This window comes from Acidisoma sp. 7E03, from assembly GCF_054665075.1.
This window is the reverse complement of sequence record NZ_BAAFHE010000011.1, coordinates 165,762-210,293: the sequence shown is the minus strand read 5'-3', so window position 1 is coordinate 210,293 and position 44,532 is coordinate 165,762. Positions and strand designations below refer to the sequence as shown.

The 44,532-nt window shown below is 68.0% G+C and carries 38 protein-coding genes, 2 tRNA genes and 1 riboswitch (1 of these 41 cut by a window edge); of the genes, 24 read left to right on the top strand and 16 right to left on the bottom strand.

What is annotated here, in order from left to right:
- The 3 genes from ACYQ6W_RS17675 to ACYQ6W_RS17665 all read right to left on the bottom strand — a co-directional run.
- A partial coding sequence (locus tag ACYQ6W_RS17675; protein ID WP_459677128.1) for an FAD-dependent oxidoreductase occupies positions 1 to 169 on the bottom strand: 169 nt, incomplete at its 3' end.
- Between the two features lie 109 nt (positions 170 to 278).
- On the bottom strand, positions 279 to 1,154 hold the full coding sequence (locus ACYQ6W_RS17670) for a hypothetical protein (protein WP_459677117.1): 876 nt from the start codon (positions 1,152 to 1,154) through the stop codon (positions 279 to 281).
- A gap of 197 nt (positions 1,155 to 1,351) precedes the next feature.
- Positions 1,352 to 1,855 carry an Hsp20/alpha crystallin family protein gene (locus ACYQ6W_RS17665; RefSeq protein WP_459677116.1) on the bottom strand — a complete coding sequence of 168 codons (504 nt, stop codon included), beginning with the start codon at positions 1,853 to 1,855 and terminating at the stop codon, positions 1,352 to 1,354.
- A gap of 273 nt (positions 1,856 to 2,128) precedes the next feature.
- Between ACYQ6W_RS17665 and ACYQ6W_RS17660 the strand changes: the two genes are divergently transcribed.
- On the top strand, positions 2,129 to 3,736 hold the full coding sequence (locus ACYQ6W_RS17660; RefSeq protein ID WP_459677114.1) for a glycosyltransferase family 39 protein: 1,608 nt from the start codon (positions 2,129 to 2,131) through the stop codon (positions 3,734 to 3,736).
- A gap of 8 nt (positions 3,737 to 3,744) precedes the next feature.
- On the opposite strand, the gene ACYQ6W_RS17655 is transcribed toward ACYQ6W_RS17660, so the two are convergent.
- Positions 3,745 to 3,818: transfer RNA gene (locus ACYQ6W_RS17655), tRNA-Gly, on the bottom strand.
- A 103-nt stretch (positions 3,819 to 3,921) separates the two neighbouring features.
- Positions 3,922 to 4,001, top strand: a riboswitch (SAM riboswitch).
- A gap of 50 nt (positions 4,002 to 4,051) precedes the next feature.
- Here ACYQ6W_RS17655 and metZ point away from each other — a divergent pair.
- Positions 4,052 to 5,239 carry an O-succinylhomoserine sulfhydrylase gene (gene metZ, locus ACYQ6W_RS17650; protein ID WP_459677113.1) on the top strand — a complete coding sequence of 396 codons (1,188 nt, stop codon included), beginning with the start codon at positions 4,052 to 4,054 and terminating at the stop codon, positions 5,237 to 5,239.
- Between the two features lie 2 nt (positions 5,240 to 5,241).
- Positions 5,242 to 5,736, top strand: a complete 495-nt coding sequence (locus ACYQ6W_RS17645; protein ID WP_459677112.1) for an N-acetyltransferase family protein — start codon at positions 5,242 to 5,244, stop codon at positions 5,734 to 5,736.
- On the opposite strand, the gene ACYQ6W_RS17640 is transcribed toward ACYQ6W_RS17645, so the two are convergent.
- Positions 5,733 to 6,368: an HD domain-containing protein gene (locus ACYQ6W_RS17640; RefSeq protein WP_459677111.1), complete on the bottom strand. Its 636-nt coding sequence runs from the start codon at positions 6,366 to 6,368 to the stop codon at positions 5,733 to 5,735. The genes ACYQ6W_RS17645 and ACYQ6W_RS17640 overlap by 4 nt on opposite strands.
- A 69-nt stretch (positions 6,369 to 6,437) precedes the next feature.
- On the opposite strand from ACYQ6W_RS17640, the gene ACYQ6W_RS17635 reads away from it, so the two are divergent.
- Positions 6,438 to 7,220 (top strand): Stf0 family sulfotransferase, encoded by a 783-nt coding sequence (locus ACYQ6W_RS17635; RefSeq protein WP_459677109.1) that lies wholly within the window; start codon positions 6,438 to 6,440, stop codon positions 7,218 to 7,220.
- A gap of 6 nt (positions 7,221 to 7,226) precedes the next feature.
- Here ACYQ6W_RS17635 and rodA read toward each other — a convergent pair whose 3' ends face one another.
- The 5 genes from rodA to ACYQ6W_RS17610 all read right to left on the bottom strand — a co-directional run bounded on the left by rodA (position 7,227) and on the right by ACYQ6W_RS17610 (position 12,941).
- Entirely contained in the window at positions 7,227 to 8,366 is a 1,140-nt protein-coding gene (rodA, locus tag ACYQ6W_RS17630) for a rod shape-determining protein RodA (RefSeq protein WP_459677107.1), read from the bottom strand.
- Positions 8,367 to 8,376: 10 nt separating this feature from the next.
- On the bottom strand, positions 8,377 to 10,245 hold the full coding sequence (gene mrdA, locus ACYQ6W_RS17625; protein WP_459677106.1) for a penicillin-binding protein 2: 1,869 nt from the start codon (positions 10,243 to 10,245) through the stop codon (positions 8,377 to 8,379).
- A 55-nt stretch (positions 10,246 to 10,300) separates the two neighbouring features.
- A complete protein-coding gene (gene mreD, locus ACYQ6W_RS17620; RefSeq protein ID WP_459677105.1) occupies positions 10,301 to 10,846 on the bottom strand; it encodes a rod shape-determining protein MreD in 546 nt (181 codons plus the stop codon).
- A gap of 2 nt (positions 10,847 to 10,848) precedes the next feature.
- The gene (mreC, locus tag ACYQ6W_RS17615; RefSeq protein WP_459677104.1) at positions 10,849 to 11,748 is read right to left on the bottom strand and encodes a rod shape-determining protein MreC; all 900 of its coding nucleotides are present in this window, start codon (positions 11,746 to 11,748) and stop codon (positions 10,849 to 10,851) included.
- A 149-nt stretch (positions 11,749 to 11,897) separates the two neighbouring features.
- Entirely contained in the window at positions 11,898 to 12,941 is a 1,044-nt protein-coding gene (locus tag ACYQ6W_RS17610; RefSeq protein ID WP_459677102.1) for a rod shape-determining protein, read from the bottom strand.
- 209 nt (positions 12,942 to 13,150) lie between these two features.
- Between ACYQ6W_RS17610 and scpB the strand changes: the two genes are divergently transcribed.
- The 4 genes from scpB to serS all read left to right on the top strand — a co-directional run bounded on the left by scpB (position 13,151) and on the right by serS (position 16,549).
- Entirely contained in the window at positions 13,151 to 13,831 is a 681-nt protein-coding gene (gene scpB / locus ACYQ6W_RS17605; RefSeq protein WP_459677100.1) for an SMC-Scp complex subunit ScpB, read from the top strand.
- A gap of 60 nt (positions 13,832 to 13,891) precedes the next feature.
- On the top strand, positions 13,892 to 14,398 hold the full coding sequence (locus ACYQ6W_RS17600) for a Sec-independent protein translocase family protein (RefSeq protein ID WP_459677099.1): 507 nt from the start codon (positions 13,892 to 13,894) through the stop codon (positions 14,396 to 14,398).
- Between the two features lie 76 nt (positions 14,399 to 14,474).
- Positions 14,475 to 15,230, top strand: coding sequence for a twin-arginine translocase subunit TatC (gene tatC, locus ACYQ6W_RS17595; protein WP_459677127.1), 756 nt, complete (start codon positions 14,475 to 14,477; stop codon positions 15,228 to 15,230).
- Between the two features lie 44 nt (positions 15,231 to 15,274).
- On the top strand, positions 15,275 to 16,549 hold the full coding sequence (serS, locus tag ACYQ6W_RS17590; RefSeq protein WP_459677098.1) for a serine--tRNA ligase: 1,275 nt from the start codon (positions 15,275 to 15,277) through the stop codon (positions 16,547 to 16,549).
- A 9-nt stretch (positions 16,550 to 16,558) separates the two neighbouring features.
- Here the strand turns inward: serS and ACYQ6W_RS17585 are convergent, their stop codons facing one another.
- Positions 16,559 to 17,356, bottom strand: a complete 798-nt coding sequence (locus ACYQ6W_RS17585) for a sulfite exporter TauE/SafE family protein (RefSeq protein ID WP_459677097.1) — start codon at positions 17,354 to 17,356, stop codon at positions 16,559 to 16,561.
- A gap of 173 nt (positions 17,357 to 17,529) precedes the next feature.
- On the opposite strand from ACYQ6W_RS17585, the gene ACYQ6W_RS17580 reads away from it, so the two are divergent.
- The 3 genes from ACYQ6W_RS17580 (at position 17,530) to ACYQ6W_RS17570 (ending at position 20,713) form a co-directional block, all read left to right on the top strand.
- Positions 17,530 to 18,528, top strand: coding sequence for an SDR family oxidoreductase (locus tag ACYQ6W_RS17580; RefSeq protein ID WP_459677096.1), 999 nt, complete (start codon positions 17,530 to 17,532; stop codon positions 18,526 to 18,528).
- Between the two features lie 79 nt (positions 18,529 to 18,607).
- Positions 18,608 to 20,167, top strand: a complete 1,560-nt coding sequence (locus ACYQ6W_RS17575; protein ID WP_459677094.1) for a bifunctional aminoglycoside phosphotransferase/ATP-binding protein — start codon at positions 18,608 to 18,610, stop codon at positions 20,165 to 20,167.
- Positions 20,168 to 20,242: 75 nt separating this feature from the next.
- Complete coding sequence (locus ACYQ6W_RS17570; RefSeq protein WP_459677093.1) at positions 20,243 to 20,713, top strand: CBS domain-containing protein; 471 nt, start codon at positions 20,243 to 20,245, stop codon at positions 20,711 to 20,713.
- A 26-nt stretch (positions 20,714 to 20,739) separates the two neighbouring features.
- On the opposite strand, the gene ACYQ6W_RS17565 is transcribed toward ACYQ6W_RS17570, so the two are convergent.
- Positions 20,740 to 21,573 (bottom strand): universal stress protein, encoded by an 834-nt coding sequence (locus ACYQ6W_RS17565; RefSeq protein ID WP_459677092.1) that lies wholly within the window; start codon positions 21,571 to 21,573, stop codon positions 20,740 to 20,742.
- 212 nt (positions 21,574 to 21,785) lie between these two features.
- Between ACYQ6W_RS17565 and ACYQ6W_RS17560 the strand changes: the two genes are divergently transcribed.
- Genes ACYQ6W_RS17560 through ACYQ6W_RS17550 form a run of 3 tightly spaced genes read left to right on the top strand, consistent with a single transcriptional unit; the run spans position 21,786 to position 25,432 of the window.
- Positions 21,786 to 23,444 carry a SulP family inorganic anion transporter gene (locus ACYQ6W_RS17560; RefSeq protein WP_459677091.1) on the top strand — a complete coding sequence of 553 codons (1,659 nt, stop codon included), beginning with the start codon at positions 21,786 to 21,788 and terminating at the stop codon, positions 23,442 to 23,444.
- A 39-nt stretch (positions 23,445 to 23,483) separates the two neighbouring features.
- A complete protein-coding gene (locus ACYQ6W_RS17555) occupies positions 23,484 to 23,945 on the top strand; it encodes a hypothetical protein (protein ID WP_459677090.1) in 462 nt (153 codons plus the stop codon).
- Between the two features lie 20 nt (positions 23,946 to 23,965).
- Positions 23,966 to 25,432, top strand: coding sequence for a sensor domain-containing diguanylate cyclase (locus ACYQ6W_RS17550; protein ID WP_459677089.1), 1,467 nt, complete (start codon positions 23,966 to 23,968; stop codon positions 25,430 to 25,432).
- 66 nt (positions 25,433 to 25,498) lie between these two features.
- On the opposite strand, the gene ACYQ6W_RS17545 is transcribed toward ACYQ6W_RS17550, so the two are convergent.
- Positions 25,499 to 25,572 (bottom strand) — tRNA-Gln (locus ACYQ6W_RS17545).
- Between the two features lie 178 nt (positions 25,573 to 25,750).
- On the opposite strand from ACYQ6W_RS17545, the gene ACYQ6W_RS17540 reads away from it, so the two are divergent.
- The 6 genes from ACYQ6W_RS17540 to ACYQ6W_RS17515 all read left to right on the top strand — a co-directional run bounded on the left by ACYQ6W_RS17540 (position 25,751) and on the right by ACYQ6W_RS17515 (position 34,303).
- The gene (locus tag ACYQ6W_RS17540; RefSeq protein ID WP_459677087.1) at positions 25,751 to 27,238 is read left to right on the top strand and encodes a PfkB family carbohydrate kinase; all 1,488 of its coding nucleotides are present in this window, start codon (positions 25,751 to 25,753) and stop codon (positions 27,236 to 27,238) included.
- Positions 27,239 to 27,249: 11 nt separating this feature from the next.
- The gene (locus ACYQ6W_RS17535; RefSeq protein ID WP_459677085.1) at positions 27,250 to 29,397 is read left to right on the top strand and encodes a malate synthase G; all 2,148 of its coding nucleotides are present in this window, start codon (positions 27,250 to 27,252) and stop codon (positions 29,395 to 29,397) included.
- A gap of 155 nt (positions 29,398 to 29,552) precedes the next feature.
- On the top strand, positions 29,553 to 31,055 hold the full coding sequence (locus ACYQ6W_RS17530) for an ABC transporter substrate-binding protein (protein ID WP_459677083.1): 1,503 nt from the start codon (positions 29,553 to 29,555) through the stop codon (positions 31,053 to 31,055).
- Positions 31,056 to 31,062: 7 nt separating this feature from the next.
- Positions 31,063 to 32,010, top strand: a complete 948-nt coding sequence (locus tag ACYQ6W_RS17525) for an ABC transporter permease (RefSeq protein ID WP_459677082.1) — start codon at positions 31,063 to 31,065, stop codon at positions 32,008 to 32,010.
- On the top strand, positions 32,007 to 32,819 hold the full coding sequence (locus ACYQ6W_RS17520; protein ID WP_459677081.1) for an ABC transporter permease: 813 nt from the start codon (positions 32,007 to 32,009) through the stop codon (positions 32,817 to 32,819). The genes ACYQ6W_RS17525 and ACYQ6W_RS17520 overlap by 4 nt, the downstream gene beginning before the upstream one ends.
- Positions 32,816 to 34,303 (top strand): amidase, encoded by a 1,488-nt coding sequence (locus ACYQ6W_RS17515; protein WP_459677080.1) that lies wholly within the window; start codon positions 32,816 to 32,818, stop codon positions 34,301 to 34,303. The genes ACYQ6W_RS17520 and ACYQ6W_RS17515 overlap by 4 nt, the downstream gene beginning before the upstream one ends.
- Here the strand turns inward: ACYQ6W_RS17515 and ACYQ6W_RS17510 are convergent.
- The 3 genes from ACYQ6W_RS17510 to ACYQ6W_RS17500 all read right to left on the bottom strand — a co-directional run bounded on the left by ACYQ6W_RS17510 (position 34,293) and on the right by ACYQ6W_RS17500 (position 37,444).
- The gene (locus ACYQ6W_RS17510; protein ID WP_459677079.1) at positions 34,293 to 35,309 is read right to left on the bottom strand and encodes a P1 family peptidase; all 1,017 of its coding nucleotides are present in this window, start codon (positions 35,307 to 35,309) and stop codon (positions 34,293 to 34,295) included. The genes ACYQ6W_RS17515 and ACYQ6W_RS17510 overlap by 11 nt on opposite strands.
- Before the next feature lie 7 nt (positions 35,310 to 35,316).
- Positions 35,317 to 36,219, bottom strand: coding sequence for an agmatinase (speB, locus tag ACYQ6W_RS17505; protein WP_459677078.1), 903 nt, complete (start codon positions 36,217 to 36,219; stop codon positions 35,317 to 35,319).
- Between the two features lie 91 nt (positions 36,220 to 36,310).
- Positions 36,311 to 37,444, bottom strand: coding sequence for a Hint domain-containing protein (locus ACYQ6W_RS17500; RefSeq protein ID WP_459677077.1), 1,134 nt, complete (start codon positions 37,442 to 37,444; stop codon positions 36,311 to 36,313).
- Between the two features lie 442 nt (positions 37,445 to 37,886).
- Here ACYQ6W_RS17500 and mutS point away from each other — a divergent pair, with 442 nt between their 5' ends.
- The 4 genes from mutS to ACYQ6W_RS17480 form a co-directional block, all read left to right on the top strand.
- Entirely contained in the window at positions 37,887 to 40,556 is a 2,670-nt protein-coding gene (gene mutS, locus ACYQ6W_RS17495) for a DNA mismatch repair protein MutS (protein WP_459677076.1), read from the top strand.
- Between the two features lie 2 nt (positions 40,557 to 40,558).
- The gene (locus ACYQ6W_RS17490) at positions 40,559 to 43,357 is read left to right on the top strand and encodes a [protein-PII] uridylyltransferase (protein WP_459677125.1); all 2,799 of its coding nucleotides are present in this window, start codon (positions 40,559 to 40,561) and stop codon (positions 43,355 to 43,357) included.
- A gap of 68 nt (positions 43,358 to 43,425) precedes the next feature.
- Positions 43,426 to 44,292: an SMP-30/gluconolactonase/LRE family protein gene (locus ACYQ6W_RS17485; protein ID WP_459677075.1), complete on the top strand. Its 867-nt coding sequence runs from the start codon at positions 43,426 to 43,428 to the stop codon at positions 44,290 to 44,292.
- A gap of 170 nt (positions 44,293 to 44,462) precedes the next feature.
- Positions 44,463 to 44,532 carry the start of a hypothetical protein gene (locus ACYQ6W_RS17480; protein WP_459677074.1) on the top strand. 302 nt of this gene lie beyond the right edge of the window, so 70 of the gene's 372 nt are visible here — the first part of the coding sequence; its start codon is at positions 44,463 to 44,465; its stop codon lies off the right edge, out of view.

Genomic DNA, 44,532 nt, shown 5'->3' with positions numbered 1-44,532 from the left:
CATGGATGAGCTTGGTGGAGGCGGAGGAGGTGCCCGAGGCGAGGTCCCGCTGCTCGCAGAGGAAGACGCGCCAGCCCCGACCCGTCGCGTCCCGGGCGATGCCGCAGCCGTTCACGCCACCGCCAATCACAGCAAGGTCGTAGATCTCGTCTGGCGGATTCGCGGTCACGGAAGCACCTCGCTGGCTGGTTCGAACAGCGGTTTCCGATCAATCACGCGCAAAGCGAAAATTCAAGCGAACATTTCGCGCAAATTGCGAACGCGGCCTCGCGTCGGGCTCAGCCCTCGCTCATGTGAAGAGGCTCGAGGTGTCGGGACTGCAGCGTGGCGTGGCGGGCGATGCTAATGGCCGCGGCCTGGGTTTGGGCGTAGAAAAGCCGAGCGAAGAAGGGCCGCATGATCCGCATGAGGTCCGGCGTGCCGGTGTAGGGGCCGCCCGGGCTCACTTGCCGCACGCAACCCTCCGCCGCCACTTCGCGGAGGATGACGGAGGCGTGGGTGCGGGAGATCGCGAATTGCCGCGCGAGGTCGGAGACGCGGTAGGATTCGCCGCGGCTCGCCCCGGTCATCAGCAGGAAGAGCATGGTGAAGGCGGCGTCGCGGTCGGCCAGCCGGTTGAGCAGCGGGTCATCACCGGCCGCGCGCAGGCCGCCGCGCCAATAGCTGAGATAGACGCGGGCGACGTCGCCCACCACCTCGTTCTCATGCAGGAGCGGGACGATCTCCCCCACCTCGGGATGGATCAGGCTGTTGGCGCCCAGCATGCCGCGCAGGCGGTCGCGATGCAGATCGAACAGAGCCTGGGTCGGTGCGAGTTTCCGCTGCCGGGAATCGGCCGTCGCCACCGGCCCGAGCAGCTTTCCGACCCGGAAGAGCGCGGCGAGGGCCGTCATCCGGTTCGGGCTGCACACCCCGTAGCGCTCCCCCTGGTCGCGGAGCTGAGACACGGTGAAGCCGCGACGCCCGTTGGCGAAGTGCAGGTCCAGCATCATCAGCGCGGCGATCACCCGTCCGCGGTCGTTCGCGATGCGGTTCAGCAGCCAGCTGCCCCGGTAGAAGGCGACGGAGGAGGCGGCGGCGCGCAGCATCGCCTCGTCGAAGAGCGGATGCGCGATCAGCGTCTGCAGCTGGTCGTCGCCGATTTCGAGTGCCATTTCACAGGCGATATGACCTGGGTCGGCCCCCGGGAGGTGATGTCCGCCGTTCATCGGATGCGCGCACCGCGATGAAACGGCAGCATCAGGGAGGGCAGGGGGCACATCGTTTCGGCATGCAACATTCTGCCAATGATAGGCGATTCCCCGAGCCGGAGGGAACTGTCATGGCAGGCCCCACCCGCGGGGCCCCGCCGTCAGCGGCTGCCGCGCTTGCGTGGCAGGTGGATCAGCAGCACGCCGTTGCGGCAGCTGACGGTCATCCCGGCCACATCCGCGGCGGCCGGAACCCGGAAGGACCGCATCACCTGGCCGAAGCGCCGCTCGGAGAGGAGGTACTGGCGATCGGTCGTGCTCATGCCTTGCCCGCGCGGCCGTTCGGCATGAACCGTGAGGAGATCGGCCGATACGGCAATCTCGACATTCGTCTCGTCTAGGCCGGGCAATTCGACGGAGATCTCGTAGCCGTCTTCGATGCGCAGCACGTCCGCGGCCACGCTGCGCGGCTTCAGCATCGCCAGCGGAACGCCGAGGTCGAAGTCCAGCAGATTGCGCGCCAGCGGCAGCGCGGCGAGCCGCGGCCCGTAGCTGTCGCAGACATCATCGATTTCCGCTTGTATCGTTTCGAGTTGGGTTCGCGCTTCAGAGGAAATGGCTGATACGTCCATTGAAAGAGTGTCGAGGGCAAAGGCTTCGTTCATGACGCACTCCCTGAATGCGGTTGAAGATCCGCGCTGTCCTTCCGGTTCGCCCGGCGGCGCCGACACCACACATTTGCGCGATTTGTATGTAGCAACTCTTAACAACCTCATGCGTTCACGCGAATGCGGATGTGTGCCTTGGGACGGTCTGCTCCGGCGGGGGCGACTGTGCCATGGAATGAGACGCTCGAGGCTGCAAAACGGCCGCATTCCAAGGGCATCCAACTCCCGACCACACCATTCGGCGGGATGGCAAAAGGATTGCCTTTGAGAATGACAGACCAGTGCGAAACGCTTCACACGCTCTTACCGTCGTCCCGGCGGTGGGAAGCGCGCTCCCGTTTCGCCCTCGAGCTGATCCTGCTGCCGCTGGGCGTCCTACTGCTGGGCCTCGCTGCGCGCCTGCACCACATCGGCGCCATGCCCTATTGGCTGGACGAGGTGACCACCGTGCAGCGCTCCAGCCTGCCGCTGCACGCCATGGTGCGCGACAGCCTGACCGCGCATCACCTGCCATCCTACTTCTGGATCGCCTCTCTCTTCGGGAAGTTCGGCCTCGGCGAGTCCGTCCTGCGCCTGCCGTCCGCTCTCTTCGGCGGAGCCTCGGCGGCCGCGGTCTATTTCGTCGCCCGGGCCCTCGGCGGCTGGCGCGCCGGCCTCGCCGCCGGGCTTCTCATGGCCTTCTCGCCTCTGCAGGTGCAGTACGGGCAGGAGGCACGTTCCTACACCTTCGTCATCCTGATGATGGCGATCGGTTTACTGGGCCTCGTGCTGATGGCGAAGGATCCGGTGGCGGTCAGCCGGCCGCGCGGCGCGGCGGACGCCCGCCTCTTGCCCTGGGCGCTCTATGCGCTCGGCACGATCGGCGCGCTGCAGGTGTTGAGCACCGCCTTCTTCTGGGTCATTTCCGCCAATTGCGCCGCGATCGTCATCGCCGCGGAAGCGGGGGAGGGGCGGCAACGCTTTCTCCGCCGCTGGCTCTTCGTTCAGGCGCTGACGGCGCTCTCGATCCTGCCCTGGTTCCTGGCCATGACGCTGGTGACCAAAGGGCATATGGGGAACGCGACCGACTGGGTGCCACCCGTGACTTGGCACAGCTTCTTCTCGACCCTCGCCTCCCTCTACTTCATGCGGATCTCCCGGCTCATCAGCTTCCACCTGTTTCCCGTGGTGGTGCCGGGGCTTGGCCTGCTGCTCCTCGCCCTCTCCTTCCTCGGCGTACTGCGGCTGCGTGCGGGGTCCGAGCGTCGGGCCACGCTTTGGGCGATGCTGATCGTGGCCCTGCTGCCGCCCGTGCTGATCCTTGCGATTTCGATCGCCAAGCCGCTCTGGATGCCGCGCTACGTCATGTGGGCGGCCGTGCCCTTCTTCATCCTGGCAGGCCTCGGCGTGACCCGCCTGCCGCGCCCGCGGCTGCAGCTGGCGGCAACCGTCGCGGTGGGGCTGCTCGCGGCCATCAATCTCGCCCCCTATTATCACGCCGAAACGAAGCCGCGCTGGGACCTTGCCGCCCAGGAGCTGATGCGCGCGGTGCAGCCGGGGGACATCGTGCTGGTGCCAGACCGCGGCCCGATTGCGATCATGGACTTCTTCCTTGGCCGCGATGGCCAGCGTATTCCCGACGATCTCTGGACGCGCGACGTCTTTGCGGCCGCCGCGCATCTCGAAGCGGGGGGACGCGTCTGGGTCGTCGCCGGCAAGGTAGGCCAGGCCGATCACACCCCGCGCAAGAGCTTCGACCGCATCACGAGCCCGCTCGGCACGCCGGTGCGCACGGTCGCCGTCGGCGATCTCATCACGCTGAAGCTCTACGACCGGCTGCCCGACGACGATCTCATCGCCCAGGGACCGGCGGGACATGCGCAAACGGCAGGATTTTGAGGAAAGGCTGGAGCGGGTAGCGGGAATCGAACCCGCGCATTCAGCTTGGGAAGCTGACAGGCTACCATTACATCATACCCGCGGTGCCTGACGCAGGTCATAGCGGTCCGCGCGGGGTTTGAAAAGCTCCCCCGCGCTCCTGGCGTTGACGGGGAGGGGCCCCGGGCCTATGCACGGTGCGGCACCACCGTGCCCCTCGTGATTTGTCCGGCCGGATTGCGGCGAGGTGAAAGAAGCGCGCTAAAGAGGCCTGTCGGGCGCAGCCGCGCCCGGCGTGCATCCACGGCCGGGTTTCTCGATGAGAGGCCCATTGCCATGGCGAAAGCCCCGAAGACCCTCCGCCCCGCGAGTCTCCTCGTGCATGGCGGCACCATCCGCAGCAATTTCGGCGAGACCAGCGAGGCGCTCTTCCTCACCTCCGGCTTCGTCTATGACAGCGCCGAACAGGCCGAGCAGACCTTCCTGGGTGAGGTCGAGCACTTCCAATATTCCCGCTTCGGCAACCCGACGGTCCAGATGCTGGAAAGCCGGCTGGCGATGCTGGAGGGGGCGGAGGCCTGTCGCGTGACCGCAACCGGCATGGCGGCGGTGTCTTCGGCCATGCTGAGCCATCTCAAGGCCGGCGATCGCGTCGTCGCCGCCCGCGCGCTCTTCGGCTCCTGTCACTGGATCGTCTCCACCCTGCTGCCGCGTTACGGCATAGAGACTGTCTTCGTGGACGGTGGCGATCTCGGTGCCTGGAAGGCGGCCCTCGCGACGCCGACGCAACTCGTGCTCCTCGAAACGCCGTCGAACCCGATGCTGGACATCGTGGACCTGCAAGCCGTCGCCGAACTCGCCCATGCCTCCGGCACCATCGTCGTGGTGGACAACGTCTTCGCGACGCCGCTGCTGCAGAAGCCCTTGGAGCTGGGCGCGGACGTCGTCGTCTATTCCTGCACCAAGCACATCGACGGCCAGGGCCGCGTGCTCGGCGGCGCAGTGCTCGGCACCAAGAAGTGGGTCGAGGAGGTGCTGCAGCCTTTCGTGCGAAACACCGGGCCGGCGCTCTCCCCCTTCAACGCCTGGCTGCTGCTGAAGGGGCTGGAGACGCTGAGACTGCGCGTCGATACCTCCTGCCGTTCGGCGGAGGCGGTGGCGCGCTTCCTCGAAGGCCATCCCAAGGTCTCCCGCACCTTCTACCCGACCCTGGAAAGCCACCCGCAGCGTGACCTTGCCCTGCGCCAGATGAGCGCGGGGGGCACGCTCGTCACCTTCGATCTCGGCACGAAGGACGCCGCCTTCACCGTGCTGAACCGGTTGGGACTCATCGCCATCTCGAACAATCTCGGCGATTCCAAATCCCTCATCACCCATCCGGCAACGACGACGCATATGCGCGTGGGCGAAGAGGAACGGGCGCGCCTCGGCATCGGCCCTGGCGTCGTCCGGCTCTCGATCGGGCTCGAGGACCCGCAGGACCTCATCGAGGATCTGGCCCAGGCGCTGGACGGTCTCGCCTGACCATGGCCGCGGGCATTGCCATCCGGCCGGCGACGGCCGCCGACGGACCGGCGATCTGGGCCATCATCGGCCCGATCATCGCGGCGGGGGAGGTCTATGCCCTGCCGCGGGACTGGTCGGCCGAGCAGGCCCTGGCCCACTGGTTCATGCCGGCCCACACGGTGTTCGTCGCGGAAGTGGAAGGGGCCGTGCTCGGCACCTTCTACATCCAGGCGAACCAACTCGGCGGGGGGGCGCATGTCGCCAATGCCGGCTTCGCGACGGCAGGGCAGGCCACGGGCCGGGGCATTGCGCGGGCGATGGGGCATTTCGCCCTGGCGGAGGCCAAGGCGCGGGGCTTCCGCGCCATGCAGTTCAACTTCGTCGTCAGCATCAATGCGGCGGCCGTGCATCTCTGGCAGAGCCTCGGCTTCGAGACGCTGTGCCGGCTGCCCGAAGCCTTCGCGCATCCGCGCGAGGGCTTCGTCGATGCGTTGGTGATGGTCCGCCGGCTCTAATCGGCCCGGACGGGGGCGGGGCGCAGCCAGCCGCAGGCGACGGCATCGGCAAAGACCACTTCGGCTGCCGCCCACAGGGTGGGGGAGCCGAACTGGATGCGATGGGTGAGCTGCTTTTCCATGTCGATGTTGAAGTCCGGCCGTGCATCCCAGGTACCGCCGCCGACGACATGGTTGAGCAGGATCGGCTGCAGCCGGTCGCAGGCCTTGGCGAAGCGCGCATCGGCACTCTCCGCTGCTTCGAACTCCTCCCACAGCGCGCGGAAGTCACGCCCCTGATCCTCGGGCAGCATCCCGAAGAGCAGGTCGGCGGCCGCCCGTTCCCGCGCTTCCTGGTCCGTATTGTTCAGCGTGAGGTGCAGCGGCGTGTCACCGGCTTCGATCTCCACCAGATCATGCAGGATGAGCATCTGCACCACGCGCCAGATGTCGACCGGCTCCACGGCATAGTCCTGCAGAACCATGGCGAAGAGCGCGAGATGCCAGGAATGTTCGGCGGTATTCTCCCGCCGGCTGCCATCCGCGATCTGGTTGAGGCGGATCACGCCCTTCAGCCGGTCGGCCTCCAGGAGGAAACGAAATTGATCGGCGAGGCGCCCACCGATCTGATCGAGCCAGGCAGATGATTTCAAAAGTCCCGGTTCCTGCGCATGATGGGTCTATGACCTGCCGCCTTTTAGACCGCGATGCCGCCCCTGGCCATGGCCGTTGACCGCCGTCTCCAGGTGCCGTCGGAGCTCGCCGGGGTCGAGCGCCATCATCGCGCAACGCTCGATCGGCTTTTCGTCCCGAAGGGCGCCCGGCCGCGTCTCGACCGTGGACTCCGCTTCCTCTTCCTCTGCTTCACGAACCGCTGCGGCTCGAACTATCTCGCCGAACTGCTGGCCTCCACCGGCGCGCTGAACCGCCCGGAGGAGGTCTTCAACGGCGAGACGATGGAAGAGCACGTACGGGCCCAAGGGCTGCAGAGCTTTCCCGCCTATATGGATTTCCTGTGCCGGCGCCTGGCGCTGGGTGGTTGGTTCACCGCCAAGCTCGGCCTGGAGCAGTTGCTGATGCTGGCGGAGACCGGCCTTCTCGATGAGATCGGCGACCGGGCCCGCTTTCTGCTCATCGAGCGGCAGGACAAGCTCGCCCAGGCGATTTCGCTGCTCGTCGCGATCCAGACCCAGCAATGGACGTCGCGCCAGGCGCGGCGCATGCCGGACGAGGCTCTGGTCTATGACCGGCGTATCCTCGAGGACCAGCAGGCGCTGATCACCCAGCAGAATTTCGGCTTCTACCGTTTCTTCGCGAGCAACGGGTTGGTGCCCTTTCACCTCGCCTATGAGCCGCTGGTGGCGGCGCCGCACCAAACCGTCGCGGAGATCGGCCGCTGGCTCGGGCTGCCAGGGCTGGAGGCGCGGCCTGACGCCGTGCCCATCGCCCGGCAGGAAAGCCCGGTGAAGGCTGCCTGGCGCGCCCGCTATGTGGCGGGCGGGTGAGGCGGCTCAGCCGTCGTCGTCGGAAAATTCCACGTCGCGGTGTACGTGCACCGACATCAGCAGGCCGAAGGCGATCATCGCGGTGATGAGCACCGAGCCGCCGTAGGAGATGAGGGGCAAAGGCACGCCGCCCACCGGAATCGCGCCCATCACCATCGCGATGTTGACGAATACGTAGAGGAAGAGATCGACGCTGATGCCGAGCGCCACCAGTCGCCCGAACTGGTGGCGACATCGCATCGCGATCAGCATGCCGCTCAGCACGATGAGCAGCAGCAGGCCGAGCACGCTGAGACTGCCGACGAGGCCGAACTGCTCGGCCAGCACGTCGAAGATGAAGTCCGTCTGCTTCTCGGGCAGGAAGTCGAGGTTGCTCTGGGTGCCGTGTAGGAAGCCGCGGCCCCACATGCCGCCGGAGCCGAGCGCGATCTTCGATTGCAGGATGTTGTAGCCGGTGCCGAGCGGATCGCGCTCGGGATGCAGGAAGGTCAGGATGCGCTGGCGCTGGTAGTCGTGCAGGTGGTGATAGGCGACGGGCAGGGCGGCGCCGATGCCGATGATGATGATCGCGAATTTCCACCAGCGGACCCCGGCGGCGAGGAAGATCGCCGCGCCGATGGCGCCGGTGATGACCGCCGTGCCGAGATTGGGTTCCTTCAGGATCAGCCCGACGGGAATGAGCACGGCGATCGCCGGGACGACGAGGAAGCGCAGCCGCCCCACCTGTTCGTAGCTCGCCCGGTGGAACCACCGCGCCAGGCCCAGCACCAGGAAGAGCTTCATGAGTTCGGAGGGTTGCAACTGGAAGCTGCCGATGGCGATCCAGCGCTGAGCGCCCTTACCGACATGGCCGAATTTGGCAACGACCAGCAGCAGCACGATGCCGAGGGCATAGAACCACCACGACCAACGGGCGATGATCCGTATGTCGGTCATCGCGATGGCCAGCATCAGCACGAGACCGATCAGGAAGCGGACGAGCTGTTTCTGAGCATAGGGTTCGGGCGAGCCGCCGGCCGCGGCGTAGAGCGCGGCGTACCCGACACTCGCGAGACAGCAGACGAGCAGGACGAAGAACCAGTTCGTCTGCCAGACCTTGCCGGCGACGCCGAGGGAGCCTTCGCGCCACAGGCGCCGTTCCATCATGGCCGGGCCCTCACGAATTCTGTTCCGGTGGCGCGGGCGGCGGCTTCAGCGGCGTGGTGCGCCCCGCCGGGTCCAGCGTCAGTGCATCGATCATGATATCGCGCGCCACGGGGCCGGCGGCATCGGCGCCAGCATTGCCGTGCTCCACGACCACGGCAACCGCGTAGCGGGGCGCATCATAGGGGGCGAAGCCGATGAAGAGGGCGTGCGGGCGCAGCGCCCAGGGCAGGTTCATGGAGTTGAAGCCGTGTTCGCGCTGGGCGCGGCTGACGCGCACCACCTGGGCGCTGCCCGTCTTGCCGGCCATCTGCACGTCCGGCATCGGCAGCTTGGCGATCTTGGCCGTGCCGTCCGGCGCGTTCACCACCTCCCACATGCCCTGGCGCACCAGGGAGAGATAGCGGTTGGGCATGCCGAGGACCGGCCAGTCCTCGGCGGCCGTGCCGGTCTGCAGCACGCCACCGCGCTGCCGCGCGACATGCGGGCCGACCGCCCGGCCCGTGGCGACGCGCGAGCAGAGGGTTGCGAGCGAGAGCGGCGTCGCCAGGATGTAGCCCTGGCCGATGCCGCTCACCACCGTATCGCCCAGCGGCCAAGGCTTGTGCTGCCGGGCCCTCCATTCCTTGTTCGGCATGAAGCCATCGGAGACGTTGGTGAGGTCCATGCCGATGTCGGCGCCGATGCCGAAGCGTTTGGCATAGGCGGCCAGGGGGTCGATGCCGGTGCGCAGGGCCACCTGGTAGAAGAAGACGTCGCAGCTGTTCTTCAGCGCCGCCTTCACGTCCTGCATCCCGTGACCCCATTTGCGCCAGCAGTAGAAGCGCGCATTGCCGAGGTCGAAATAGCCGGGGCAGTTCAGCCGTTCGTCCGGGCTGATGGCGCCCGAGGAGAGACCTGCCATGGCGGTGACGGGCTTGAAGGTCGAGCCCGGCGGATAGACGCCGGCCGCCGCCTTGTTGACCAGCGGCTTGCGTGGATCGTTCATCCAGGCCTGCCACTGCGCGTTGCTCACGCCGGAATCGAAGAGGCTCGGGTCGAAGCTCGGCTGGCTCACCATGGCCAGCACCTCGCCATTGCGCGGGTCCATCACCACGGCGCTGGCGCTCAAGCCCGCCAGATGATTGGCGGTTGCCTGCTGCAAGGCGGTGTCGATGGAAAGCCCGATGTCGATCCCTGGCGTGCCTTCCTGCCGGTCCAACTCGCGGATGACGCGGCCGAGGGCGTTGACTTCGAGCTGCTGGGCGCCGGCTTTGCCCCGCAGCGCGACGTCGTTGAAGCCCTCGACGCCGGTGCGGCCGACGCGCATGCCCGGCATGGCGAGCGTGGGATCGGCCTTCACGTCGGCATCGTGCGGCGGCGCGACGTAGCCCACGACATGGGCGAGCAATTCGTCCGTCGGATAGAGGCGGGTGGAGCCGACGTCGATCAGCACGCCCGGCAGGTTCGGCGCGTTCACCTCGATCAGCGCCATCTGCTCCCAGCTCAGGAAGTCCTGCAGCATCACCGGGACATAGCGCTGATGCGTCCGCAATTCGCGGAGGATGCGGGCGCGTTCGCTGTCCGACAGCGGGATGAGCTTGGAGAAGGTGTCCAGCACGGAGGCGGCGTCGTTCGTCTGCTCCACCATCAGCAAGGCGCGCCAATGCTGCTTGTTGGTGGCGAGGGCCGCGCCGAAGCGGTCGAAGATGCGCCCGCGGGAGGCGGGCAGCAGGCGCACGCTGACGGAGTTGCCGCGCGCCATGGCGGTGTATTTGGCGCCGTCCACCACCTGCATCTTGTAGAGCTTGGCGCCGAGAAGGCCAAAAACCGCGATTTCGCCGCCAGCGATCAGCAGCGCCCGGCGCGTGAACACCCCGCTCCGCGTGATTTCCTTCTTCATGCGCGCCTCTTAGCAGCCTGAGGTCGCGCTGCACGTGTTTCTTTCTTAACCCGCATCACACCCTTTCCGGTGCCGCGACGGTGCGGTGCGCGCGGGTGAAGATCATGGCGAGCAATGGGTAGAGGCCGGCGGCGAGCAGGAACTGCGCGATCCCGGCAATCGGCGGATAGAGCACCCAGTCCATCCCGCAGGCCAGCAGCCATTGCAACAGGGCGGCGACGGCTGCGACCGCGACGAAGACCAGCCAGACGAAGAGGAAGCCCTTCTGCGGCAGGTAGCGCCGTGTCCGCACCACCAGGAGCTGGGTTAGCAGAAGCACGAGGACGGTGCTGCCGAGTGGCATCTCGCCCAGGAGGTCGCCGAGCAGGCCGATGACGAAGATGAGCGGCGGCGGCACGGAACCGGGACGGAACAGCGTCCAGAAGAAGACGGCGGCCAGGGTGAAGGCGGGCAACAACTCGGCCTGCCCGGGGATGCCGAGCGGCGCCGAGAGCAGCACCATGCCGAGCAGCGTGGTACCGGCGGGAAAGCCGCTGCGCGCGGCCCGGTCCAGACGCTGGCCCCAGCCGCGCCTTGGCCGGATGCCTGGCGTTCTGTCCAAGGTTATCGGGCCCGGGGAACCGGCGCCGTGAGGGGCGGGGGCGGCTTCTGCATCATCTTGCGCCCGGGCGGCGCATCGGGGGAATCGACGCCTGTATCGGCATAATCGAAGAGGCGGACGATGGAGAGGTGGTCGAGATCCGCCACCGGATAGACCTGCGGCACGTGGTCGGCATTGTAGTGCACGGTGCCGAGCGGCAGGCCGGCCGGAAACGCCCCGGCGGAGGCACTGGTGATCACCCGCTCGCCCTCGATCGGCGCATGGCCTTCCGGCCAGTAGCGCAGCACGGGAAAGGCGCCGTTGGTGCCTTCCATGATGGCGTGGCCGTCGCTGCTTTCCAGCCGCACGGGCACGCGACTGTTGATGTCGGTGATGAGCAGCACGCGCGCGCTGCGGTCGCCCACTTCCGTGACCCGACCGACGACGCCGCGATCGTCCATGGCGATTTCGCCACGCACCACCTGATGCGGCGGGGTGACCGCGAGCAGCACCGATCGGGCGTAGATGCCGCCGGAATCGGCGACCACCGGGGCCGTCGTGAAGGCGGGGGCGGCCGGCGGCATCCAGTTGAGTTCGGCCTTGAACTCCAGGTTCTGCGCTTCGAGCGCGAGGGCGGCCGCCTGCCAGCGGCGCAGCTGCTCGTTCTCGGCCCGCAGATGGGCGTTTTCGGCCCGGATGTCCCAGATCTGCACCATGTCGCTGCCGAAGCTGCGCACGGCCGAGAGCGGCTGAGCCATCGCGGCATAGATCGGAGACAGCATGTCGGCGAGGGCGACACGCACTTCCACGGCGAGGACCGCATCCGCCTTGCCGATGAGCATGAGCCCAAAGGCGGCGGCGATCAGAACCGGAAGCGAGAGTTTTTCCAGCGCCTGGCGGACAGGGATAGACAGCCGTATCACCGCGTCTGGATCTCCAAGTCTGAGATTTGTGCGAGATGGGGGCTATACGCGCCGTCGGCCGAAGAATCGACTCAAACCTGCGGCGGTCCCGGCTGAGCAGGTCCGCGAGTCGGGCGGGGGCCGGTTCATCGGCCCCCGCCTTCCCGACCTCAATACATCGAGGTCAGCACGTTCTGCAGGCGCTTCATCTCTTCGAGGGCGCGGCCCGTGCCGAGGGCGACGCATTGCAGCGGCTCCTCCGCGACGACGACCGGCAGGCCCGTCTCGTCCCGCAGCACCTGGTCCAGCCGGTGCAGCAGCGCGCCGCCGCCAGTCAGCACGATGCCCTTGTCGACGATGTCGGCGGCGAGTTCCGGCGGCGTGTTCTCCAGCGCGACCTTCACCGCCTCGACGATGGCGCTCACCGGTTCGGCGAGGCTTTCGGCGATCTGGCGCTGGCTCACCATCACCTCGCGCGGCACGCCGTGCATCAGGTCACGGCCCTTCACTTCGCGCCAGGGACCGTCAATGCCGGGTGCTTCCGTCATGGCGGCGCCGATGTCCATCTTGATGCGCTCGGCCGTGCTCTCGCCGATCAGCAGGTTATGGTGGCGGCGGATGTAGCTGATGATGGCCTCGTCCAGCTTGTCGCCGCCGGTGCGCACGCTGCGGGCATAGACGATGCCGCCCAAGGAGATGACGGCCACCTCCGTGGTGCCGCCGCCGATGTCCACCACCATGCTGCCGGAGGGTTCGGTCACCGGCAGGCCGGCGCCGATGGCGGCCGCCATCGGCTCCTCGATCAGCAGAACCTTGCGGGCGCCGGCGCTCTCGGCGCTTTCCTGAATGGCGCGGCGCTCGACGGCGGTGGAGCCGGAGGGCACGCAGACGATGATGAGCGGGCTCGCGAAGCCGCGGCGATGATGCACCTTGCGGATGAAGTGCTTGATCATCTCCTCGGCGATCTCGAAATCGGCGATCACGCCGTCCCGCATCGGGCGGATGGCGGAGATGTTGCCCGGCGTGCGGCCCAGCATGCTCTTGGCCTCTTCGCCGACCGCCAGCACCTGCTTCTTGCCCCGCACATCGGCGATCGCCACCACCGAAGGTTCGTTCAGCACGATGCCGCGGCCCTTGACGTAGACCAGGGTATTCGCCGTGCCGAGGTCGATCGCCATGTCGGCAGACATCATTCCGAGAATGCGAGAGAACATAAAGAGAGAACCTTCCACGGCCACAGCAACGCGGGGGGCTTACCCGCGTGCCCCTGCCTCCACAAGAGGGAGAAGAGCCTAGTTCCGCCCGCGTGGCGCATTTCTGTCGCGCCCGGGCTGGCGCGGGGGGAGGGGCATCGGCTAGCTAGCCCTGTGAGACCGGCCACCTGGCGGTCGGTTCCCTCCCACGATCCGGGACGAAAGACGAATTGAGCGTATCCGAGGAATCCCTCCGCCTGGCCGAAGCGCTGGTCTTCGCCTCCACCGCACCCGTGCCGCTGCGCGTGCTGAAACCCCTGCTGCCCGAGGACGAGGCGATGGAGGCGGTGGTCGACGCGCTGCGCGCGCGCTATGCCGGCCGAGGCGTGGAACTGGCGGAAGTCGCGGGCGGCCTGCAATTCCGCACCGCGCCCGATCTGGCCCCGCGCCTTACCCGCGTCATCGAAGTGCCGCGCCGCCTGCCGCGCGTCGCCATGGAGACGTTGGCCATCATCGCTTATCGCCAGCCCGTCACGCGGGGCGAGATCGAGGAGGTGCGCGGCACGGCGTTGTCCCAGAACACGCTCGACGCCCTGCTGGAGGCGGAGTTGATCGCGCCCTGCGGCCGCAAGGAGAGCCCCGGCCGGCCGACGCTATGGGGGACGACGCCGACCTTCCTTGCCAAATTCGGCCTCAAATCGCTCTCCGACCTGCCGCGGCGGGAAGATCTGATCAACGACAATGCGGTGATGGGCGGCCTGCCGCCCGGCGCCATGGACCCGTCGGCCGAGCCCGAAACGGAGGCTGGCGCTGAGGCGGCGGAGGCGGAAGGCGGGGCGGAACCCGTCACCGGAGACACCGCGGCGGACGAACCTCCGTCGCCCGAGGAGACACCGCCCGCCGCCACCTGAGGCGGAGTTTCCCTGCCCGCCAATCCCTGCTAGCAGTCCGGGGAGGAGCAAGCGCCCGCCATGTTCGATTTCCTGTCCTGGTCCCATATCGCCGTCATCGCGGCCGCGGCGCTGATCTTCATCGGCCCCAAAGACATGCCTGTGGCGATCCGCTCCATCACGACCATGCTCAAGAAGGCCCGGCGGATGGCGGGCGAGTTCCAGAGCCAGATGGACGAGGTGGTGCGCGAGGCCAATCTCCACGAGGTGCGGGACAGCATCAACGAGCTGCGCGGCGGCCTTGACGTCCGCAAGCAGATCGGCCGGATGATCGACCCGGACAATTCCATCCGCTCTGCCTTCCAGGACCCGCTGACCACCCCCGCCGGTGGCACGCACGCCGCCTCCAGCGATCCGACGGCAGTCGAGACGGTGGCCGTCGGCGAGTTTCCCGAATACCGCATCGACCGGCCGGACGATCTGGAGCCGGCTTTGGCCGAGGGGCCGGCACGGCCGGCCTTCGTGCCGCCCACCCTGAGCCTGACGGGAGGCCGCCCGGCCTTCGTACCGCCAGGCATTCGCCGCTGATGGCAGCAACCGACTGAGAGAGACCGAGGCAGCCGACGTGGCGCGCGACGACAACGACGTAATCGACGACAAGCCGATGCCGCTGCTCGAGCATCTGGCGGAACTGCGCCGGCGGCTGCTGTGGTCGGGCGCTGGCTTTCTGCTCGCCTTCCTGGTCTGCTACCACTTCTCCTTCCAGATCTACTCCTTCATCGCCGAGCCGCTGGTGCATGTGATGAAGAGCCGAGGCCAGGAGCCGCGGCTGATCTATACCCAGCTCTACGAAGCCTTCTTCACCTACATCAAGGTCTCGGCCTATGCCGCGATCTTCGTCTCCTTCCCGCTGATCTCCTCGCAGGTTTGGCTGTTCATCGCGCCCGGTCTCTACCGGAGCGAGAAGAAGGCGCTGCTGCCCTTCATCGTGGCGACCCCGGTGCTGTTCCTGGCGGGTGCAGCGCTCGCCTACTACTTCATCTTTCCCGTCGCATTCGGTTTCTTCCTGAGCTTCCAGACGCCGGCTGCGCATCCGGCCGCCGACGGCATGCAGATCGAGCTGATGGCCAAGGTCTCCGAATATCTTGGCCTGGTCATGAAGCTGGTCTTCGCCTTCGGCGTCGCCTTCGAACTGCCTGTCGCGCTCACGCTGATGGGTAAGGTCGGCATCCTCACCTCGAAGACGCTGAAGCGCTACCGCCGCTACGCCTATGTCGGATGCTTCGTGATCGCCGCCGTGTTGACGCCGCCCGACATCCTGACCCAGTGCGGCCTCGCCCTGCCGCTGATCCTGCTCTACGAGATTTCCATCATCTCCGTCCGGCTGGTGGAGCCGAAGCCGCAGGATGACGAGGAATAGCGCGGCCCGCCGTGCGCTAAGCCCATAAGACCGAGAGCCTGACCATGCATGACATTCGCGCCATCCGCGCCGAACCGGCGGCCTTCGACGCCGCTATGGCCCGCCGCGGCCTGCCGCCCCAGTCGGAGGCGATCCTGACGCTGGACGCAGACCGTCGCACGGCGCTCTCTGTGTTGCAGGAGAAGCAGGCGAAGCGCAACGAACTCGCCCGCGACATTGGCAAAGCCAAGCGGGAAGGTGCGGATACGACGAGCCTGGAGCAGACGGCCGTCACGCTCCGCAGCGAGATGGAGCAGTTGCAGGCGGAGGCCGACCGTGCGGATGCGGAAATTCGCGCCCTCCTCGAATCCCTGCCCAATATCCTGCAGGAGGACGTGCCGGACGGCGCCGACGAAAGCGCCAACCTCGTGCTCAAGAGCTGGGGGGAGGTCCCCTCCTTCGACTTCCCGCCGCGTCAGCATTTCGAGCTGGGCGAAGCGCTGGGACTGATGGATTTCGCGAATGCCGCGAAGCTCGCCGGCGCCCGCTTCACCGTGCTGCGGGGTGCGCTTGCGCGGCTGGAACGCGCCCTCGGCCAGTTCATGATCGACCTGCACACGGTGGAGCATGGCTACGAGGAGATGGTGGTGCCCACCCTCGTCAACGATGCCGCGGTCTACGGCACCTCGCAGCTGCCGAAATTCGCCGAGGACCTGTTCCGCACTACGGATGGGCGCTGGCTGATCCCGACCGCCGAAGTGCCGCTCACCAACATGGCGGCGGGCGAGCTTACGCCGGAGGCGCGCCTGCCCTGGCGCATGACGGCGCTGACCGATTGCTTCCGGAGCGAGGCGGGCTCGGCCGGGCGGGACACGCGCGGCATGCTGCGCCAGCATCAGTTCCGGAAAGTGGAGATGGTCTCCATCACCCGGCCGGAGGAAAGTGCCGCCGAGCATGAGCGCATGACGCGCTGTGCCGAGACGGTGCTGGAGCGCCTGGGCCTGCCCTATCGGCGGATGCTGCTCTGCACCGGCGATACCGGCTTCGGGTCCTCCAAGACCTTCGATCTCGAAGTCTGGCTGCCCGGCCAGCAGGCCTGGCGCGAGATCAGCTCCTGCTCGAACATGCGGGATTTCCAGGCGCGGCGCATGAACGCTCGTATCCGCGGCGCAGACGGCAAAGCCGCCGGCTTCGCCCATACCCTCAACGGCTCCGGCCTCGCCGTCGGCCGCACGCTGATCGCCGTGATGGAGACTTATCAGCAAGCAGACGGCACCATCCGCGTGCCAGAGGCCTTGCGGCCCTATATGGGCGGCCTGGCGGTCATCGCGGCCGGCTGAGGAGCCCGCTCAGACCGTCAGCATCTTGATGCCGACGAGCAGCAGCACGGTGGCGAGCGACCATTTCAGGAAGGTCTCCGGCGCCCGGCGCGCGGCGAGGCTGCCGATGATGATTCCTGGGATCGAGCCGATGAGCAGCGAGCCGAGCAGCGGCAGGTTGACGGCGCCGAGGAACCAGTGGCCGACGCCCGCGAGCAGGGTGAGGGGGACGGCATGGGCAATGTCCGATCCCACGATGCGGACGACCGGCATCCGCGGATAGAGGAAAAAGAGGGCGATGGTGCCGAGTGCGCCGGCGCCCACCGACGAGATCGAGACGATCACGCCGACGATGAAGCCGACGAGGATGGTGAGCCAGACCGAGGTGCGCTCGCCGAAATCCGGGTTGCGCTCCAGCGCGATCCGCAGCACCTGGTCCTTGAGCACCAGGGACACTGCGCTGAGCAGCAGGGCGACACCGAGGACGAGAGAGATCGCGGTGTTCACCGCGTGGCTTGCGGTGCCGAGCTTGCCGATCACCAGCAGGGTCAGAACGGTGGCGGGCAGCGACCCGGTGGCGAGCAGCCCAACGATGCGCCATTCCACCGCCTTGCCCGCATTGTGGATGGAGGTACCCACGGTCTTCGTCGCCGCCGCGAAGAGCAAATCGGTGCCGACGGCGGTGGAGGGATGGAAGCCGAAGAGCAGGACGAGAAGCGGCGTCATCAGCGATCCGCCGCCAACGCCGGTCAGCCCCACCAGGAGGCCGACGAGCAGGCCGGACAAAATGTAGCCCGGCGACAACGCCGCGTGGCCCACGGCCATCATCGCGTAACCTCTCTGTTTTCTCGCTTGTGCGTCAGACCCTTGCACCCGGTCAACCGCCCGGAGGACAGGGCGCTGCGGGCTTTCCCGCCTTTGTGACTGGCCCGGGCGGGGGTGATCGCCATGTCCCGATCACGTGAGCGGGGTATGGCCCCGATGGATGGAGCACGAAGACCATGACGAAGATCGCAGTCATCACCGGGGCGAGCGCGGGCGTGGGCCGGGCGACGGCGGAAGAGTTTGCGCGCCATGGCTATGCTCTGGGCCTCATCGCCCGGGGCGCGGAGCGGCTGGAACGGGCGGCGGCCGAACTGTCCGGTCGCTATGGCGTTCGCGTCCTGCCGCTGCCGACGGACGTCGCCGATGCGGCCGCCGTGGAGCGGGCGGCCGATCGGGTGGAAGCCGAACTCGGGCCGATCGGCGTCTGGGTCAACGTCGCCATGGCAACCGTCTTCGCGCCTGTGTCCCGCCTGGAGGCGGCGGAGATCGAGCGGGCGACCCAGGTCACCTATCTCGGGCAGGTGCATGGCACGATGGCGGCACTCTCCCGCATGCGTTGGCGCAACCGTGGCACCATCGTCTGCGTCGGTTCCGCGCTCGCCTATCGCTCGGTGCCTTTGCAGGCCGCCTATTGCGGAGCGAAATCCGCGATCCGCGGTTTCGTTGATTCCCTCCGCTCCGAGATCATTCACGACAAGCTCGACGTGCATCTGACCATGGTCGATCTGCCCGCGGTGAATACCCCGCAATTCGACTGGGCGGCGAACAAGATGGGCCGCAAGGCCCGGCCTGTCGCACCCGTCTATCAGCCCGAGGTGCCGGCGCGCGCGATCTATTTCGCGGCAACCCATCGGCGGCGGGAGGTTTGGGTCGGCACCTCGACCATCCAAGCCATTCTCGGCAACCGGTTGGCGCCCGGGCTGCTCGACTGGTACCTCGCGAAGACGGCGTATAAGGGACAGCTGCGGGATGTGCCCTCCACAGGCGACGCCAAGGGCAATCTCTTCGAGCCCGTGCCCGGCGATTTTTCGGCGCATGGCGATTTCGACCGTGAATCGCGCCGGCGCAGCCTCGAGGTCTTCACCGATCGCCACAAGGCCGCGTTCATGGGAACGGCGGTGGCGGCGCTGGCGCTGGGCGGCATTGCCCTCGGCCGCCGTCTCGCCCGCGGCTGAGGCGCCGGACCGTTTTGATGCCGATCAAGGCTTGCCGCCGCCTGCACCGATAAGCAGGCTGGGGGCGGAGGAGCGGCACATGGGCGACACCAGGTCCACCGAGGCCGAACATCAGGCTCGGGTCTTCACCTTTCTCGCCGATCCGGCGACGCATGGGCTGACGGAGCCCGTGCGTCGCATCGACACTCATGCCGCGTCCGTCTTCCTGGCGGGGCAGGACGTCTACAAGGTCAAGCGCGCGGTCCGCTATCCCTTCCTCGACTTCTCGACGCTCGACCGTCGGAAACGGGCTTGTGAAGCGGAACTCCGGGTCAATCAGCCGAACGCTCCCGGGCTGTATCTCGGCCTGCTGCCAATCACCGAAAGCGCAGCCGGCCTTCAGCTCGGCGGCGACGGCCCGGTGCTCGAATGGGCCGTGCATCTCCGCCGCTTCGATGAGGCGGCAACCTTAGACCGGCTGGCAGAGCGCCGCGGGCTGGACGCAAGACTGGCAGCGCGGCTCGCCGATGTCGTGAGCGCGGCCCATGCGCGCGCCCCGGTGGTGCAGAACCCAGCGGCCGTCCTCCATCTCCGCACGATCCTTACCGACACGGTGGAGGATCTGCAGGGGGCAATCGGCCCGCTGCCGGGCCCGCAGGTGGCACAATTCGTTTCGGGCGCAGGCGAGGCCTTGGAGCGGGTGATGCCGCTGCTCGAAAGCCGCGCGGCACACGGCTTTCTTCGCCGCTGCCACGGCGATCTGCATCTCGGCAATATCGCGCTGATTGACGGCGCACCGGTGCTCTTCGACGCGATCGAGTTCGACGAGGCGATCGCCACCTGCGACCTGCTCTATGATCTTGCCTTCCTGCTCATGGACCTATGGGATCGCGGCCTGCATGCCGAAGCCAATCTCCTCTTTGGCCGCTATCTCGTCGCAAGCGCAGCACCGCTTGCGCAGATGGCCGCGCTCGAAGCCTTGCCTTTCTTCCTGGCCCTGCGTGCGGCGATCCGCGCCAAAGTATTGATCGCGCAAAGCCGGCTGAGCGAAGAGGCCCAGCGCGCCGTCACGAAACTGGAGGCGGCGCGGCGCTATCTCAAGGCGGCTTGCGCCTTCCTGACCCCGCCTCCGTCCAGGCTCGTCGCCGTTGGCGGCTTCTCGGGCAGCGGCAAGACGCGGCTCGCGACTGCCCTCGCGCCGGTGCTTGGCGCCGCACCCGGCGCCGTGCATCTGCGCAGCGACGTGCTGCGCAAGGCGATGTTGGGCGCAGGAGAGACGACACGCCTCGACCCCGAGGCCTATCGGCCCGAGGTGACGGCCCGGCTTCGCATGGAAATGGCCCAGCTTGCCCGCGCCGCGCTCCGCGCCGGGCACAGCGTTATCCTCGACGCGACCCATCGGCATCCTTCGGAGCGGGCGGAGGCAGCGGATCTCGCGGCAAGTCTCGGTGTGGCCTTCCGCGGCCTCTGGCTGGAGGCGCCGGAGGTGGTGCTGCGCGCGCGGATCACAGGTCGGCAGGGGGACGCTTCGGACGCGACCGCGGCGGTGCTGGCCGCTCAACTGGCTGACGGGACCGGCCCGCTCGACTGGACGCGGCTGGATGCGACCCAGCCGATAGAGACCCTTCTGCGTTGGGCGGGGCCCCTCGCGACCGGCTGACGAAACTTGCGGCAGATCAATGTCGGTTCCCCGCCGGCTTCTTAACCTTTCCGCCAACCAATGCGGGAGGCGCGAATGTCGATCGATGCAGCAGATATCATGACCCGGACGGTGGTGACCGTGGGCCCGGACGAGCGCGTTCCGGAGATCGCACGCCGCCTCGTCGCGCATGGCGTCAGCGCAGTGCCCGTCTGCGATGCCGCCGGGCACGTGCTCGGCATGGTCAGCGAAGGCGACCTGCTGCGGCCTTTCACCAAGGAGCGGGCATTGAAACGCGCCTGGTGGCTGGAAGTGCTCGCCGAGGGGCAGGATCTCGCGCCGGAGTTCAAGGACTATGTCAGCCTGGACCATCGTTCGGCGCGGGAGCTGATGACCACGCCGGTGGTCACTGCGGATGAGCAGACAAGCCTCGCCGAACTCGCCGATCTGATCACGGCGAAGCAGGTGAAGCGCCTGCCCATTCTGCGGGAGGGGCGGATGGTGGGCATCGTCAGCCGGTCCGACATCGTCCGCGCGCTGGCGCGCGGCGCCGTGGTTGAAGGCTAGGTTCCGGCGGCTCTCGGCGCCTGCTCTCAGTGAGAGAGCAGGGTCGGGATTTCCGGGTGGGTCAGCAACCGGCGCGTCACGCCGCCGAAGAGCCATTCCTGCGCCCGGCTATGCGCATAGGCCCCGGCGACCAGGAGATCGGCGCTCTCTTCCTTCGCGATCTGTTGCAGCCGCCTGGCATCCTCGCCCACGGAGGCGGCGGCATGCTGAGCGGCCGTGATGCCGTGGCGGGCGAGCCAGCCGGCGATCAGGCGCAGGCGACGCTCGGCCTCGGGAAGTTCGGCCTCGGGGACGAGTTCTACGAGCGTGACCCGGCGGCATTTGTGCAGCAGGGGCAGGCTGTCGGCCAAGGCGCGGCGGGCTGGCACGCCGTCTTTCCAGGCGACCAGAGCGTGGGTCAGCGTGAGGGCGCGATCGGGCGACGTGGGCAGGACGAGGACGGGGCGCCCGGCCTGCATCACGAGATCGCCCAGCCGGAAGGCCGCGGGCGGGGCGGTGAACCCGCGCGGCGGCTCGCTCGCCGCCAGAATGAGATCGCTGCTGCGCGCATGGTCGCCGATGGCGGCGGCGATGTCTCCGGCGTGGAGATCTGCGTGCCAGCCGATGGTCGGGGCCTGGCCCTCCATGCCTGCGCGAAAGGCGGTCTCCACCCTCTGCATCTGGTCCATGCGGAGGGTCCGGTCTTCGGCGGCGAGATCCGAGGCAAGATAGGCTTCGCTGGGCGAGATGCGGAGTGGCGGCGCGAGCACGAGGCCGTCGATATGGGCACCGAAACGGGCGGCGAGGCTGGCGGCAGCGCCGATCACCGCGGCATTGTCGGTATCGGGCTGAAGGGCGGCGAGGAGAGAGGTGAGTGACATATACGTCTCCCTGGGGAGCGGCGCACGGCCGCGAGGGCGGAGTGCGATCATTCTGCCCCTCGATGCCGGCCTCGCATTGATCGGGATCAAGATGGGCTGGGCCCGTTTTCGGTGACCGGTCCATCTTCTATCACGCGTGAAGGCAGAGGAGGGCGGAGAGGTTGTCTTTGAGAGAGGCCGGGCGGCTGCAACCGCCGGCGCGGGAGGGCGGGATGCTCTTCGCCTCACTGCGCGGCTGGCGACCGTCCTGGTTGCCCCATGATCTCGCGGCCGGCCTGCTACTGACGGCCATCGCAGTTCCCGAGCAGGTGGCGACGGCCCGGCTCGCTGGCATGCCGGCCGAGAGCGGCCTCGTCGCCTTCATCGTCGCGACGCTCGCCTTCCTCCTGCTCGGCCGCAGCCGCTTCCTGTCGGTCGGCGCCGATTCGACGATCGCGCCGATCTTCGCGGGGGGCCTCGCCGCCTTTGTCGCTTTCGCCTCGCCCGACTATCGCGCCCTGGTACCCGTCCTCGCCATCGCGGTCGGGCTCATCCTGCTGATGGCCGCCGTCTTGCGGGCTGGCTGGATCGCCGATCTCCTCTCGATCCCGGTGACCAACGGCTTTCTTGCCGGGATCGCCATCCACATCGGGGTCGGCGAACTGGCGCCGCTGCTCGGCCTGCCTGGCGCGGGGGGCGGGCTCTTGGCGCAGCTCAGCGCCGCCGTTTCGGGGCTTGGCGCCTGCAATGCCTATGCCTTGGCCATCGGCCTCGGCGCCGCGCTCGCAACGATCCTGACCGAGCGCTATGCCCCTCATTGGCCGGGCGCGCTCTTCGCCGTCCTGCTCGGCAGTGGGGCGGCGGCGCTCTTCGGCCTGGACCAGCATGGCGTGGTGATGATGGCGCCGCTCTCCAGCCTCGCCCTGCCGGCCCCCGCCCTGTCGCTGATTCCGCTTGCCGACTTGCTGCGCCTGCTGCCGCTCGCCCTCATCCTCGCCCTCGTCTGCATGATGCAGACGGCGACGGTGCTGCGGGCCTTTCCCGACGATGCCGATCCGCTGGCGCCGCTCGACCGGAATTTCGCCGGGGTCGGGCTCGGTTCCATCGCGGCCGGCTTGGCCGGCGCCTTCCCGGTGAATGCGAGCCCGCCGCGCACGGCCGCGGTGGTGGAAGGCGGCGGCCGCTCCCAGCTCGCTGCTCTCGTCTCGGCCGGTGCCGTGCTGTGCCTGCTGCTCCTGGGCGGATCGCTGTTTCGCCTGGTGCCGCAGCCGGCCCTCGCCGGAATCCTGCTCGCCATCGCCGTGCGCCTGTTCCGGCTGCAGGAGATGGCAGCGATCTGGCGGCAGAACCGGCCGGAGAGCCTGCTCGTGCTCGCGAGCGCCGTGCTCGTGGTGGTGCTGCCGATCGAGATCGGCATGCTCTGCAGCATCGGCCTGTCCCTCGCCCAGAGCATCTATGGCATCGCGCGGCCACGCTGCGTGGCGCTGGCCCGGGTGCCGGGCACCACCATCTGGTGGCCGCCGGAGCCCGGGGAGGCGGGGGAGCGGCTGCCCGGTACCCTGGTCTTCGCCATCGGTGCGCCTGTCAACTTCACCAATGCGCTCTCCATCTGCCGGCAGCTGGAGGCGATGGTGGCGGCTGCGCCCGAGCCCGTGCGCCGGATCGTGCTGGAGGCGAGCGGCGTGGTCGGCATCGACTATACCGGCGCCCGGCTGCTCGGACTCACCATCGGCCGGCTCAAGGCACGTGGTATTCCAGTTGCCATGGCGCGGCTTTCATCGGAAAAGGCCCAGTGTGTGGCGGCCCGGAGCGGGCTGCTGAGCCGGCTGGGGGAAGACGCGGTCTTCCACTCGGTCGAGGATGCGATCCAGGGCGTGCCGCCGTCTCGCTGAGGCCAGCGTTGGCCGCTCTCCTGGAGCGAGGGAGAAGGCATGCGGCTGAAATCGGGACTGTGTCATCTGGCGGCAGCGGTGACCCTCTGCTGTGCCCTGCCTGCGGCGGGACGCGCGGCGGTGCAGAGCGGCAGCTGGAGTGGCGTCTACCGCTGTGCCCAGGGTCTGACGGGCGCCCATCTCACGCTGGTCGTGGCGCCCGACGGCACCGCGGAGGGGCTCTTCGAATTCTATGCCATCACGCAGAACCCCGGCGTGCCCCGGGGCTGCTTCGAGATGAGCGGGCATCTGGACCAGGCGGGGCATCTGGCGCTGGCACCCGGCGCTTGGCGCCTGCAACCGCCAGGCTACGTGGCGATCGGCCTGACCGGTGCGGAAGACGGGGCGGACCGCCTGGTGGGAGAGGTGCAGGGGCCGGGCTGCAGCGTCTTCGCCCTGGTTCCCGTCGCCCCCGGCCTGCCTGCCAGCACGCCGTCCGCCTGCCAGGGGGCTATCTCGTGATGCGGGACGTGGACGACGCAATGGCCGCATGCCGAGAGGATGAGGCGGCGCTCGCCGCCGGCATGTTCGACCGCGCGCCGGTTTCGCTGTGGCTCGAAGACTATAGCGGCCTTGCCACCATCTTCGCCGAGTGGCGGGCGGCGGGGGTGACGGCGCTTGCCCCCTTTCTTGCCGAGGATGAGGCGCGGGTGCGCCGCTGTGCGGCGAGCCTGCGCGTCTTGCGCGTCAATCCGCGGACCCTCGAGCTTTTCGAGGCCGAGGCGCTGGAGGAGATCGTGGGCAATCTCGACCGCGTCTTCCGGGCGGAATCGCTCGCCAGCCACGCCCAGGAACTGGTGCAGCTCTGGGACGGTAAGACCCGCTTCTTCAGCCAGACCGTCAATTACACGCTGTCCGGCCGACGGCTGGACGTGGAGGTGACGGGCAACGTCCTGCCCGGATACGAGGCGGACATGGGCCGCGTGCTGGTGGCGGTGCAGGACGTGACGGAGCGGGAGGCCGCGCGGCGCCAGCTCATTGAAAGCGAACGCCATGCGCGCGGGCTTTTCGAATTCTCTCCGGTGTCGCTGTGGGTTGAGGATTTCAGCGCGATCCGCCGTCTGCTCGAAGAGCTGCGCGAGCGCGGCATCAGCGATTTCCGCACTTTTCTAGACGTGCATGAGGATTTCATCCTGCGCTGCATGCGGGAGATCCGCGTGCTCGAAGTGAACGACTACACGCTGAAGCTGTTTCGCGCGCGGGACCGGGAGATGCTGCTTGCCGGCACATCCGAAATCTTCCGTGACCGGATGCAGACTCACTTCAAGGAGCAGCTGATCGAGCTGTGGGACGGCAAGGTCCACCAGCAGCGCGAGGTGGTCAACTACAGCCTGACGGGAGAGGAGCTCTATCTGCACATGCAGTTCTCCGCGATGCCCGGGCATGAGACGGATTGGACGCGCGTGCTGGTGGCGCTGACCGACATCACCGCCCGCAAGAAGGCGGAAGCCTATCTCGAGTTCTTGGGCAAGCACGACGAACTGACGAAGCTCTACAACCGGTCCTTCTACGCGGACGAGATCAACCGGCTCGACCGGCGCGGACGCTTCCCCGTCTCCGTCATCATTCTCGATCTCAACGGGCTGAAGGAGGTGAACGACGTGCTTGGCCACCAGGCAGGCGACGCGATGCTGCGGCGCATGGGCGAGGTTCTGGGCAAGGCAGCGACCGGCCAGCAATTCGCCTGCCGCATCGGGGGGGACGAGTTCGCCATCCTGATGCCGGAGACGGACGAGCACGGCGCCGCCATGATGATCGAACAACTTCAAGAACTGATGGCGATCAACAACCAGTTCTACGGGACGCCGCTGACCGTCGCGATGGGCCATGCGACGGCGCGCGAGGGGATGCGGCTCGAAGCCGCCATCCGCCAGGCGGACCGGGCCATGTACGAGGCGAAGCGGGCCTATTACCTCGACGGCCCCGAGACCCGCGGCTCCCGGGAGTGAGGGCGGGGACGATCCGCTCGCTGCCCCAGTAGGGGGAACGCCGCTCGATCATTTATTTTAGGAGGGTGGCTGGGGGACCTGGATTCGAACCAAGGCTGCCCGGGTCAGAGCCGGGAGTTCTACCGCTAAACTATCCCCCAACGGGATGGCGGCGCACTTAACACGCGGCTCCGGGGGGATCAACCTCCCCCTTATGCGTTCCCCTCATATGGGCCGCGCACCGGCAGGGCTTTCCGGACGGCGGCCTTCCTGAGCCCTTCGGCACCACTGCCGCGATCTCCACTACCCGCGATCGCACATTGGGGCTATTTCGGTTTCATGAACGATGTGAACGGTGCCTCCACCGCCCTGCCGACCGACGCCGCCGAGGAACTGGCCGACGCGGCCCGGCAGCTGAGCCGGGCCTCCGTCCTCGTCGTGGGCGACGCGATGCTCGACCGCTTCTTCTACGGCGAGGCCAATCGCATCAGCCTGGAAGCCCCGGTCCCCGTCCTCTGCGTCCAGCGCGAACTATCCTTGCCGGGGGGCGCCGCCAACGTGGTGCGCAACATCACGGCCGTGGGCGCGGCCGCGGCCTTCGTCTCGGTGGTGGGGGACGACATGGCGGGCTCGGATCTGACGGCGCTGATCGGCCGCCAGAGCGGGGTCGAGCCCTGGCTGCTCGTTCAGGGCGCCCGCATCACCACGGTCAAGACGCGCTTCATCGCGAGCGGCCAGCATCTCCTGCGGGTCGATACGGAGGACCCGGGGCCCGTCCATCCGAAGATCGCCGAGCGCCTGCTGCGCATCGCCACCGATGCCATGGCGGCGACCAGCGTCACCATCCTCTCCGATTACAGCAAGGGCGTGCTTGCCGGGGAGATGCCGGCGCAGCTCATCGCCGCGGCGCGGGCGGCTGGCCGGCCGATCATCGTCGATCCGCGCGGGGAGGATTATGCCCGCTATGCCGGGGCGGACGTGATCATGCCGAACCGCCGGGAACTCGCGGCCGTGACCGGCCTGCCGGCCGACACGGATGCCGAGATCGAGGCAGCGGCGCGTAGCCTGCTCACGCGCCACGGCATCGGCGCGATGCTCGTCACCCGGTCGGAACATGGCATGAGTCTGGTGGAGGCGGAGTCCGCCTGGCATTTTCCTGCCGAAGCGCTGGACGTGCACGACGTCTCGGGCGCCGGAGATACGGTGGCGGCCGTCCTTGCCGCCGGCCTCGGCGCACGGCTGCCGCTGCCGACGGCGGCCCGCCTCGCCAATGTCGCGGCCGGCATCGTCGTCGGCAAGGTCGGCACCGCCGTCGCCCGACGGGACGACATCCTCACCCGGATCGATCCCGGATCGGGCAATCGCAGCAAGATCGTCAGCCGGGAGGCGGCGATCGAGCAGGCCGAGCGCTGGCGACGGCGGGGCTGGCGCGTCGGCTTCACCCATGGCCGGTTCGACCGGCTGCACAAGGGCCACGCCCATCTCCTCGAACAGGCCCGCGGCGCCTGCGAGCGGTTGATCGTCGCGATCGAAGGCGATGCGCTGTCGGGGCGGGGGCGCCGTCCGCCGCGCCCGGCGGCCGAACGGGCGGCCGCCCTTGCCGCGCTGCCGGCCGTCGATCTGGTCTGCATCCTCGAAGAGCCGTCGCCCCTCGACATGATTCTCGCTCTGCGGCCCGATCTTCTGGTCAAAGGGGCCGATCACGCCCCGGGTGACATCGTCGGTGCCGACAAGGTGACGGGCTGGGGCGGCACCGTGCTGCGGGCCGAGTTGCTTCCGGCTTCCGCGGGCGGCCATGGCGGTCTAGCCTCCCGCCACGCCAGATAGAGGAGCCGGGCATGCAACGGATCGACGCAGGCGGCCTTCAGGTCGCCAAGCCACTTCATGACTTCGTCGAGACCGCGGCTCTCCCCGGAACGGGGATCGCGCCTGCCGCCTTCTGGGCCGGCTTTTCCGCGCTCGTTCATGAGCTGGCGCCTGAGAACCGCGTCCTTCTCGCGCGCCGGGATGCGCTGCAGGCGGCGATCGACGCCTGGCACAAGGAGCACAAAGGCCCAGGCGAGCCCGCCGCCTATCGCGCCTTCCTGGCCGAGATCGGCTATCTGGAGCCCGAGCCCGCGCCTTTCCAGGTGCGCACGGATCGGGTGGACGACGAGATCGCCCGCATCGCCGGGCCGCAGCTCGTGGTTCCGATCACCAATGCCCGGTACGCGCTGAATGCCGCCAATGCGCGCTGGGGCAGCCTCTATGATGCGCTCTACGGCACGGACGCGATCGACGAGGCGAATGGCGCCGAGCGCGGCCGGGCGCTCAATCCGGTCCGCGCCGCCCGCGTGGTCGCGCGGGCCAAGGCGCTGCTGGACGAGATCGCGCCGCTTGCCTCGGGCAGCCATGCCGGGGCCCGTGCCTATACCATTGCCGCCGGTGCACTGCTGGTGGACGGCCAGCCCTTGCAGACGCCCACCGCCTTCGCGGGCTATCGCGGCCCGGCCGAGGCGCCGACCGCCATCCTGCTGCGCCATCATGGCCTGCATGCGGAGATCGTGGTCGATCGGTCGCATCCCATCGGCCGGGACGATCCGGCGGGTGTCGCCGACATCCTGCTCGAATCCGCCATCAGCACGATCATGGACTGCGAGGACAGCGTCGCTGCCGTCGATACGGCGGACAAGGTGGCGGTCTACACGAACTGGCTGGGCCTGATGCAGGGGACGCTCGCGGCCTCCTTCGAAAAGGGCGGCCGCACGCGCGAGCGCCGGTTGGAAGCCGACCGCGTCTCTACCGCGCCGGATGGCGGCACGCTGACCCTGCCGGGGCGCAGCCTGATGCTGATCCGCAACGTCGGCCATCACATGATGACGGATGCGATCCTGACCCGGGACGGGGCGGAGATTCCCGAGAACCTGATGGACGGGGTGATCACCGCGCTCATCGCGATGCATGATCTGCGGTCCACTGGGCCGATCCGCAACAGCCGGGCGGGGTCGGTCTATATCGTCAAGCCCAAGATGCACGGCCCCGCCGAAGTCGCCTTCGCCAATGGCTTCTTCGACCGGGTGGAGGATCTGCTCGGCCTCGCCCGCCACACGCTGAAGATGGGCATCATGGACGAGGAGCGCCGCACCTCCGCCAATCTCGCGGCTTGCATCGCGGCGGCGAAGGATCGCGTGGTCTTCATCAATACCGGTTTCCTCGACCGGACGGGCGACGAGATCCACACCTCGATCGAAGCGGGGGCGATGGTGCGCAAGAACGCCATGAAGTCCACCGCCTGGATCAAGGCTTACGAGGACCGCAACGTCGACATCGGCCTCGCCGCGGGGCTGCGCGGCCGGGCGCAGATTGGCAAGGGCATGTGGGCGGCGCCGGACCGGATGGCCGAGATGCTGGAGCAGAAGGTGGGCCATCCCCGCGCCGGCGCGAATACCGCTTGGGTGCCGTCGCCCACGGCGGCCACCCTGCATGCGCTGCATTATCATCAGGTGGACGTCGCCGCCCGCCAGGAAGAACTGGCGAGCCGCGCCCAAGCTGGGCTCGACGCCCTGCTGACCATCCCGGTTTCCGAAGGCGCCAACTGGTCGCCCGAAGAGATCGCGCAGGAGATCGACAACAATTGCCAGGGCATCCTCGGCTATGTGGTACGCTGGGTCGATCAGGGCGTCGGCTGCTCCAAAGTGCCGGATATCCATGACGTGGGGCTGATGGAGGACCGCGCGACGCTTCGCATTTCCTCCCAGCACCTCGCCAACTGGCTGCATCACGGCGTGGTGTCGGAAGCCGAGGTGATGGGGGCGCTGCGCCGGATGGCGGCGGTCGTCGACAAGCAGAATGCGGGCGACCCGCTCTACCGACCGATGGCGCCCGGTTTCGACGGCCCGGCCTTCAAGGCCGCCTGCGACCTCGTCTTCAAGGGCCGCGCCCAGCCCAACGGCTATACGGAGTTCGTGCTGCACGCCTGGCGGCGAGCGGCGAAGGCGGCTGAATGATCGGACCCGCCCCGCCCGCAGGAGGATGAGTACTCATCGTTCGTTGGCGGGACGGATCGTTCCCCCGGTCGCGCCCGCCTTCGATCCCTTTCGCTCTTGGCAGCGGGCGCGCGCGATGATCTTCTGCCGGTCGGCAGAAGATGAGGGTCCGGCCGTTGAAACAGCCAAAGGTAAAGCGTTCCTGGGGATGGGTCGGGGCGGCGGCGCTGTCGACGCTTCTGCCGCTGCATGCGGCGCTGGCTGGACCGCCGGATAGCCTGACGCTCGCGATCGCGCTCGAGCCGCCGGGGCTGGACCCGACGGCGGGGGCGGCGGCAGCCATCCGTGAGGTGACCTATGCCAACATCTTCCAGGGGCTGACCCGCATCGACCAGGCCGGCAAGGTCATCCCCGACCTTGCCAAATCCTGGACCGTCTCGCCCGATGGCCTGACCTATACCTTCGCGCTGCAGCCGGGCGTCACCTTCTCGGACGGCACGCCCTTCGATTGTTCCATCGTCAAGTTCAGCTATGGCCGCGCCATGGCACCGGATAGCGTAAACGCGCAGAAGCAGCTCTTCGCGCCGATCGCGAGCATCGCCTGCCCAGCGCCGGACCAGGCGGTAGTCGCTCTCAAGCAGCCGACCTCGACTTTTCTCTACGACATGGCCTGGGGCGACGCCGTGATGGTGGCGCCGAATTCGGCCGCGACCAACAAGACGAAGCCGGTCGGCACCGGGCCCTTCATGGTGAGCCGCTGGGTGCCGGGCGACCGGATCGAGCTGGTGCGCAACCCGCACTACTGGGGGGCGGCGCCCGCTCTCGCCTCCGTCACCTTCCGCATCATCCCCGATCCGGCGGCGGCGACCGCGGCCCTTCTCTCCGGGGCGATCGACGCCTATCCGGATTTCCCCGCGCCCGAGACGGTGCCCAAGTTCCAGCATGATCCGCGCTTCACGGTCGAGATCGGCACCACCGAAGGCAAGGTCATCCTGGCGCTGAACGACACCCGCAAGCCCTTTGACGACGTGCGCGTGCGCCACGCGCTCGCCTATGCGATCGACCGCAAGGCGATCGTAGAAGCCGCCTATTCGGGCCTCGGCACGGTCATCGGCTCCCACTACACGCCGAACGATCCGGGCTACGTCGATCTGGCCGACACCTATCCCTACGATCCCGCGAAGGCGAAATCCCTGCTCAAGGCGGCCGGTGTGGCGCCCGGCACGACCTTCACCATCACCCTGCCGCCGCCGAGCTACGCGCAGCGCTCGGGCCAGTTGATCGCGGCCTATCTGTCGCAGGTCGGCATCAACGCCAAGCTCGAATCCGTCGAATGGGCGAAGTGGCTGTCCCAGGTCTTCAGCCAGTCGGATTTCGACGCGACGGTGATCGCGCATGTGGAAGCGCAAGATCTCGATATCTATGCCCGCCCGCACTACTACTTCAATTACCACAGCCTGGCCTACGATGCGCTCTACAAGGAGTACATCGCGGCGACGGACCCGGCGAAGCAGACGGCGCTGGTGCAGCAGTTGCAGCGTCAACTGGCAACGGACGAACCCAACGTCTTCCTGTTCGCTCTGCCCAAGATCGGCATCTGGAAAGCAGGTCTGCAGGGCATGTGGAAGAACGAGCCGATGCCGATGGATGACGTGACGGGCGTCTCTTGGGCAAAGTGAGCGGCGCGTGACGCGCTTTCTGCTGCGGCGCTCAGGTTCGCTCCTCGCCTCTCTGATCTTCGCCTCCGTCGTCGTCTTCGTCGTGCTGCAGATCCTGCCCGGCGACCCGGCCCTCGTCATCCTGGGGCCAGATGCGCGGCCGGATACGCTTGCCGCCTTGCGTCACCAGCTCGGCCTCGATCTGCCGGTGTGGCTGCGCTATCTGCACTGGGCATCGGGACTGCTGACCGGCGATTTCGGGCGCAGCATCGCCTATGACGCGCCGGTCTCAGCGCTCATTTTGCAGCGCATTGCCGTCACCTTGCCGCTCGCCGTCATGGCCATGCTCCTCTCGGCCCTCATCGCCATCCCGCTCGGCGTTTGGGCGGCGGCTCGCCGCGGCCTCACCGATGGCGGCATCATGGGCGTGACGCAAGTTGGCATCGCCATTCCGGACTTCTGGCTCGGCCTGCTGCTCGTCCTGCTCTTCGCGGTGCATTTCGCCTGGTTCCCCGCCGGCGGCTTTCCCGGCTGGTGGCACAGCGTCGGTGGCTCGCTGCGGGCGCTTGTTCTGCCGACGGTGGCACTCGCCATTCCGCAGGCGGCGATCCTCGCCCGCGTCACCCGTGGCGCCGTGCTCGACGTCGGCCAGCGCGACTTCCTGCGCACGGCGCGTGCCAAGGGACAGGCGGAAGGCGCCATCCTCTGGCGGCATGCCGTGCCCAACGCCCTAATTCCCGTCACGACCCTGATGGGATTGCAATTCTCCTTCCTGCTCGCGGGCACCATCATCATCGAGAACGTCTTCACCCTGCCGGGCCTGGGCTCGCTGCTCTTCCAGGCGATCGGTCAACGCGATCTCGTGCTGGTGCAGGATCTCGTCCTGCTCTTCGCCGGGCTGGTCATCGTCATCAACTTCCTGGTCGACGTGCTGAACGCCGTGCTCGACCCCCGGCTCGTGGCGAAGCACGCATGAGCCGGTTGCGTCTCGCCTTGGGTGGCGGCATCACCGCCGTCATCCTGCTCGCAGCCCTCGTCTCCGTCGTCTGGACCCCCTACGTGCCGACCGCGATCGACATCCTGCACCGTCTCAGCGGGCCAAGTGCTGCGCATCCCTTCGGGACGGATGCCTTCGGGCGCGATACGCTGTCGATGATCATGGTTGGGGCGCAGAACTCGCTGCTGGTGGCGGTCGTCTCGGTGGCACTCGCGGCGGCCTTGGGCATTCCCGCCGGACTGATCGCGGCCGCCCGCGGGGGCTGGGCGGAGGAGGTGCTGATGCGTGGCGCCGATCTCACCTTCGCCTTTCCCGCGCTGCTGACGGCCGTGATGATCACGGCGCTGCGCGGCCCCGGCGCCTATACGGTGATGATCGCCATCGGCATCTTCACCGCTCCCGTCCTCGCGCGCGTCACCCGCACGGCCGCGGGCGTCGTCTGGGTGCAGGACTATACCCGCGCGGCGCGCGCGCTCGGGCGTGGCCGCTTCACCACCACCTGCCTCCATGTCCTGCCGAACATCCTGAGCGTGCTGATCGTGCAGATCACCGTCCAGCTCTCCCTCGCCATCCTCGCCGAGGCCGCGCTCTCCTTCGTCGGCCTCGGTGCACAGCCGCCCGCCCCGAGCTGGGGCCGCATGCTCAACGACGCTCAGACCTATATCTACACGGCGCCGTTCCTGACCCTCTTTCCAGGCGTCGCGATTGCCTTCACCGTCTTCGGCCTCAACATGCTGGGCGACGGGCTCAGAGACGCATTCGACCTCAGACGACGGAGACGCGCATGACCGCACCCTGGACGGTGCAGACGCTCGCGGCAGCACTCGCCCGGGGCGACACCTCGGCGGAAGCCGTGGCCGAACAGTCCTTGGCCCGCATCGCGGCGGAGGACGGGCGGCTCAACGCCGTCATCAGCCCGAACCCGCATGTTCTGGAGGAGGCGCGGGCGATCGACGCGCGCCGTGCCGCAGGCGAACCGCTGGGGCCCCTGGCCGGGGTGCCGGTGCTGGTGAAAGACACGATGAACATGGCCGGCCTGCCTACGACCGGCGGCTGGTCCAAGCTCTCGGCGCGTGCCGGAGGGGTGGATCTAATACCGTCGCGGGACAGTGCGGTGGTCGCCCGCATGCGGGCGGCGGGCGCGCTTTTGCTTGGCAAGACCAATGTGCCGGTGATGAGCGCCTCGGGCACCAATGCGAATGACAGCTGGGCCGGGCCGACGCTGAACGCGATCGCGCCCGAACGTGCCCCCGGCGGCAGCAGCGCGGGGTCCGCCACCGGTGTCGCCGCCGGCTACGCCGTCATCGGCCTCGCCGAGGAGACCGGCGGCTCCATTCAGAATCCGGCAGCGGCGCAGGGCCTGGTCGGCATCAAGCCGACTTTCGGTCTCGTGCCCAATTCCGGAGTCATGCCGCTGGCCGGCAGCACCCGCGACGTGGTGGGGCCGGTCGCCATGACGGTCGCTGACGCCGCGATCGCACTCGACGTCCTGGCCGGCTACACGGCGGACGATCCGAAGACGGTGGCGGGCATCGGTCGCCGCCCCGAAGGCGGCTATGCGGCGGCTCTGCAGCCCGGCGCGCTCAAGGGCAAGCGCCTCGGCCTCTACGGGCCCGGCTGGCGGCATGGTCCGCTCGGGCCGGACACCGCGGCGCTCTATGCCCAGGCCTGTGCCTTCCTCACCGCACTCGGCGCCGAACTGGTGGAAGACCCGTTCGCCGGCACCGGCGTCGCCGATCTCGCCCGCTTCGTGACGGCATTGCCCTATGATCCGCGCGGTGAGGAAGCCGTGGTGCACGACCTCGACCGCTATCTCGCGGGCTTCGGGCCGTCTTCCCCCATTCACTCGCTCGAAACCTTGCGGGCGGTGACCGGCGCCGATCCCTTCGATCCTGCGGGGCCGCTGGGCTATCTCTGGGAGATGCCGTCCTTTCCGCGCCTCGTCGAAACCTATCGAGAGGTGCCCGATCTGTCCGAATTCCTCGCCGCGCGGGAATCCTATCTGCGGATCTTCGACCGTGTGATGGCCGAACACCGGCTGGACGGGATGGTGATGCCGCAAACCCGCGCCGAGCCGCCGTTGCTCATGGCGCCCGAGCCGATCCTGGAGACCGCCGTCTCCGAGATCAACATCGCGGGCTTGCCCGGCGTCACCGTGCCGGCCGGGCTCTACCCTTCGGGCGCGGGCTTCGGCTTGCTCTTCGTCGGCCCCTTGTGGAGCGAGGCGCGGCTGCTGGGCTTCGCGGCCGAGGTCGAAGCCATCACATGGTGAAACGGTCCTTCCAGGCAGGAAGCGCCTCGGGATAGGGCAGGGCGGTCGCCTCATAGACGCCTCGGGCGATGCTGCGCGCCACCACGAGGGTCGCGGCGAGGCAGAGTTGCGTCAGCACCTGCGGATCGACGGGTGCGCCGTGCCCGGTGCTCGCCGCGAAGATGGTGTCGCCGTCGAAGGGCAGGTGCGTGCCATGGATGGCGCGCGCGAGGCCATCCTGCCCGGCGATGGCCAGCCGCTTCGCCTGCGCCTTGCTGAGCGGCGCATCGGTCACCACCAGGCCGATCGTGGTGGCCGTCGCCGGTTCCTCGTCATCGTCCTCCGCGGTCAATCCCTTGAGCCGGGGCTTGAGGCTGTCCTCCGGCCAGGGCAGGGTCGGGAGGCCGAGGCCGCCGAATTCGCCGTCCCGCTCGAAGGGCGCGGCCCAGAAATGCGGCCCGGCGCCGACCAGTGGATTGCCAACCGGATTGGCGATGGTGAGCGCCGCGATGCGCGAGCCCCCGGGCAGCTGGAGGCTGGCAGAGCCGAGGCCACCCTTGACCAGCGGCGTGGTGGCGCCGGTTCCGCCGCCGACGGTGCCGAGGGCGAAGTCTCCTGCCGTCGCGGCCTCGGCGGCCGTGAAGCCCATCTCCCGATACGGGGAGAAGCGGCCCCAATCCTTGTTGCCCCCATTCAACAGATCGAAGCAGATCGCCTGCGGCACGATGGGGACGTGGACGCCCGCGAAGATGGTGCCGCGCTTCTGCGCGCGGAACCAGGCCTGCATGCCGCCCGCGGCGTCCAGCCCGAAGCAGGAACCGCCGGAGAGGCAGATACCGTCGACATGGCCGATGGTCATCTCCGGTTCGAGCATCGTCGTGTCCCGGCTACCCGGCGCGCCCCCCAAGGTGCTGACGGAGGCGACGGCCGGCTCATCGAAGAGGATGGCGGTGACGCCCGAGCCGAGAGTGAGGTCGGTCGCGTGCCCGACCTGCAGGCCTGGCACGTCGGTCAGCAGGTTGCGCATGCCGGGCTCAGGCATTCGGCCGGCCGAGGAGTGCCAGATATTCCCACATGACGGTGGCAGCGGCGAGCGCGGTGATCTCGCTCACGTCGTGTGCCGGCAGTACCTCGACCACGTCCATGCCGATGAAGGAGATGTCGGTGAGGTGGCGCAGGATCGCCTGTGTCTGCCAGGTGGCGAGGCCGCCGATCTCCGGTGTACCGGTGCCGGGCGCGAAGGCCGGATCGAGGCAATCGACATCATAGGTGAGGTAGGTCGGCACGTTGCGGCCGACGACCTGGTGGATGCGGCGCGCCACCGCCTCGATCCCCATGGCATGGACGTCCTGCGCCGACAGCACCGTGACGCCGCGCGACACCGTCCAATCCCAAACATAGCGCTGCACGGGAGAGCGGATGCCGATCTGGATCATCCGCCGGGGATCGACCAGGCCTTCCTCGATGGCGTGGTAGAAGACCGAGCCGTGGCCGTAGACCTGGCCAAAATTGTCGTCCCAGGTGTCGAGATGCGCGTCGAAATGGATGAGCGACAGCGGCGCGCCTTCGCGTTTGCGCAGCGCCCGCAGCAGCGGCAGGGTGATGCCGTGTTCGCCGCCCATCGCCAGCAGGTGCGGGATGGCGGAGGCCTGTTCTTCGATCAAGGCGAGGCTCTTGGCGAGATCACCGAGGGCAATTTCAAATTCGCCCATGTCGGCGATCGGCATCTCGTTGACGTCGGTCCAGAAATGCGGGTGTTCGCCATCCACCAGCATGCGGCTGGCCTGGCGGATGGCGCCTGGGCCGGAACGAGCGCCGGCACGGTTTGTCACGCCGATGTCGAGCGGAATCCCCGCGACGGTGAAGGTCGGCCCGGGGCCGGTCAATGACCGCCCGAGAAATCCCGGCGCTGTCGCAAAGGTTGGAAGTCCCGCCATCTCTCATCCCCTGTCGTTGCGTGCCCGCAGCCAGTCGCGTGGCTGCGGTGCCTGCATAGCGCAGGGGCGGAAGACTGGCGACCGGGGCCGTTCAGGCGAGCCGCGAATCCTTCAGCGCCGCTCGCTGCTGCGGCCGCACACGGGGTTTGGCGCGCCGCGCGGGAGTGGCCTCCTCGGCCTCGCGACAGGGGAGGGGGGAGGCATCGGTCAGCAGCGCATGCAGCTTTACCGCCTGCTGCTCCAGCCAGGCGATGACGCGTTGGGCTTCCGTCAGATCGGCGCCGTTGATCATCGCCGCGAGGTCGAGCCCGGCGAGCGCTTCGGCGGGGCCATGGGCCGGCAGGACCGCAGGCATGCCGGGAAGCGGCAGGCAGTCCGCGGCACGGCGGGCGATCAGCCGGTGTGCGCGAGAGGGGGCGAGCCGGCGGGGCAACTCGGCGTGGAAGGCGTGCCGGCCATCCCCCATGCCAGCGCGGCGCAGATCCCCGCGGAACTGGTCGGCCAAGACGACGGCGATGATTTCATCATGGTCGAGGATTTCCAGGACCACGGGTTCATCGGGATGATCCGGCAGCCAGGCCCAGCCGGAGACAGAGGCATGGTCCGCCCATTCCAGGCGCCCGCGCAGCGGGCCACCTTGGGGGCGCTCCATCAGGTCGGGCTCAACGATGCCGGCGCGGAGCGCGATGCGCGCTCGCACCCGCTCGACCACCGGGCCGGACTGCAGGATGGGGGCGCAGGTGCGGAACGCCGCGGCGGAGGCCTGGGGCGGATCGTCGAAGACGGAACTCATGAACATGGCGCGGTCGCCGCGGTCGACATAGGTCTCCGCCGGCAGATCCTCGGCCAGCACCACCGCATGCATGGGCACTTCGATATTGTAGTAGGCGACCGGGTCCATCTCCTCGCAGCGAGTGATGGAGATGCCGTTGACCAGCGCTTCGGCCGGAATGAGCGCACCGTCGATAAAAAGGTTATGGAAGGGCGAGACGTAGAGATCCCGCGAGGGCACGCCGTCGTCCAGCGCACCGACCTGGATGCGGATCGGAATGCCGCTCGGATTGAGGCGGAGAAAGGCCCGGCCGTAAATCCGGTGGCCAATCCAGCGAATGGGCTGGACGCCATGGCCGACGGTGAAAACTTGGTCCCCCAGGCGCAGTTTCTCGACCCGCACCCGACCGCGCGTCGTCAAAATCCGCGTCCCGCTGCAAAAACTCGCACCCATGGCAGGTTTACGACCTCATTAGCAGGCTGCGCCGCCCGGAACCCCCGGGAGGAGGCTTGAGGATGAACATGCCACGAAATTCTGATTATTTTTGTTTTCGGGCAAGGTCATATTGCGGCTTCGATACAAAAAAAGTCAATTCCTACGAATGGAATTCTATGAATGGCGTGCGTTTTGACTCTTTCTTCACACTAAAGTCTTCCAAATTGTCAAACTTGACACCACGAAATCCTTTGCACACCAAAAAATCGTTCACTCTGATCTTCCCAGTTTCACCCTCTAGCCGTCTCCGCGCCATGATGCGCATCAAAATTTTTAAAATTCGACGAAGGACCTCCGGGTGAAGCCTTGATGGCGTCTTATCCTCCCATGCGCACTAAGGATGCCCCAACCCCCAACCGGCCACTTCGCGGAACAGCTCCGGGCGGTTAGACCTTAGGTCATGCAGATTCCGAGCGCCGCCGGCGCCACCCCCTCCATGGCCCAGTGGTTCGCGATGAAGGCGGATCACCCGACGGCCCTGCTGTTCTTTCGTATGGGCGACTTCTACGAACTCTTCTTTGCGGATGCCGAAGCCGCGGCCGCTGCGCTCGACATCGCGCTGACCGCCCGGGGGGAACATGGCGGCCAGCCTATCCCGATGTGCGGCGTGCCCGTCCACGCGCGGGATGCCTATCTCGCCCGGCTCATCCGCCGCGGCTTTCGCGTGGCGCTGGCCGAGCAGATGGAGGATCCCAAAAAGCGCGCCGGCAAAGGGCCGCTGAAGCGGGAGGTGGTGCGCATCATCACCCCCGGCACCCTGACCGAGGAGGCGCTGCTCGAAGCCGCTCAGCCCAATCTGCTACTGGCCTTGGTGGAGGAGGAGAAGCCGCGCGGGCGCGCCGCCGCCGATCCGCCCCTTGGCGCCGCCTGGCTCGACATTTCGACTGGCCAGTTCGAAACGGCTCACCTAGCGCGGGCGGATCTGCCTTCCCTGCTCGGGCGCCTGGATCCTGCCGAAGTTCTGGCGCCCCCCGCCGTAGCGCTGGGAGCGTGGGAGGAGCGGCGTGCGGTCGGCGACCCGCCGCTCGCGCCGGCGCCGGACGACGCCCGGGCGCGGCTTGCCCGCACCTTCGCGGTCGCCAGCCTCGACGCCTTCGGGACCTTCGCGGATGCGGAAGCGGTGGCGGCTGCCGTCGCCCTCGACTATGTGCGGCTGACGCAGGCCGGCCGCCTGCCGCATCTCGCCCATCCTCGCCCGCAGGGCGAACGCGGTGTGCTGGCGATGGATGCGGCGACGCGAGGCAGCCTCGATATCAGTGAGGCACGCGCTGGCGGCAGCGGCAACCACACCCTGCTCGCGGCGGTCCGCCGCACGCTCACCCCCGGCGGCACGCGCCTGCTCGCGGCCTGGCTGCACGCGCCACTGACGGACGCCGCTGGCGTGCGCGACCGCCAGGATGCCTGGGATTTCCTGTCGGCGCAGACGGCTCTGACGGAAGAGCTGCGCCTGCGGCTGCGCGCGGCGCCCGATCTGGCCCGCGCGCTCGGCCGCGTCGCCCTCGGCCATGGCAATCCGCGCGACCTCGCGGCGATCGGGACCGCGGTGCGGATCGCGGGCGAGATCGCGGACTTGCTGCCTGAGGCTCTGCCGCCACTGCTGGCAGGGGTCCGGGCGGCCTGCGGGGCGCTGCCGGAACTCGCCGCCCTGCTCGGACGCGCGCTCGCGGATCCGCCGCCCGTCCGCCTGGAAGACGGCCGCGCCATTGCCCCGGGCTTCGACGCGGAACTGGACGCCGAGCGCCGCTTGCGGGACGAGCAGCGCCAGATTCTGGGGGAGATCCAGGCGGAGTATGCGGCGCGCTACGGCGTGCCCAATCTCAAGATCAAACATCACGCGCAGTTTGGCTATCTGATCGAGGTCCCGGCCGCGGCATCCGAGAAGCTGCGCGCTTATCCCGAACTGGTGCTACGCCAGGGGCTCGCCTCCGGCGCGCGCTTCACGAGCACCGAGCTTGCGGAACTCGATCGCAAGATCGCCGCGGCTGCCGAACGGGCGGGCGCGCGCGAGCGGGTGGTTTTCGACGAGCTGGTGGCCGAGGTGATGGAGCAGCGGGCCGCACTCTCCGACTGTGCGGCGGCCCTCGCCCTGCTGGACGTGCTGCAAGGCGCCGCGCGTTTGGCCGAAACCGTGGGGTGGTGCCGACCCGAGGTGACGGAGGATGAAGCCTTCCTCATCCGCGGTGGGCGGCATCCGGTGGTGGAGGCGGCGCTCGCCGGTCGCGACCCCTTCATGCCGAATGACTGCGATCTTTCGTCGAGCCGTCGTCTGATGCTGCTGACTGGCCCCAACATGGCCGGCAAATCGACCTTCCTGCGGCAGAACGCCCTGATCGTCATCATGGCGCAGGCCGGCCTGCCGGTGCCGGCGGAAGCGGCCACCATCGGCATCGTCGACCGGCTTTTCTCCCGCGTCGGTGCGTCGGACGATCTCGCGCGCGGCCGCTCCACCTTCATGGTGGAGATGACGGAGACCGCGGCCATCCTGCATCAGGGCGGCCCGCGCAGCTTGGTCGTCGTCGATGAGATCGGCCGCGGCACCGCGACGCTCGATGGTCTGGCCATCGCTTGGGCAGTGCTGGAGGCCCTGCACAATACGATCCGCTGCCGCACGATCTTCGCCACCCATTTCCATGAATTGGCCCGATTGTCCGGCATAATGCCGCATCTTCAGCCCGCGACGATGCGGGTGAAGGATTGGAAGGGCAGCGTCATTTTCCTGCACGAAGTGACCAAAGGAGCGGCGGGGCGAAGCTGGGGCGTGCACGTGGCGGCGCTGGCCGGCGTGCCGCCGGCCGTCGTCAAGCGCGCCGGTAGTCTGCTCGCCAGTTTGGAGAAGGCTGGTCCGCTGACGCAATCGGCGGAATTGCCCTTGTTTGCGGCGGCCTCTCCGCAACATGATGATGAACGGGACTTGGCCGGGCCCGCGTCGCCGCAGGATCAGGATCCTCTGCGTCAGGCGCTGGCCGAGATCGACCCCGAGAACCTGACCGCGCGGCAGGCTCTGGAGTGCCTGTTTCGTTTGAAGGACCTGGTTTCTGGTGCCGCTGCGGCGGATTCCCTAGCATCGTGACAATGTCGAGCGCCAATTCACCTGTGAGCCCCACCCTGACCGACGCCCTGGCCGAGATTGCTGCTGCCGATGGGGCGATCCCCCGCGATGCGGCGCTGGCCGTCTTCCGGCGTCATCTGTCGCGCACCCAGCACCAATTGCAGCAAGCCTTCGAGCGCGACGAGATGACGGGCCTCACCGCGGCCGTCGCCCTCGCCGAGCATATGGACGTCGTTGTGCGCGCGCTGATGCACTACACGACCTCGGTCGCGCGGCCGCATGCGCCGGACCGCATGGCGGTGGTCGCCACGGGCGGCTTCGGCCGCGGTTATCTCGCCCCTTTCAGCGACATCGACCTGCTCTTCCTCACCGAAAGCGACCCTTCGGAGGAGACGCTCGCGGCGGTCGAGTTCATGCTCTACTTCCTCTGGGACCTCGGGCTGAAGGTGGGCCACGCCACCCGGTCGATCGAAGAATGCTTGGAGGAGGCCCGGGCAGACGCGACGGTCCGCACCAGCCTGCTCGATGCCCGCTGCCTCGTCGGTGAGGATGCGCTGTTCACCGAATTCCGCGCCCGCTTTCGGGCGGAATGCGCGGCGGCCGGCGCCGGGGAGTTCATCCGCGTCAAGCAGGCGGAACGCGCGGCCCGCCATCGCCGCTACGGCGACAGCCCTTTCCTCGTCGAGCCGAACGTCAAGGAAGGCCGCGGCGCGCTGCGCGACCTGCATTACCTGCACTGGATCGCGGCCTATGTCTTCGACATCGCCGATATCGAGGAACTACTTGCGAAGGACGGCCCCTTCGGGCCGATGCTCACGCTGCGGGAGGCCCGGCATTTCCGACGCGCGATGGATTTCCTCTGGACCGTCCGCTTCCATCTCCACTACATCGCCGGCCGACCGGAAGAGCGGCTGACCTTTGACCTGCAGCCGATCGTCGGCGCCCGCATGGGCTATACCCGGCACGGCGTGCAGGACGGGGTGGAGCGCTTCATGCGCCACTACTTCCTGACGGCGCGGGACGTGGCGCGCCTGACCCATGTGCTGGAGCCCGAAATCGTGCGCGTGGCGCGGGGCTCCCCGGCGCTCGTCGCGCCGACGGACCGGGCGCTGGAACAGGCAGGCCTGGCGCTCGCCGATGGCCAATTGCTTTGCGCCAATCTCGACGCCGCCGCGCATTCGCCGATCATCATGCTGCGTGTGATGCAGTTCGCGCGAGACCGGCATTTGCGCATCCATCCGCTTGCGCTCCGCTCCATGATCCGCAACGAGCGGCTGACCATCCAGCTGCGGCGGGACCCGCAGGCCATGGCGATCTTCATGGACCTGCTCTGCGGTCGGGACGGCGAGACCGGCCGATCGGACGGCGCGCGCTGGATGTCGCTGATGAACGAGACGGGCATCCTGAGCCGGCTCGTGCCGGACTGGGCGCGGATCGTCGGCCAAATGCAGTTCGACACCTATCACGTCTTCACGGTTGATGAGCATACGATCGAGGCGCTGCGCGTGGTGGCGGCGCTGGAGCGTGGTGAACTCACCGATGCGGCGCCCGTCGCCTCCAGCATCGTCGATCATCTGCAGTCGCGCCGCGCGCTCTACACCGCCGTGATGCTGCATGACATCGCCAAGGGTCGGGGCGGGGACCATTCCGTGCTTGGCGCCGAACTCGCGCTCAACATCTGCCCGATGCTCGGCCTTTCGGCGGAAGAGACCGAGATGGTCTCCTGGCTCGTGCTGCATCATCTGCTGCTCAGCCAGACCGCCTTCAAGCGTGACATCGACGACCCCAAGACGATTCTCGATCTCGTCGATACGGTCCAATCGCCGGAGCGGCTCAAGCTGCTGCTGGTGCTGACGGTTGCCGACATGCGCGCCGTCTCGCCGAAAGTCTGGAACGGCTGGAAGGCGACGCTGCTGCGCGAGCTCTACACCCGCGTGGCCGAGGTGCTGGCCGGCGGTCTCGCCACCACGGAGCGTGACGTGCGCGTGGCCCGCGCCAAGGAAGCCGCGGCCGAGCGGCTGGAGGACTGGACCGCCGAGGACATCGGCAGCTTCCTCGAACTCGGCTACCCGGCCTATTGGCTGAGCTTTGACCCGGCAACCCACGAGCGTCACGGCCGGATGATCCGCGAGGCGACCCTGCGCAATGCGCCGCTCAGCGTGCAGCACGAGGTGTTGCACAGCCGCGCGGTGACGGAGGTGACGGTCTATGCCGCCGACCATGCCGGCCTCTTCAGCCGCATCGCCGGTGCGCTGGCCATCGCCGGCGCCTCCATCGTCGACGCACGCATCCATACGCTGACCAATGGCATGGCGCTCGACACCTTCTGGATCCAGGATGCGAGCGGCGGCATCTTCAACTCGCCGCAGCGCCTCGCACGGCTCTCCGTGCTGATCGAGCAGGCACTGTCGGGCAGCCTGCGGATGGACAAGGAAATTCGTGGCCTGTCGGATGCGCTCCTCGGCCAGCGCATGCGGGCGATCCATGTGCCGCCGCGCGTGGTGATCGATAACCACGCTTCCAATACTCACACGGTGGTCGAGGTGAACGGGCGCGACCGGCCGGGCCTGCTGCATGACGTGACGGCGGCGATCACCGACCAGGGGATGCAGATCGCCTCCGCCCATGTCAGCACCTATGGCGTGCGCGCCATCGACGTCTTCTACATCAAGGACGTGTTCGGCCTGAAGGTGCAGAACGAGCGCAAGCTCGAGCATCTGCGCAGCGCCATTCTCGAAGCCTTGATGAGCGGGGACACGACGACACCGGAACCTGATGCCGAAAGCCTCGGCCGGGGTCGTCCGAAGGTCGACGCTGCCTGACGCGCCGCCTATATCCCTGAGGCGGACCGGCCATGGCGGCGGGCCCGGGGAAGCGGTAGGAGGCGGTGATGACGGAGCGCAGGGTAGACCTCGTTTGGGACAGTAAATGCGGGACCGGCGAATGCCCGACCTGGGACGCCGAGGCGAAGCAGCTCTATTTCTGTGACATCCCGAACGGGCGGCTGCATCGCTACGATCCGGCGGCGGATGCCCGGGAGAGCTGGCAACTGCCGGAAGTCCTCGGCAGCTTCGCGCTGTGCCGCTCGGGCCGCATCCTCGTGTCCCAAAAGCAGAAGCTGATGTTCTTCGATCTGGCGAGCGGCCGGCTCGATCCTTTCGCGCAGATCGCGGAGCCACCTACCAATCGCTTGAATGACGGCAAGGTCGGCCCGGATGGCTGCTTCTGGGTCGGCACCATCAACGAGGGGGCGGATGGTCTGCCCTCCGGCAAGCTCTACCGCGTGACGCCGCAGGGGCAGGTCGAGATCAAGGTGGAGGGGCTGAAGAACTCCAACGGTCTCGCCTGGAGCGCCGATGGCCGCACCATGTACCATTCCGATACGCGCGGCCCGTGGATCGACTGCTGGGACTTCGACGCCGAGATGGGTGCGATCTCGAACCGCCGCCGCTTCGCCGAGGTCACGAACGAAGAAGGGCGGCCGGATGGCGGCGCGCTGGACATGGAGGGCGTCTACTGGTCCGCCGGCTCCGGCATGGGCGTAATCAACCGCTTCGCCCCCGATGGGACGATCATCGAGAAGATCGCCATGCCGGTACCGAACGTGACCATGCCGTGCTTCGCGGAGAACCAGATCTTCATCACGTCTGCGCTACCGGCCACGGCCGAGAAGCGGGCGGAATTCCCGGTCGCCGGCGGACTTTTCATGATGGCGGTCGAGAGCGCGGGGGTTCCCGTCGGCCGTTTTCGTGACTGAGCGTTGCAGGCCGCGGACTCCCTGGGAGCTTTGCGGCGGCATTGTGCCTACGCTGCCCTAGAACGGTCAGAAGCGGGGTCTATCTAAGCTCCAAGGCGGCGATCCAGCTGAGCCTGCAACCCCAAGGGTGCAGGCAGGCCTTCAGGGATACGCCGAAAGGAGTTTGGGACATGACATTCTTCTCGCCTTCCCATCTGACCCGCGGCCTTGCCGCGGCGGCGCTCGTCACCGGGCTGGCAG

Coding starts and splice junctions, on each gene's coding strand:
- rodA (WP_459677107.1), bottom strand. CDS start 8,366: ATGATGGAACGGCGCCTGTGGCGCGAAGGCTCCCTCGGCGTCGCCGGC.
- ACYQ6W_RS17575 (WP_459677094.1), top strand. CDS start 18,608: ATGGGCGACACCAGGTCCACCGAGGCCGAACATCAGGCTCGGGTCTTC.
- ACYQ6W_RS17510 (WP_459677079.1), bottom strand. CDS start 35,309: ATGCGCAACCTGCTGACCGACGTGCCAGGCCTGCAGGTCGGGCACGCG.
- ACYQ6W_RS17555 (WP_459677090.1), top strand. CDS start 23,484: ATGCGGCTGAAATCGGGACTGTGTCATCTGGCGGCAGCGGTGACCCTC.
- tatC (WP_459677127.1), top strand. CDS start 14,475: ATGCCGCTGCTCGAGCATCTGGCGGAACTGCGCCGGCGGCTGCTGTGG.
- ACYQ6W_RS17485 (WP_459677075.1), top strand. CDS start 43,426: ATGACGGAGCGCAGGGTAGACCTCGTTTGGGACAGTAAATGCGGGACC.
- ACYQ6W_RS17645 (WP_459677112.1), top strand. CDS start 5,242: ATGGCCGCGGGCATTGCCATCCGGCCGGCGACGGCCGCCGACGGACCG.
- ACYQ6W_RS17565 (WP_459677092.1), bottom strand. CDS start 21,573: ATGTCACTCACCTCTCTCCTCGCCGCCCTTCAGCCCGATACCGACAAT.
- ACYQ6W_RS17580 (WP_459677096.1), top strand. CDS start 17,530: ATGACGAAGATCGCAGTCATCACCGGGGCGAGCGCGGGCGTGGGCCGG.
- ACYQ6W_RS17520 (WP_459677081.1), top strand. CDS start 32,007: ATGAGCCGGTTGCGTCTCGCCTTGGGTGGCGGCATCACCGCCGTCATC.
- ACYQ6W_RS17670 (WP_459677117.1), bottom strand. CDS start 1,154: ATGGCACTCGAAATCGGCGACGACCAGCTGCAGACGCTGATCGCGCAT.
- speB (WP_459677078.1), bottom strand. CDS start 36,219: ATGGCGGGACTTCCAACCTTTGCGACAGCGCCGGGATTTCTCGGGCGG.
- ACYQ6W_RS17665 (WP_459677116.1), bottom strand. CDS start 1,855: ATGAACGAAGCCTTTGCCCTCGACACTCTTTCAATGGACGTATCAGCC.
- ACYQ6W_RS17515 (WP_459677080.1), top strand. CDS start 32,816: ATGACCGCACCCTGGACGGTGCAGACGCTCGCGGCAGCACTCGCCCGG.
- ACYQ6W_RS17635 (WP_459677109.1), top strand. CDS start 6,438: ATGGCCGTTGACCGCCGTCTCCAGGTGCCGTCGGAGCTCGCCGGGGTC.
- ACYQ6W_RS17490 (WP_459677125.1), top strand. CDS start 40,559: ATGTCGAGCGCCAATTCACCTGTGAGCCCCACCCTGACCGACGCCCTG.
- serS (WP_459677098.1), top strand. CDS start 15,275: ATGCATGACATTCGCGCCATCCGCGCCGAACCGGCGGCCTTCGACGCC.
- ACYQ6W_RS17570 (WP_459677093.1), top strand. CDS start 20,243: ATGTCGATCGATGCAGCAGATATCATGACCCGGACGGTGGTGACCGTG.
- ACYQ6W_RS17550 (WP_459677089.1), top strand. CDS start 23,966: ATGGCCGCATGCCGAGAGGATGAGGCGGCGCTCGCCGCCGGCATGTTC.
- ACYQ6W_RS17660 (WP_459677114.1), top strand. CDS start 2,129: ATGACAGACCAGTGCGAAACGCTTCACACGCTCTTACCGTCGTCCCGG.
- ACYQ6W_RS17610 (WP_459677102.1), bottom strand. CDS start 12,941: ATGTTCTCTCGCATTCTCGGAATGATGTCTGCCGACATGGCGATCGAC.
- mrdA (WP_459677106.1), bottom strand. CDS start 10,245: ATGAAGAAGGAAATCACGCGGAGCGGGGTGTTCACGCGCCGGGCGCTG.
- mutS (WP_459677076.1), top strand. CDS start 37,887: ATGCAGATTCCGAGCGCCGCCGGCGCCACCCCCTCCATGGCCCAGTGG.
- ACYQ6W_RS17540 (WP_459677087.1), top strand. CDS start 25,751: ATGAACGATGTGAACGGTGCCTCCACCGCCCTGCCGACCGACGCCGCC.
- metZ (WP_459677113.1), top strand. CDS start 4,052: ATGGCGAAAGCCCCGAAGACCCTCCGCCCCGCGAGTCTCCTCGTGCAT.
- ACYQ6W_RS17500 (WP_459677077.1), bottom strand. CDS start 37,444: ATGGGTGCGAGTTTTTGCAGCGGGACGCGGATTTTGACGACGCGCGGT.
- ACYQ6W_RS17535 (WP_459677085.1), top strand. CDS start 27,250: ATGCAACGGATCGACGCAGGCGGCCTTCAGGTCGCCAAGCCACTTCAT.
- ACYQ6W_RS17560 (WP_459677091.1), top strand. CDS start 21,786: ATGCTCTTCGCCTCACTGCGCGGCTGGCGACCGTCCTGGTTGCCCCAT.
- ACYQ6W_RS17585 (WP_459677097.1), bottom strand. CDS start 17,356: ATGATGGCCGTGGGCCACGCGGCGTTGTCGCCGGGCTACATTTTGTCC.
- ACYQ6W_RS17600 (WP_459677099.1), top strand. CDS start 13,892: ATGTTCGATTTCCTGTCCTGGTCCCATATCGCCGTCATCGCGGCCGCG.